58 protein-coding genes (2 of these 58 running past the window's edge) are annotated in these 56771 nt (G+C 70.2%); 38 read left to right on the forward strand and 20 right to left on the reverse strand.

Going from position 1 to position 56771, the window contains the following annotated elements; genetic code table 11:
• The 5 genes from ABZX02_RS14280 to ABZX02_RS14300 all read left to right on the forward strand — a co-directional run.
• A protein-coding gene (locus ABZX02_RS14280; protein WP_355298415.1) for a SigE family RNA polymerase sigma factor crosses the window boundary here: on the forward strand, window positions 1–120 show its 3' end. 405 nt of this gene lie to the left of the window's left edge; the window shows 120 of its 525 coding nt (coding positions 406–525); its start codon lies off the left edge, out of view; its stop codon occupies window positions 118–120.
• 3 nt (window positions 121–123) lie between these two features.
• Window positions 124–921, forward strand: a complete 798-nt coding sequence (locus tag ABZX02_RS14285; protein ID WP_355298161.1) for a hypothetical protein — start codon at window positions 124–126, stop codon at window positions 919–921.
• 188 nt (window positions 922–1109) lie between these two features.
• Complete coding sequence (locus ABZX02_RS14290; RefSeq protein WP_355298162.1) at window positions 1110–1730, forward strand: hypothetical protein; 621 nt, start codon at window positions 1110–1112, stop codon at window positions 1728–1730.
• 166 nt (window positions 1731–1896) lie between these two features.
• Window positions 1897–2304 (forward strand): YciI family protein, encoded by a 408-nt coding sequence (locus tag ABZX02_RS14295; protein ID WP_355298164.1) that lies wholly within the window; start codon window positions 1897–1899, stop codon window positions 2302–2304.
• A gap of 3 nt (window positions 2305–2307) precedes the next feature.
• Window positions 2308–3438, forward strand: a complete 1131-nt coding sequence (locus ABZX02_RS14300) for a DUF6596 domain-containing protein (RefSeq protein ID WP_355298166.1) — start codon at window positions 2308–2310, stop codon at window positions 3436–3438.
• A 69-nt stretch (window positions 3439–3507) separates the two neighbouring features.
• Here ABZX02_RS14300 and ABZX02_RS14305 read toward each other — a convergent pair whose 3' ends face one another.
• The 4 genes from ABZX02_RS14305 to ABZX02_RS14320 all read right to left on the reverse strand — a co-directional run bounded on the left by ABZX02_RS14305 (window position 3508) and on the right by ABZX02_RS14320 (window position 7067).
• Window positions 3508–4068 (reverse strand): ferritin, encoded by a 561-nt coding sequence (locus ABZX02_RS14305; RefSeq protein ID WP_355298168.1) that lies wholly within the window; start codon window positions 4066–4068, stop codon window positions 3508–3510.
• 100 nt (window positions 4069–4168) lie between these two features.
• Entirely contained in the window at window positions 4169–5410 is a 1242-nt protein-coding gene (locus tag ABZX02_RS14310; RefSeq protein WP_355298170.1) for an arginine deiminase, read from the reverse strand.
• Window positions 5411–5503: 93 nt separating this feature from the next.
• Window positions 5504–6202 carry a CPBP family intramembrane glutamic endopeptidase gene (locus ABZX02_RS14315; RefSeq protein WP_355298417.1) on the reverse strand — a complete coding sequence of 233 codons (699 nt, stop codon included), beginning with the start codon at window positions 6200–6202 and terminating at the stop codon, window positions 5504–5506.
• Window positions 6203–6302: 100 nt separating this feature from the next.
• Entirely contained in the window at window positions 6303–7067 is a 765-nt protein-coding gene (locus ABZX02_RS14320) for a DUF2470 domain-containing protein (protein WP_355298172.1), read from the reverse strand.
• A gap of 78 nt (window positions 7068–7145) precedes the next feature.
• Here ABZX02_RS14320 and ABZX02_RS14325 point away from each other — a divergent pair, with 78 nt between their 5' ends.
• Both ABZX02_RS14325 and ABZX02_RS14330 read left to right on the forward strand, forming a co-directional pair.
• Window positions 7146–7610 (forward strand): hypothetical protein, encoded by a 465-nt coding sequence (locus ABZX02_RS14325; RefSeq protein WP_355298173.1) that lies wholly within the window; start codon window positions 7146–7148, stop codon window positions 7608–7610.
• Window positions 7607–8062, forward strand: a complete 456-nt coding sequence (locus ABZX02_RS14330) for a hypothetical protein (protein ID WP_355298175.1) — start codon at window positions 7607–7609, stop codon at window positions 8060–8062. Before ABZX02_RS14325 ends, ABZX02_RS14330 begins: the two co-directional genes overlap by 4 nt.
• On the opposite strand, the gene ABZX02_RS14335 is transcribed toward ABZX02_RS14330, so the two are convergent.
• Genes ABZX02_RS14335 through ABZX02_RS14350 form a run of 4 tightly spaced genes read right to left on the reverse strand, consistent with a single transcriptional unit; the run spans window position 8059 to window position 11853 of the window.
• A complete protein-coding gene (locus tag ABZX02_RS14335; RefSeq protein WP_355298177.1) occupies window positions 8059–9201 on the reverse strand; it encodes a VWA domain-containing protein in 1143 nt (380 codons plus the stop codon). The genes ABZX02_RS14330 and ABZX02_RS14335 overlap by 4 nt on opposite strands.
• Complete coding sequence (locus tag ABZX02_RS14340; protein WP_355298179.1) at window positions 9198–9830, reverse strand: helix-turn-helix domain-containing protein; 633 nt, start codon at window positions 9828–9830, stop codon at window positions 9198–9200. Before ABZX02_RS14340 ends, ABZX02_RS14335 begins: the two co-directional genes overlap by 4 nt.
• The gene (locus ABZX02_RS14345) at window positions 9830–10993 is read right to left on the reverse strand and encodes a fumarylacetoacetate hydrolase family protein (protein WP_355298181.1); all 1164 of its coding nucleotides are present in this window, start codon (window positions 10991–10993) and stop codon (window positions 9830–9832) included. The genes ABZX02_RS14340 and ABZX02_RS14345 overlap by 1 nt, the downstream gene beginning before the upstream one ends.
• On the reverse strand, window positions 10990–11853 hold the full coding sequence (locus ABZX02_RS14350; RefSeq protein WP_355298183.1) for a hypothetical protein: 864 nt from the start codon (window positions 11851–11853) through the stop codon (window positions 10990–10992). Before ABZX02_RS14350 ends, ABZX02_RS14345 begins: the two co-directional genes overlap by 4 nt.
• An 81-nt stretch (window positions 11854–11934) precedes the next feature.
• Here ABZX02_RS14350 and ABZX02_RS14355 point away from each other — a divergent pair, with 81 nt between their 5' ends.
• The 6 genes from ABZX02_RS14355 to ABZX02_RS14380 all read left to right on the forward strand — a co-directional run bounded on the left by ABZX02_RS14355 (window position 11935) and on the right by ABZX02_RS14380 (window position 19608).
• Window positions 11935–13107: a homogentisate 1,2-dioxygenase gene (locus ABZX02_RS14355; RefSeq protein WP_355298185.1), complete on the forward strand. Its 1173-nt coding sequence runs from the start codon at window positions 11935–11937 to the stop codon at window positions 13105–13107.
• 33 nt (window positions 13108–13140) lie between these two features.
• Window positions 13141–14304 (forward strand): SWIM zinc finger family protein, encoded by a 1164-nt coding sequence (locus ABZX02_RS14360; protein ID WP_355298187.1) that lies wholly within the window; start codon window positions 13141–13143, stop codon window positions 14302–14304.
• A gap of 385 nt (window positions 14305–14689) precedes the next feature.
• Window positions 14690–16111 (forward strand): DUF5691 domain-containing protein, encoded by a 1422-nt coding sequence (locus tag ABZX02_RS14365; RefSeq protein ID WP_355298189.1) that lies wholly within the window; start codon window positions 14690–14692, stop codon window positions 16109–16111.
• Window positions 16108–17193, forward strand: a complete 1086-nt coding sequence (locus ABZX02_RS14370) for an AAA family ATPase (RefSeq protein ID WP_355298191.1) — start codon at window positions 16108–16110, stop codon at window positions 17191–17193. Before ABZX02_RS14365 ends, ABZX02_RS14370 begins: the two co-directional genes overlap by 4 nt.
• Window positions 17186–19351, forward strand: coding sequence for a DUF5682 family protein (locus ABZX02_RS14375; RefSeq protein ID WP_355298192.1), 2166 nt, complete (start codon window positions 17186–17188; stop codon window positions 19349–19351). The genes ABZX02_RS14370 and ABZX02_RS14375 overlap by 8 nt, the downstream gene beginning before the upstream one ends.
• Window positions 19348–19608 (forward strand): hypothetical protein, encoded by a 261-nt coding sequence (locus tag ABZX02_RS14380; protein ID WP_355298194.1) that lies wholly within the window; start codon window positions 19348–19350, stop codon window positions 19606–19608. Before ABZX02_RS14375 ends, ABZX02_RS14380 begins: the two co-directional genes overlap by 4 nt.
• Here the strand turns inward: ABZX02_RS14380 and ABZX02_RS14385 are convergent.
• Window positions 19605–19949: a cupin domain-containing protein gene (locus ABZX02_RS14385; RefSeq protein WP_355298196.1), complete on the reverse strand. Its 345-nt coding sequence runs from the start codon at window positions 19947–19949 to the stop codon at window positions 19605–19607. The two genes, ABZX02_RS14380 and ABZX02_RS14385, sit on opposite strands and share 4 nt — an antisense overlap.
• Window positions 19950–20032: 83 nt before the next feature.
• On the opposite strand from ABZX02_RS14385, the gene ABZX02_RS14390 reads away from it, so the two are divergent.
• Window positions 20033–20482 (forward strand): MarR family transcriptional regulator, encoded by a 450-nt coding sequence (locus ABZX02_RS14390; protein WP_355298198.1) that lies wholly within the window; start codon window positions 20033–20035, stop codon window positions 20480–20482.
• Between the two features lie 165 nt (window positions 20483–20647).
• Here the strand turns inward: ABZX02_RS14390 and ABZX02_RS14395 are convergent, their stop codons facing one another.
• Complete coding sequence (locus tag ABZX02_RS14395; protein WP_355298418.1) at window positions 20648–21226, reverse strand: TMEM165/GDT1 family protein; 579 nt, start codon at window positions 21224–21226, stop codon at window positions 20648–20650.
• A 329-nt stretch (window positions 21227–21555) separates the two neighbouring features.
• Here ABZX02_RS14395 and ABZX02_RS14400 point away from each other — a divergent pair, with 329 nt between their 5' ends.
• Genes ABZX02_RS14400 through ABZX02_RS14415 form a run of 4 tightly spaced genes read left to right on the forward strand, consistent with a single transcriptional unit; the run spans window position 21556 to window position 28099 of the window.
• Entirely contained in the window at window positions 21556–23010 is a 1455-nt protein-coding gene (locus ABZX02_RS14400) for a cytochrome ubiquinol oxidase subunit I (RefSeq protein WP_355298200.1), read from the forward strand.
• 12 nt (window positions 23011–23022) lie between these two features.
• Window positions 23023–23994 (forward strand): cytochrome d ubiquinol oxidase subunit II, encoded by a 972-nt coding sequence (cydB, locus tag ABZX02_RS14405; RefSeq protein ID WP_355298201.1) that lies wholly within the window; start codon window positions 23023–23025, stop codon window positions 23992–23994.
• Complete coding sequence (gene cydD, locus ABZX02_RS14410) at window positions 23994–26987, forward strand: thiol reductant ABC exporter subunit CydD (protein WP_355298203.1); 2994 nt, start codon at window positions 23994–23996, stop codon at window positions 26985–26987. Before cydB ends, cydD begins: the two co-directional genes overlap by 1 nt.
• Window positions 26988–26992: 5 nt before the next feature.
• Window positions 26993–28099: a GAF domain-containing sensor histidine kinase gene (locus ABZX02_RS14415; RefSeq protein ID WP_355298205.1), complete on the forward strand. Its 1107-nt coding sequence runs from the start codon at window positions 26993–26995 to the stop codon at window positions 28097–28099.
• Here the strand turns inward: ABZX02_RS14415 and ABZX02_RS14420 are convergent.
• On the reverse strand, window positions 28077–28694 hold the full coding sequence (locus tag ABZX02_RS14420) for a response regulator transcription factor (protein WP_355298207.1): 618 nt from the start codon (window positions 28692–28694) through the stop codon (window positions 28077–28079). The two genes, ABZX02_RS14415 and ABZX02_RS14420, sit on opposite strands and share 23 nt — an antisense overlap.
• 61 nt (window positions 28695–28755) lie before the next feature.
• Here ABZX02_RS14420 and ABZX02_RS14425 point away from each other — a divergent pair, with 61 nt between their 5' ends.
• The gene (locus ABZX02_RS14425; protein ID WP_355298208.1) at window positions 28756–29250 is read left to right on the forward strand and encodes a GNAT family N-acetyltransferase; all 495 of its coding nucleotides are present in this window, start codon (window positions 28756–28758) and stop codon (window positions 29248–29250) included.
• Between the two features lie 42 nt (window positions 29251–29292).
• Here ABZX02_RS14425 and ABZX02_RS14430 read toward each other — a convergent pair whose 3' ends face one another.
• A complete protein-coding gene (locus ABZX02_RS14430; protein ID WP_355298420.1) occupies window positions 29293–29811 on the reverse strand; it encodes a macro domain-containing protein in 519 nt (172 codons plus the stop codon).
• Window positions 29812–29958: 147 nt separating this feature from the next.
• Between ABZX02_RS14430 and pheA the strand changes: the two genes are divergently transcribed.
• Window positions 29959–30849 (forward strand): prephenate dehydratase, encoded by an 891-nt coding sequence (gene pheA, locus ABZX02_RS14435; protein WP_355298209.1) that lies wholly within the window; start codon window positions 29959–29961, stop codon window positions 30847–30849.
• Entirely contained in the window at window positions 30846–31439 is a 594-nt protein-coding gene (locus ABZX02_RS14440; protein ID WP_355298211.1) for a histidine phosphatase family protein, read from the forward strand. The genes pheA and ABZX02_RS14440 overlap by 4 nt, the downstream gene beginning before the upstream one ends.
• 49 nt (window positions 31440–31488) lie before the next feature.
• On the opposite strand, the gene ABZX02_RS14445 is transcribed toward ABZX02_RS14440, so the two are convergent.
• Together ABZX02_RS14445 and ABZX02_RS14450 are read right to left on the reverse strand one after the other, a co-directional pair.
• Window positions 31489–31839 carry a metallopeptidase family protein gene (locus ABZX02_RS14445; RefSeq protein WP_355298213.1) on the reverse strand — a complete coding sequence of 117 codons (351 nt, stop codon included), beginning with the start codon at window positions 31837–31839 and terminating at the stop codon, window positions 31489–31491.
• On the reverse strand, window positions 31836–32924 hold the full coding sequence (locus ABZX02_RS14450; RefSeq protein WP_355298215.1) for a septum formation family protein: 1089 nt from the start codon (window positions 32922–32924) through the stop codon (window positions 31836–31838). Before ABZX02_RS14450 ends, ABZX02_RS14445 begins: the two co-directional genes overlap by 4 nt.
• Before the next feature lie 132 nt (window positions 32925–33056).
• Between ABZX02_RS14450 and ABZX02_RS14455 the strand changes: the two genes are divergently transcribed.
• From ABZX02_RS14455 to ABZX02_RS14465, 3 genes are read left to right on the forward strand one after another with little or no spacing between them, the layout of a single operon-like run.
• Window positions 33057–33731: a hypothetical protein gene (locus ABZX02_RS14455; RefSeq protein ID WP_355298217.1), complete on the forward strand. Its 675-nt coding sequence runs from the start codon at window positions 33057–33059 to the stop codon at window positions 33729–33731.
• 6 nt (window positions 33732–33737) lie between these two features.
• Complete coding sequence (locus ABZX02_RS14460; protein WP_355298219.1) at window positions 33738–34901, forward strand: glutathionylspermidine synthase family protein; 1164 nt, start codon at window positions 33738–33740, stop codon at window positions 34899–34901.
• Between the two features lie 21 nt (window positions 34902–34922).
• Window positions 34923–35375 (forward strand): DUF350 domain-containing protein, encoded by a 453-nt coding sequence (locus ABZX02_RS14465; protein WP_355298221.1) that lies wholly within the window; start codon window positions 34923–34925, stop codon window positions 35373–35375.
• A 53-nt stretch (window positions 35376–35428) separates the two neighbouring features.
• Here ABZX02_RS14465 and ABZX02_RS14470 read toward each other — a convergent pair whose 3' ends face one another.
• Window positions 35429–35584: a hypothetical protein gene (locus tag ABZX02_RS14470; RefSeq protein WP_355298223.1), complete on the reverse strand. Its 156-nt coding sequence runs from the start codon at window positions 35582–35584 to the stop codon at window positions 35429–35431.
• Window positions 35585–35679: 95 nt separating this feature from the next.
• Here ABZX02_RS14470 and serS point away from each other — a divergent pair, with 95 nt between their 5' ends.
• The gene (gene serS / locus ABZX02_RS14475) at window positions 35680–36933 is read left to right on the forward strand and encodes a serine--tRNA ligase (protein WP_355298225.1); all 1254 of its coding nucleotides are present in this window, start codon (window positions 35680–35682) and stop codon (window positions 36931–36933) included.
• Here the strand turns inward: serS and ABZX02_RS14480 are convergent.
• The 3 genes from ABZX02_RS14480 to ABZX02_RS14490 all read right to left on the reverse strand — a co-directional run bounded on the left by ABZX02_RS14480 (window position 36920) and on the right by ABZX02_RS14490 (window position 40345).
• On the reverse strand, window positions 36920–38032 hold the full coding sequence (locus ABZX02_RS14480; protein WP_355298227.1) for an acyltransferase: 1113 nt from the start codon (window positions 38030–38032) through the stop codon (window positions 36920–36922). The genes serS and ABZX02_RS14480 overlap by 14 nt on opposite strands.
• 77 nt (window positions 38033–38109) lie before the next feature.
• On the reverse strand, window positions 38110–39285 hold the full coding sequence (gene lhgO, locus ABZX02_RS14485; RefSeq protein ID WP_355298228.1) for an L-2-hydroxyglutarate oxidase: 1176 nt from the start codon (window positions 39283–39285) through the stop codon (window positions 38110–38112).
• A 184-nt stretch (window positions 39286–39469) separates the two neighbouring features.
• Window positions 39470–40345 carry an LLM class flavin-dependent oxidoreductase gene (locus ABZX02_RS14490; RefSeq protein WP_355298230.1) on the reverse strand — a complete coding sequence of 292 codons (876 nt, stop codon included), beginning with the start codon at window positions 40343–40345 and terminating at the stop codon, window positions 39470–39472.
• A gap of 60 nt (window positions 40346–40405) precedes the next feature.
• Between ABZX02_RS14490 and ABZX02_RS14495 the strand changes: the two genes are divergently transcribed.
• A complete protein-coding gene (locus ABZX02_RS14495) occupies window positions 40406–41215 on the forward strand; it encodes an HAD family hydrolase (RefSeq protein WP_355298231.1) in 810 nt (269 codons plus the stop codon).
• Here the strand turns inward: ABZX02_RS14495 and ABZX02_RS14500 are convergent.
• A complete protein-coding gene (locus tag ABZX02_RS14500) occupies window positions 41212–41916 on the reverse strand; it encodes a UDP-N-acetylglucosamine acyltransferase (RefSeq protein ID WP_355298233.1) in 705 nt (234 codons plus the stop codon). The genes ABZX02_RS14495 and ABZX02_RS14500 overlap by 4 nt on opposite strands.
• Before the next feature lie 125 nt (window positions 41917–42041).
• Between ABZX02_RS14500 and ABZX02_RS14505 the strand changes: the two genes are divergently transcribed.
• The 3 genes from ABZX02_RS14505 to ABZX02_RS14515 are packed head-to-tail and all read left to right on the forward strand — an operon-like array spanning window position 42042 to window position 46058.
• Window positions 42042–43139 carry a DegT/DnrJ/EryC1/StrS family aminotransferase gene (locus ABZX02_RS14505; RefSeq protein ID WP_355298235.1) on the forward strand — a complete coding sequence of 366 codons (1098 nt, stop codon included), beginning with the start codon at window positions 42042–42044 and terminating at the stop codon, window positions 43137–43139.
• A complete protein-coding gene (locus ABZX02_RS14510) occupies window positions 43136–44107 on the forward strand; it encodes a Gfo/Idh/MocA family oxidoreductase (protein ID WP_355298237.1) in 972 nt (323 codons plus the stop codon). The genes ABZX02_RS14505 and ABZX02_RS14510 overlap by 4 nt, the downstream gene beginning before the upstream one ends.
• A gap of 19 nt (window positions 44108–44126) precedes the next feature.
• Window positions 44127–46058, forward strand: a complete 1932-nt coding sequence (locus ABZX02_RS14515; protein WP_355298239.1) for a DUF6541 family protein — start codon at window positions 44127–44129, stop codon at window positions 46056–46058.
• 65 nt (window positions 46059–46123) lie between these two features.
• On the opposite strand, the gene ABZX02_RS14520 is transcribed toward ABZX02_RS14515, so the two are convergent.
• Window positions 46124–47221 carry a UDP-N-acetylglucosamine 2-epimerase gene (locus tag ABZX02_RS14520; RefSeq protein WP_355298240.1) on the reverse strand — a complete coding sequence of 366 codons (1098 nt, stop codon included), beginning with the start codon at window positions 47219–47221 and terminating at the stop codon, window positions 46124–46126.
• Between the two features lie 52 nt (window positions 47222–47273).
• Here ABZX02_RS14520 and ABZX02_RS14525 point away from each other — a divergent pair, with 52 nt between their 5' ends.
• The 9 genes from ABZX02_RS14525 to ABZX02_RS14565 all read left to right on the forward strand — a co-directional run.
• Complete coding sequence (locus ABZX02_RS14525) at window positions 47274–48290, forward strand: glycosyltransferase (protein ID WP_355298242.1); 1017 nt, start codon at window positions 47274–47276, stop codon at window positions 48288–48290.
• The gene (locus tag ABZX02_RS14530) at window positions 48287–49537 is read left to right on the forward strand and encodes a hypothetical protein (RefSeq protein ID WP_355298244.1); all 1251 of its coding nucleotides are present in this window, start codon (window positions 48287–48289) and stop codon (window positions 49535–49537) included. The genes ABZX02_RS14525 and ABZX02_RS14530 overlap by 4 nt, the downstream gene beginning before the upstream one ends.
• Window positions 49538–49544: 7 nt before the next feature.
• Window positions 49545–50288: a glycosyltransferase family 2 protein gene (locus ABZX02_RS14535; protein ID WP_355298422.1), complete on the forward strand. Its 744-nt coding sequence runs from the start codon at window positions 49545–49547 to the stop codon at window positions 50286–50288.
• Window positions 50289–50298: 10 nt separating this feature from the next.
• Entirely contained in the window at window positions 50299–50697 is a 399-nt protein-coding gene (locus tag ABZX02_RS14540) for a DUF2304 domain-containing protein (protein WP_355298246.1), read from the forward strand.
• Between the two features lie 18 nt (window positions 50698–50715).
• Entirely contained in the window at window positions 50716–51924 is a 1209-nt protein-coding gene (gene glf / locus ABZX02_RS14545; RefSeq protein WP_355298248.1) for a UDP-galactopyranose mutase, read from the forward strand.
• A 6-nt stretch (window positions 51925–51930) separates the two neighbouring features.
• Entirely contained in the window at window positions 51931–53802 is a 1872-nt protein-coding gene (locus ABZX02_RS14550; protein ID WP_355298249.1) for a glycosyltransferase, read from the forward strand.
• 73 nt (window positions 53803–53875) lie between these two features.
• The gene (locus tag ABZX02_RS14555; protein WP_355298251.1) at window positions 53876–55738 is read left to right on the forward strand and encodes a glycosyltransferase; all 1863 of its coding nucleotides are present in this window, start codon (window positions 53876–53878) and stop codon (window positions 55736–55738) included.
• Window positions 55739–55816: 78 nt separating this feature from the next.
• The gene (locus ABZX02_RS14560; protein ID WP_355298253.1) at window positions 55817–56632 is read left to right on the forward strand and encodes a PIG-L family deacetylase; all 816 of its coding nucleotides are present in this window, start codon (window positions 55817–55819) and stop codon (window positions 56630–56632) included.
• 70 nt (window positions 56633–56702) lie between these two features.
• Window positions 56703–56771, forward strand: partial view of a hypothetical protein gene (locus tag ABZX02_RS14565; RefSeq protein WP_355298255.1) — the beginning only. 330 nt of this gene lie beyond the right edge of the window; only the first 69 of its 399 coding nucleotides appear in the window; its start codon is at window positions 56703–56705; its stop codon lies beyond the right edge, outside the window.

Consider the following 56771-nt stretch of genomic DNA (forward strand, 5'->3'; position numbering starts at 1 on the left):
TACTACGAGAACCTCTCCGAGGCCGAGATCGCGGACGCGCTCGGGATCTCGTGCGGCACGGTGAAGAGCCAGAGCAGCAAGGCGATGGCGAGTCTTCGAACACGCCTGGGAAAGGACTGACCGGTGGACGAGCTCGATGATGATCTGCGCAGGCTCTTCAGCGACGATCGGCTGGACGTCCACTCCACGACGGTCTCGACCGAGGCCGTGCTCCGCGGCGCGGACCGCCGTCGCCGTCAGCGCGCCGCCGTCGCCGGCTCCTTCGCCCTGGTGGCGGTGGTCGGAGCCGGGGTCGGACTGAGCCGGCTCGGCGAACCGCTGCCCGACACCGCGTCCAACGGGGTGCTCACCACGGGCGTCACGACGACGACCACGTCTCCGCCGCCGGTCAGCACGGTGATCTCGACGGTGACCGTCACGGTGGAACCGCCGCCGAACCAGAACGGCGGCACCACTTCCGGGAATCCCGGCACCAAGAGCACGCCCCCGTCGAAGCCCACCTCGGTGCCTCCGCCGGAGTCGCAACCGGGCCAGTACGCGAAGCTCGCGCTGGGGATGTCCGAGGCCGACGCGCTCGCGACCGGCACGCTGGTCGAACCGAGCACGCCCGCGGACGCCGAGAACAGGTGCAAGGCGTACGCGCGGCAGTCCGTGCCCGACAACGACGCGGTGGTCGTGTCGCCGGACCGGGGGATCGTGCGGATGCTGTTGCCGAGCTTCGCCAAGACGCCCAAGGGCGTCGGTGCCGGCTCGAAGATCGCCGACGTGAAGATCGCCTACGGCAACGCGACCCAGAACGGTTCCAACTTGGTCGTGCCGATGAACGCGACGCCGGCTTGGTCGTACATCTTCGAAACCGACGGCACGGCCGTCCAGAAGGTCTTCATGAGGCTGAACGCTAACGACTGCTCGTCCGTCTGAGTCAATTTCAAGCTCGCGAATTCCCACTGTTCCGGTGAGAGCAGCGGGAATTCGCCGTGTCATTTTTAAGCCGTTGGCGCGTGACTTTTTTGTTACCCACTCTCTCGCAACCGCGCAGCTCAGGTGACGTCTTACTGGGTGTCCGAAAGGGCTTGGGGATTGACTTGAAAATTCTAGGGGGAACCAGAATGAAGAACTCGATCAAGATCGCATTCGTTGCCGCGCTCGCTGTCGCAGGAATGACCGCGTGCACTTCCGCGCCGGCGCCAGAGCAGAATTCCGCTCCGGCCAAGTCGACCACCACCACCGCAACCTCCACGCCGTCCAGCGCGGCGCCACCGCCCGCCCAGGTGGTCACCGAGGTCGTGACCGCGACGGTGACCAACCCGCCGCAGGCCGTCGTGAAGGTGGACAACCGGCTCGGCTACGGCGAGCTCAAGCTCGGCATGACGCTCGAGGAGGCACGTGCGGCCGGGCTGACCGACCTGAGCTGGGGCGACCCCAGCGAGAACGGCTGCGTCTCCGACGGGAAGGTCGCGATCTCCCAGCGGTACGGCGTCGAGCGGATCACCCTGCCCGCGACGGCCACGACCTCGAAGGGCATCGGCGTCGGCTCGACCTTCGCCGAGGTGAAGAAGGCCTACCCGAACGCCTCCGAGTACCGCGCCGGCTGGTCGGCGAGGGTGGGGGACAACGCCGCGTACGCGTTCATGGGCGACTTCGCCCTCGCTCGGTTCGCGGACACCGACAAGGTCACCCGCATCAAGATCGTGGCGACCACCGTGCACTGCGCGATGGCCTACCTCTGAGCCTCGCCGGACGGTGCCCGCCCCGCTGGGGGTGGGGCGGGCACCGTCCTCGCACAGCTGACCCAAAAGATCTCGGGCGGCCGGTGTAGAGATCCGCGTTTCGGCTCCGTCCCCGTGGTGAAAGCGACCAGGATGGGTCGCACCAGCACCGAGGGAGACACCCGAGATGGCCAAGTACCTGCTGCTCAAGCACTACCGCGGCGCCCCTGAGCCGGTGAACAACGTCATGATGGACCGCTGGACCCAGGACGAGATCACCGCGCACATCCAGTACATGCGCGACTTCGCGGACAAGCTCAAGGGCACCGGGGAGTTCGTCGACGAGGCGGCGCTCGCGCAGGAGGGCACCTGGGTCCGCTTCGACGGCGAGGGCCGCCCTCCGGTGACCGACGGGCCGTTCGCGGAGACGAAGGACCTCATCGCGGGCTGGATGATCATCGACACCGACACCTACGAGCGCGCCCTCGAACTGGCAGGCGAGTTGTCGGCCGCGCCGGGCAAGGACGGCAAGCCGATCCACGAGTGGCTGGAGCTCCGCCCGTTCTACGGCAACGCGCCGACGATCACGGAGTGACGGGTGGACGAGGCGCTGCTCAGGAGTCTCACGCCGGCTGTGCTCGGCATCCTCGTCCGCCGCGGGGCTCCCTTCGCGGCGGCCGAGGACGCCGTGCAGGACGCGCTGGTGGAGGCGGTCCGCGTGTGGCCGGAGAACCCGCCGCGCGATCCCAAGGGCTGGCTGGTCACGGCGGCCTGGCGCAAGTTCCTCGACGCCACGCGGGCGGAGACGGCGCGGCGGCGGCGTGAGGACGTCGTCGACTCCGAACCCGAACCGGGGTCCGTGCCGGACGCGGACGACACGTTGCAGCTCTACTTCCTGTGCGCGCACCCGTCGCTCACGCCGTCGTCGGCCGTCGCGCTCACGTTGCGGGCGGTCGGCGGGCTGACCACGCGCCAGATCGCGCAGGCGTACCTGGTGCCGGAGGCGACGATGGCCCAGCGGATCAGCCGGGCCAAGAAGACGGTCGGTGACGTGCGGTTCGACCGGCCCGGCGACGTCGCGACCGTGCTGCGAGTGCTCTACCTGGTCTTCAACGAGGGCTACTCCGGGGACGTCGACCTGGCCGCCGAGGCCATCCGGCTCACCCGGCAGCTCGCGGCCGTGATCGACCACCCGGAGGTCGCGGGGCTGCTCGCGCTGATGCTCCTGCACCACGCCCGCCGGGCGTCCCGGACGGTCGAGGGCAGGCTGGTGCCGCTCGCCGAGCAGGACCGGGGGCGGTGGGACACCGCGTTGATCGCCGAGGGTGTCGAGGTCCTGCAGGCGGCGCTCGCGCGGGACCGGCTGGGGGAGTTCCAGGCGCAGGCGGCCATCGCGGCGCTGCACGCGGACGCGCCCGTGGCGGAGGAGACCGACTGGGTGCAGATCGTCGAGTGGTACGACGAGCTGCTCGCGTTCACCGACAGCCCGGTCGTCCGGCTGAACCGGGCGGTGGCCGTGGGGGAGGCCGACGGACCGCGCGCCGGGCTGAAGGCGTTGGCGGAACTGGACGAGGAACTGCCCCGCTACTCGGCCGTGTCGGCCTACCTCCACGAGCGGGACGGTGACCGGCGAACGGCCGCGAGGCATTACGCCGAGGCCGCCGGAAAAGCGTCGAACCTCGCCGAGCGGGAATACCTGACCCGTCAGGCGGCACGGCTCAACAACTGAAAGGGCCGCCTACCCGACGGGGTTAGGCGGCCCTTTGTGATCAGGCACTCGAGTGTGCGGAAGAAAGAATCAGAGAGCACCACCGGCGGCGGTCGGCGCACCGGCGTCGCCGCCTTCGTCGCCGACGCTCTCGCGGGTGAGGAACGTCTCCACGTAGAACATGTTGCCGTCCGCGCGGTCCATGATCGTGAGCAGCGTCTTCATCGAGGAGACCTCCTCGACCTGCTCCTTCAGGAACCACTGCATGAACTGCTCGCCGATGTAGTCGCTCTCCTCGCGGGCGGCCTTCGCGAGCGCGATGATCTGGTCGGTGACCTGCTGTTCCTGGGCCAGGGCCAGGGCGACGAGGTCGCGCGGCGCCTTGAACTCGCCCAGCGGCGCGGCGACACCCGGAATGGTGACCGGGATGTCGTTGTCCATCAGGAACTGCACGATCATCATCGCGTGGTTGCGCTCTTCGAGAGCCTGCTTGTAGAAGTGCGACGCGAGGCGCGGGAGGTCCTCGTTGTCGAACCACACGGCGAGTGCGATGTACTGCTGCGAGGCGGAGAACTCGTTGCCGACCTGAGCCTGCAGCAGCTCGTGGAACTTCGACTTCTTGGACAGGATCTTCTTCACGTTCGAGGCCATGAGGAGTACGTTAACCGAGAACGCGGATCTTTGCATTCCAGGAAAAGCTAACCTTTGTTTGGAAAGGCGATCCAAACAAAGGTTAGGCGTTCCTAATGATCTACACCAATGGCGCGCGGTCGATCGGGCACGACATGCAGCGGGGTCCGCCGCGGCCGGAGCCCAGCTCGGAGCCGGCGATCCGCAGCACCTCGACGCCCTGGTCCTCCAGGCGCGCGTTGGTCTCCACGTTGCGCTCGTACGCCACGACGAGACCGGGCGCCACGGCGAGCGTGTTGTTGCCGTCGTCCCACTGCTCGCGCTCGGCCGTGACGACGTCGAGGCCGGTGTCGATCACGCGCAGCCGTTCGATGCCCATCGCCTCGGCCGCCGCCTCCAGGAACGGCACGGGTCCGTCCACGCGCACGCCGCCGTTGCCGTCGGCACGCAGCGGGTACGCGGTGAGGGAGTCGCTGATCGCCGGGTACATCACCACGGCGTCGCGGTCGACCATCGTGCACACGGTGTCGAGGTGCATCGTGGCGCGCTCCTGCGCGATCGGCACCGCCAGCACCGTGTGCGCGAGACCGTCCGCGAGAGCCGAGCGCGCGAACGACTCCGCGCCCGCCGGGGTGGTGCGCTCGCCGACGCCGATGGCGATCACGCCCGGCGCGAGCAGCAGCACGTCGCCGCCCTCCAGCGGGGCCGAGTGCGCGCCGTACGCGCGGCCCGTGCGGCGGAACCGCGGGTGGTAGGCGTAGATCAGGTCGGTCAGCGTGGTCTCGCGGTCGCGGGCGGGCAGCGCGAGCGAGGTGATGGCCACGCGGTCACCGACCCACACCGACGAGTCGCGGGTGAAGAGCAGGTTCGGCAGCGGGTCGACGGCGAAGTCGATCGGCAGGTGCATCTTGCGCACCAGCGAGGCGCCCTCGGCGGCCGGTAGCTCCTCGAACGTCATGCCGGTCATCAGCACCTGGGCGAGCTGCGGGGCGGGCAGCGACGTGAGGTGGCTGCGCAGCGCGTCGGCCAGGTCGATGCCCAGGCGGCGCTCGTTGACCGCGCTGTGGATGCCCGCGATGCGCGCCCGGTTGTCCTCCAGCGCCTGCACCAGCACGTCGGCCAGCAGCAGGACCTCGACGCCCTTGGAGGTGAGCGTCGCGGCGAACGCGTCGTGCTCCTCCTGGGCGCGGCCGACCCACGGCACGCCGTCGAACAGCAGCTGGTCGTTGTTGCGCGGGGTGAGCCTCTTGAGCTCGTTGCCCGGCCGGTGCAGCAGCACCGTGCGCAACGGGCCGACCTCGCTGTCCACGCGGGGCGCGGCGTCGGGGAGTGCTTCCGTCTCGGCGATCGTGTGCGCAGTCACCGGACGAGCGTAACCCTGAACAGCACAAATCGCCGCTCAGCGGCTCTGATTGGCAACGAATCGTGGCTGAAAGCTGCGCGCGCCGTCGAATCGTTAGGGCAACCAGCTCACTTTGCCGCGCAACATTGTGTAGCCGACGAACGCGACGACGTCGAGGATCGTGTGGGCGATGACCAACGGCCACAACCTCTTGGTGCGCTGCCAGTAGTAGCCGAACACCAACCCCATGACCACGTTGCCGACGAACCCGCCGAAGCCCTGGTAGAGGTGGTACGAGCCGCGCAGGACGGCCGCCGCCACCAGTGCCGTGTACTGCCGCCACCCGAGCTGCCGCAGTCGCGTGATCAGGTACCCGACGACGAGCACCTCCTCCGCCCACGCGTTGCCGGCGGCGGCGAGGATCAGTGCCACGCTCATCCACCACTGGTTGTCCAGGGTGGACGGCTGCACGGCCAGGTTCAGCCCGAGCGCCCAAGCCGCGAAGTACAGGCCGAGCCCGGGGATGCCGATGACCGCGGCCAGGCCGAGCGCGCCGAGCGAGTCCGCGAGTTTGCGGGTGCCGTCGAGCCCGATGACCTTCAGCTTGATCCCCGTGCGCCACAACAGGTACAGGCCGATGCCGCCCCACGCGGCGAGCTGCAGCACGCCCAGCAGCTGCGCCACCAGGTCCAGTAGGTCGGCGCGCGCCTGCGGGACGTTGATCGCGACGGACTGCTGGTTGAGCGGCGTCGGCTGCAGCAGGCTGTCGACCAGCCGCACGAGGCTGCGCAGACCGGACAGGCCGAGCGTCATGCTGAAGACGATCAGCAGCTCGAGCTGGTACCCGCGCTTCTCGGCGTCGGGGATCACCGCAGGTTCGATCACCCGCGTGACGCTACCTGCAAGTCCCCGGTCACTTCTGGGACAGGAACGGGCAACCCATCAACCGCCGCAGCTCCGCGGCGAGCTCCTGCGGCGTGCTGACCGGCTGGGAGAACGCGATCCGCACGTCGTGGTCCTCGCACTCCGCCTCGACCCGCAGCCGCAGGCCGAACCGGTCAAGCCCGAGCGGGCGCACGTGCCCGGCCCGCAGCTCCTCCGGCAGGTGCCGGGCGAGCTGGCCGACGACGTCGCTGTGCGCGGCCTCCAGGTGCCGAAGCCAGTGGTCCTCGTTGCGGCAGAACGGGTCCGGCGCCGCGCTCGCGAACTGCTCCGGCCTGATCGACGACGTGCCCTCGGCGTCCGCGATCACCATCGACGCGGGTGTGAGCCGCAGCACCGTGGCGCCGTGGCCCGCGTCCAGCAGGCGGTGGTCCGGCCGCACGTCGGCGACGGCGAGGACCTCCTCGCGCGCCTCCCGGTCGTCGAGCGCGGCGACCCAGCCGGTGAGCCACAGCAGGCCGCGGACGGGTTCGCGCAGCGGCACGGGAGCCTGGTCGGCGATCTCCAGCATCGCCGTCACCTCGGTCCGCGGGGTCTGCCACAGCTGCCCGACCAGCGGGTGCTCGTCCGGCAGCAGCAGGATCGTGGTGCCGCACGGGTGCACGTGGTGGAACAACGGGCTCGTGCGGGAGCCGGACTGAGGAAGCAGCGCGGCGGACCCGTACCGGGCCGCGATCGTCCGGGCGCGCTCCGCGGCGTGTGGCGCCGGCGGGCGCTTGAGCTGGGTGTCGGTCACCACTCCACCTCCTCAAAGGTTAGGCAAGCCTAACTTAGCTTCGCTCGTCATGGGAAGCACCACCTGTACCTTGGTCGGGTGGTCGTGCCCAACAAGCCGTCCACCGAGGTGGTGGCGCTCGACGATCGGTGGACGCGGCACTGCGTCGACCGGGCGAGCCGTCGCGCCCTGGTGTGGACCGTCCTCGCCGGCGCGGCCTTCGCGCTCCAGTTCGTGCTGGTCCTGGTGTGGTCGTGGTCCTCGCCGCTCGCACTGGTGCTGCTCTTCTTCGCCGCCGCGGTGCTGTGGGTGGTGACCCGGCGCCGTCCGGTGCGTTTACCGGAAGGTGAACCGTGGCATTTCGCCCATGTGCAGTGGGAAGGAGGGCGTCTGGTCGTGCTGTCGACACCGCCTCTGTTGCTGACCTTGCGCGTCGGCCCGCTGCTGCGTGGACGGATCGCGCGTCACCGCCGGGTCTGGTTCGTGCCACCGGATCCCGCGGGGCACACCGTCGTCACGTTCCGGGGCGTACCGCGGCTGATTCCGGCGCGTGTGCGGAAATGACGATCATCGAGAACTGGAGCGACACCTGTCTCGCGCGGGCGGATCGCCGCGCGGTCGGGCACATCTTCTTCGCCCTCGCCGTGCTCGGCGTTGTGCTCGCGATCGGCTGGATCTGGCTCACCGTGCTGTCCGTGCCGGTGGTGCTGGAGCTGGCCGCGCCGGGGCTGCGGCACTTCCTCACGCGGCGCGGCACCACCGCGTTGATCGAGCGCTACCCGTGGCGTCCGGTGTGGGTGAGCTTCGTGCCCGGCCGGCGGATCGGGCGGTCGGCGTACCTGCGGGTCGACGACTCGGAGAAGAACCTGCGGCTGCCCGAACTCCCGGAGCGCGCAAGGGTTCTCGTGCGGCACACACGGCGCGTGTGGATCGCCGGACCGGATGAGCGCGGACGCGTGGTCGTGATGACGCGCGGCCTTGCGTTTCTCACGCGCGGACGGGTCATCGACCGCTAACGGCCCGTGGCGATGCCCTCGGCCTCGGCCCACTGCGTGAGGTCGTCCTTGCGCAGCGCGGCCGCCAGCAGTTCGGGGAACTTGTCCGGGGTGCACGCGAAGGCGGGCGCACCCAGGGCGTGCAGCTTCGCGGCCAGCTCGTGGTCGTAGGCCGGTGTGCCGGAGTCGCTGAGCGCCAACAGGTTCACGACCGTGACGCCGCTCGCGACCAGTTCGCGGACCCGGCGCTGCAGCTCGGTCTCCGACCCGCCCTCGTAGAGGTCGCTGATGATCACGACGACCGTGTCGGTGGGCCTGCGGACCTGGGTCTGCGCGTAGGCGACCGCGCGGTTGATGTCCGTGCCGCCGCCCAGTTGGGCGCTGAACAGCAGGTCGACCGGGTCGCTCAGCTGGTCGGTGAGGTCGGCGACCTCGGTGTCGAACACGACGAGCTTCGTCGAGATCGACCGGATGCTCGCGAGCGCCGACCCCAGGACCGCCGCGTGCACCAGGGACTCCGCCATCGAGCCCGACTGGTCGACGAGCAGGATGACGTCCCGCATCGCCGCGGTCCGGCTGCGCCGGCGGTGCCCGATCAGGTCCTCGACGATGACGGTCCGGTGCTGCGGCTGGTAGTTCTTGAGGTTCGCGCGGATCGTGGTCGCCCAGTCGACGTCCTGCAGCTGCGGCCGGTGCGTGCGCTTCGAGCGGTCGACGGCGCCGCGCACGGCCTCGACCAACCGGTCCTGCAGGCGCTTCTCGATGTCCTCGACCACCTTCTGCACCACGGCTTTCGCGGTGTCGCGGGTGCGGGCGGGGATGGCGCGGCTCAGTTGCAGCAACGTGCTGACGAGGTTGACGTCGGGCTCGACCGACTGCAGCAGTTCGGGTTCGAGCAGCAGCTGCTTCAGCCCGAGCTTCTCCACCGCGTCCCGTTGCATCACCTGGACGACGGACGTGGGGAAGTACTTGCGGACGTCGCCGAGCCAGCGGTGCAGCTGCGGCGAGCTGGCGCCGAGACCGGCACCCCGGTCGCCACCGCCGCCGTAGAGACCCGTGAGCGCGCCATCACGCCGTTGGTCGTCCTCGCCGAGTTCGGACACGTCCTCCGCGCTCGGGCCCAGGAGCAGCCGCCAGCGCCGTAGCCGCTCTTCGGTCATTTGAGCGCTGCCGCCACTTCTTCGGCCGCACGCACGACGTGAGGGCCGACCACGTCCGCGTCGAGCTTCTCCAGCGCCACGACGCCCACGGACGCCCTGAGGCCGGGCACGCCGCGCACCGGTGCCGCGACGCCGTACGCGTTCGGCTGCAGCTCGCCGGCCGAGACGACCCACGGCTCACCGGGCGTCGAGATGGCCTTGCCGGCCGCCCCGCGGTGCACCGGGTGGCGCGATCCCACCCGGTACGCCACGTGGAAAGCCGTCCACGACGGTTCGACGACGGCGACGGCCTGGGCCTCGCCGCCGTCCGCGACCGTGAGGTGCGCGGTGGCGCCCACCTTCTCGGCGAGCTCCCGCAGCGCCGGGTTGGCCGCCATGCGCAGCTGGGGGAGGACGTTGGAGGCGAGGCGCAGCACGCCCAGGCCGAGCCGGACCTTCGAGCCCTCGCGGCGCACCAGACCGCGCGCCTGCAAGGGCACGAGGAGCCGGTAGACCGCAGCCCTGGACGCCCCGATGGCCGTCGCGAGCTCCGAGATCGACGGTGCCTCGGACTCCGCCTCAGCGACCGCCTGGAGCAGCGCCAGACCCCGTTCCAGGGTCAGCGAGCTCTCCTTCGTCGCTCCGACCATCACGCACTCCGAACTGTTCCCACCACCTCGGCGAGACCGACCACGGAGCCGCCTTCGCCGGGAGCGGTCGCGGTCAGCCTGACCGTGTCGCCGTCCTCCAGGAAGGACCTCGTGGAGCCGTCGTCGAGCTTGAACGGTTCCTTGCCGCCCCAGCTGAGTTCGAGGAACGAGCCGCGCTCGTCCTTCTCCGGTCCCGAGACCGTGCCGGAGGCGAACAGATCACCTGGGCGCACCGTAGCCCCGTTCACCGTCATGTGCGCCAGCTGTTGCACAAATGACCACGACATCTCCCGGAACGGCGGCCGCGCGACGATGGTGTCGTTCAGCTCCACCGTGATGGTGATGTCCAGGCCCCACGGCTGGTCGCACGTCAGGTAGTCGTGCAGCTTGTTCGGCAGCGGCGGCGTCGGGACGCGTGCAACTGAGAACGCCTCGAGCGGCGTGATCCACGCGCCGATCGACGTGGCGAACGACTTGGCGAGGAACGGGCCGAGCGGCTGGTACTCCCACGCCTGGATGTCGCGCGCCGACCAGTCGTTGACCAGCGCGACGCCGAAGACGTGCTCGGCGGCGCGGCTCGTGGACACGTTGGCCGCCTGCGGACCGCCGCAGACGAAGCCGACCTCGGCCTCGATGTCGAGGCGCTCGGACGGACCGAACTTCGGGCCCTCGCTGCCGCGCTTCTGGCCGTTGGGGCGCGTGATCTCGGTGCCGGAGACGTACACCGTGCCGGCGCGGCCGTGGTAGCCGATCGGGAGGTGCGTCCAGTTCGGCGTGAGCGGGTCGCCGTCGGGGCGGAACATCTTGCCGACGTTCTCCGCGTGGTGCCTGCTCGAGTAGAAGTCCACGTAGTCGCCGACTGTGAACGGCAGCTTCGCCGTCTCGATGCCGACGAGCTCCGCTCCCTTGGGGGCCGAGCTCGCCTGGACGATCTCGCGGAGCTTGGCGCGCAGCACGCTCCAGACCGGGCGTCCCGCCGCGAGCAACGGGTCCAGCGAGTCCCCCTGGAGGTACTCGCTGCACTTGCCCAGGGCGAGGTCCTTCAGCAGCAGAGCCCGGTCGCCGACGCGGACGGCCACGCCCCCGTCGACGACGCCGTAGGGGAGGGTCTGCGGTCCGAACGGCTGGTCCTCGGTGAAGTTCGGGTCGCTGATCCAGCTCACAGCAGTCCAAGCCCCTCGAGGTCGGCGACAGGTTCGGCGAGCGAGCACGAGCCGTAGCTCGCGAACACACCGCGGACGGCGTGCGCGGCCTGGTCGCTCAGCGCCTTGGCCTCGGCGGTGAGAGCCTCGGCGTCGGTGCTCGCGAGCGCCTCGCGCACGTCGCGGCCGCTCAGGCTGCGAGCGGTGGCCACGAGGAGGTTCAGGAAGCCGTGGTGGGTGAAGCCCTGCTCGTCGGTGTAGCGGACGGCCTTGTGCAGGCCCGCCGTCGCCTTGAACGCGACGCCGCCACCGCTGACGACGGACAGGAAGTCCCCGACCTCCTCGACGCTCGGGAAGTTCTCCTGGCTCAGGCCGCCGCAGCGGAGCTTGGGCCAGCTGCCGTGCTCGATCACCCTGCGGACGCCGTCGAGCCATTCGGGCCCGCCGCGGCGGGGTTCCACGACGCGGATGACGTCCTCGGGGACGAACTCGGACACGCGCTCGAGCCACACCTCGTCCACATCGGACGGTGCGGGCATCTCGACCATGCGCAGGGCGAGGAGCTCGCTTCTGCTCTCGACGATGGACACGGCCTTCGGCACGCCGCCGAGGCCGGTGTCGATCACGAGGCTCAGTGCGATCGGTTTGGCCGGCTTCACCTTGATCAGCTCGGTGATCAGCTCGGCCAGACGGGAGGCGGGACAGAGGAAGAGACCCATGACGCCGGACCACTCGCCGACGCGTCCGTCGAGGTGACCGCGCACCGCGTCGGGCATCGACGCGTTCCCCGGAGGGAACAGCGCGGCATCGTCCACAAGCCTCGCGAGCAGGGGCGGAGTACCGCGCGGACCGGGCGCACGGAGTTCGACAGCGCTTGACACGGCTGACACGCTAGCTGGGTATCGGTAAGTGAACAAAGATGTCCGATAATCGAACGCCTCGGAAGGACGCGGAGAGCACCCATGGCTTACTACCGCCAGGTGGGAGAGATCCCCCGAAAGCGCCACACCCAGTTCCGCAAACCGGACGGTGGGCTCTACGCGGAAGAGCTCATGGGCGTCGAGGGCTTCTCGGCCGACTCGGCGCTGCTCTACCACCGCCACCTGCCGACGGCGATCGTGAACGCGGAGACGGTGAAGGACGAGCGCGGGACCGTCGCGCCGAACCTGCCGTTGAAGCCGCGGCACTTCAAGACCCAGGACCTGACCTGGGCCTCCGACGAGGTGGACGCGGTGACCGGCCGCCGCAAGCTGTTCGGGAACCCGGACGTGACCATCGGGTTCGTCGTGGCCAACGCGCCGTCGCCGTTGTACCGCAACGCTTTCGGTGACGAGCTGCTGTACGTGCAGGCCGGTTCGGGCGTCGTGGAGACGATCTACGGGGCGTTGGAGGTGGCGGACGGCGACTACGTCGTGATCCCGACCTCGTGCACCTACCGGGTCGTGCCGTCCTCGCCGATGTCGTTGCTGGTGCTGGAGGCGACCGGGCACATCGGGCCGCCCAAGCGCTACCTGTCCAAGGCGGGGCAGTTCCTGGAGCACTCGCCGTACTGCGAGCGCGACATCCGCGGTCCGGTGGAGCCGTTGGTGGTGGACGGCGAGGACGTGGACGTGCTCGTGCGGCACCGCGCGGGCCTCACGCGCTTCACCTACGCGAACCACCCGTTCGACGTAGTGGGGTGGGACGGGCACCTGTACCCGTGGGCGTTCAACATCCGCGACTTCGAACCGATCACCGGCCGCGTGCACCAGCCGCCGCCCGTGCACCAGACGTTCGAGGGCCCGAACTTCGTCGTGTGCTCGTTCGTGCCGCGCAAGGTGGACTACCACCCGCTGGCCGTGCCGGTGCCGTACAACCACGCGAACGTCGACTCGGACGAGCTGATGTTCTACGTCGGCGGCAACTACGAGGCGCGCAAGGGGTCGGGGATCGGCATCGGTTCCCTCTCGCTGCACCCGTCGGGCTGCACGCACGGACCCCAGCCGGGAGCCGTGGAAGCGTCGCTGGGCGCGGACTACTTCGACGAGACCGCGGTCATGGTGGACACGTTCCGCCCGCTCGAGTTGGGCGAGGCCGCGGAGGCCTCCGAGGACCCGGCGTACGCGTGGACGTGGGCCCGACGCGGTCCGGCCTGATTTTCTGTCGGAGGTCCTCGCTACTTTGGTCTGGTGAGGACACGAGCCGTTCCGACGCGCTGGCAGGGCCTGGGCAAGGCCCTGCCGGTGCTGTGGGGCCTCTACTCGGGCTCCGGCTCGGTGCCGTACCGCGTGTGCGTAGACCTGGCCGCGGGCTCGGCGAAGTGCACGTGCCCGTCCCGCAAGTTCCCCTGCAAGCACGCGATCAGCCTGCAGGAACTGGATCTCCCGGACGCGCTGCCGCCCGACTGGGTGGAGGAGTGGACGACCCGCCGCGCGACCCGTGAGCTCGACTCGTCGCCGGAGGCGGTGGCCCGCCGGGTCCGCGCCCGCGAGAAGACGGCGGCCAACCGCGCGGCCGCCATGTCGTCCGGCATCGACGGCCTGCGCGACTGGCTGCTCGACGTGGCGTCCGCGGGCATCGCCTCGCTCCCGGGCCGCCCCGCCTCGTGGTGGCAGGCGTTCATCGCCCGCATGATCGACGCCCAGGTCCCCGGCATCGCCGGCGCCGTGGCCGAGATCCAGGAGATCGTCGCCCGCTCGGGCCCGCGCTGGACCTCCGACGTGGCCGACCGCCTCGGCGGCCTGCACCTGCTGTGCTTCGTGCAGCCGCGTAGTCGTCTCGGCGTCACGATCCCCGAGGAGACCGTCCGCGCCACCCCGGGAGTGCTGGACACCTGGGTCGCCCTGCTCCGCCTGGAGACCGACGACGGCCGCGTCCGCACCGTCCGCCAGTGGTGCTGGGGCCGCGAAACGGCCCGCTGGGTGGTCGCCATCCGCCACTCCGCGGTGGGCGCCCCCGTCCCGCTGCTTCCCCACGGCCAGGAGTCCAAGGCGCTGGTCCACCCGTACCCGAACTCGGACCGCGTGGCCCTGGGCGACCTGGAAGGCTCCCGCCCCCCGTCCCCGGTCCCGGCGCCGCAGTCCTGGCGCACCGCCCTGACCACCCTGGAACAGATGCTGCTGGCCGACCCGTGGCAACGCCTGTTCCCGCTCGGCTGCTCCACGGTCCGCCTGCACGGCAGCACCCTCGTCGACACCACGGGCCACGGCCTGCCGGTCCGCGACGACAGCGGTCTCGACATGGCCCTGGCCCTGACGGGTGGCGTCCCGTTCGACGCCTGGGGCCTGTGGGACGGCCACGCCCTGCGCCTGGGCGCGATAGCGGTGGACGGCACCCTGGAGGTGGTCGCATGACCACGCCGCTCTCCACGGCACGCCGCGCCGTCCCAAGCCGCATCCTGGGCGCTTCGCTGCGCCGCCACACCTCAGCCGTGCCGTCCTGCGACCCCACCCCCGCCGCGCAGCGCACCCCTGCGGCCCGCGCCTGCGCGGCCCACCGCCACCCCACCCCGGCGACGCCGCCCACCCCCGCTGCCCCGCCCGCGTCCGCGTGCCACGTCCATCCCACCCGCCTCACCCCGGCCCACCTCCACCCCGCCCCGGCCACCCCACCCGGCCACCCGCGCCCCACCCCACCCACGCGCCCGACCCCACCCACGCGCCCGACCCCACCCACGCGCCCGACCCCACCCACGCGCCCCACCGCAGCCACCCACCTCCACCCCGCGGAGGTCGCAGCGTGAAGGCCGACTGGTCCAAGACCGTCCAAGACCTCCTCATCGGCACCACGAGAGGCGGCGGCGACCCCACCGTCCTCCTCGCCGACTGCGCCGCCCTCGGCGTCGCGGCCTTCGGCGCCACCCTCCCCCAGGAGTCCACCGCCGACCCCCTCCCGCTCGCCCCACCCGAGCAGGCCAACCGCCCCCGCCCCGCCGCCAGAGCCGTCCTCGAAGCGATCATGAGCCTCGACGACGAGGTCCTCCTCACCGAGTGGTGCGCCCTCGCCAAGGCCAACGACGTGGTGGCCGAACACCGGATGCTCCCGGCCCTGCTCTCCCTCGGCACCGCCCGCCCTGGCCTGCGGGCCGCCGTGGTCGAGGTCCTGGGCGCCAGGGGCCGCTGGCTCGCCGGCACCCGGCAGGGCTGGACCTGGGCCAGCGGTGCCACGCCGCTCGTGGACGAGGTGCCGCTCGACGAGATCCTCGACCTGCCCAGCGCCCAACGGGTCAGAGCCCTCCGCCGCAGGCGCAAGGCCGACCCCGCGGGCACCGGCGCGTTCATCGCGACCGAGTTCGTGCAGTCCCGCCGCTCCGCCGACCGCCAGGTCCTGATCAGCGCACTCGAGACCGGCCTCAACCCGCAGGACGAACCGCTCCTGGAGGCCGCGCTCGACGACAAGGCGGCGGCCGTGCACGACGAGGCGTTGCGGCTGTTGCGCAGGCTGAAGCCGACCCGGCTCGCCGCGCGCGCCGCCCACCGGTTGCGGCACGGGCTGCGGCTGACCGCGGACGGGCTCGACGTGCGGCCGGACGAGTTGTGGACCAGGCCCGCCGACGAGGTCGAGCAGCGCGACCTCATGCGCGACGGGTCCGAGAAGGGGGTGGCCGGGCGGATCAGGGCCGCGGCCGCGAGCGTGCCGCCCTCCTACTGGACATCGACTCTCAAGGCCGACGACGCGCAGGCCGCCGACAAGCTCCGGCGGGGGCCGTGGGCCGGGCCGTTGCTCCGAGGCGTCGCGGACCAGCTCGCCGCTGCCAAGGACCCGCGGCCGTGGGCCGTCGCCGCCGCCGAGACGCTGACCGGAATGGAACAGCTGGAGATGCTGGCCGCGCTGCCCGCGAAGGTGGCCGAGCAGGCGGTCGTGGCCGTGTCGAAGAACTGGCACTACGACCTGCTCGACCACGCCTGCGCCCAGCTGCCGGCGCCCTGGTCGGCCGAGACCACCCGCGCGCTCATGCACCGGTACGCCGCTCTGCCCGATCCCCGGTGGCGGTCGGGGCGGCCGCCCGCCGTGCTGCTCGCGCGGGGTGACGCGGACCTGCTCGGCGCGAGCTGGGAGGCTCTGACCCGGCGCTGGCCGGAGAACTCCCTGGAGCTGGAGGTCCTCCGACTGCGCATCCGCCTGCGCGAGTCCTTCGCCCAACCCCAGGAGGTCCCGTGACCGCCGTGCTCCGGCCGACGGCCGAACAGCAGTACGCCGCCGAGCTCGAGGCCGTCGCGGCCCAGGACGACCGGCAGCGGCCGCCCAACTGGCGCCTGTCGCCGCAGGCCGTGGTCACGTACGTGCTGGGTGGCACGCTGCCCGACGGCACCGTGATCACGCCGAAGTACGTGGGGTCGCGCCGACTGGTCGAGGTCGCGGTGGGCACGCTCGTCACGGACAGGGCGCTGCTGCTCGTCGGTGTGCCGGGCACGGCCAAGTCGTGGCTGTCCGAGCACCTGGCGGCGGCGATCAGCGGCGACTCGACGCTGGTGGTGCAGGGGACGGCCGGCACGAGCGAGGACCAGGTCCGCTACGGCTGGAACTACGCCCGCCTGATCGCCGAGGGGCCCAGCGAGAACGCCCTGGTGCCGAGCCCGGTGTTGCGCGGCATGCAGAGCGGCGCCGTCGTGCGCGTCGAGGAGCTGACGCGCATGCCGTCCGAGGTGCAGGACTCGTTCATCACGGTGCTCAGCGAGAAGTCGTTGCCGGTGCCGGAGCTGAACTCGCAGGTCCAGGCGGTGCCCGGGTTCACGGTCATCGCGACGGCCAACGACCGGGACCGCGGCGTCAACCAGATGTCGTCGGCGCTCGCGCGGCGCTTCAACACCGTCGTGCTGCCGCCGCCCGCGACCGAGGACGCCGAGGTCGAGATCGTCATCACCCGCGCGCAGCAGCTCGGCAAGGCCCTCCAGCTGCCCGCCGAACCGCCGGCGCTCGACGAGGTGCGCCGGGTCGTGCGGATCTTCCGCGAGCTGCGCAACGGTTCCACTGTGGACGGTCGCACGCAGCTGAAGAAGCCCAGCGGCAGCCTGTCCACGGCCGAGGCGATCTCGGTCGTCGCGAACGGGATGGCGCTCGCCGGCCACTTCGGCGACGGCACGCTGGGCGCGGACGAGCTCGCGAGCGGTCTCATCGGATCCGTGATCAAGGACCGGGTGTCGGACTCGGCGGTCTGGCAGGAGTACCTGGAGACGGTGCTCAAGGAACGCGCCGAGTGGCGTGACCTCTACCGGGCCTGCCTGGACGCCAGCGGTGACTGAGCCGGTCCTGCTCGGCATCCGGCACCACGGTCCCGGCTCGGCCCGGATGGTCGAGCGGGCGCTCGCGCAGACGCGTCCGGCGCTCATCCTGATCGAGGGTCCGCCGGAAGCCGACGGGCTCCTCGAGCACGTCCACGCGCTCACACCACCGGTCGCGATCCTGCTGCACGACGAGACCGAACCCGAGAACGCGGCCTTCTGGCCGTTCGCGGAGTTCTCCCCGGAGTGGCAGGCGCTGCGGTACGCGGCCGAGAACGGCGTCACCGCGCGGTTCTTCGACCTGCCGGCGGCCGCGTCCATCGGCGACGACGGCCCGAGCGGCAACGTCGACCCCATCGGCCTGCTCGCCGAGGCCGCGGGCTTCGACGACCCGGAGCGCTGGTGGGAGGACGTGGTCGAGCACAGCGCGGCCGACCCGCTCGACCTCGCGAACGCCATCGCCGAGGCCATGGTCGCCGTGCGCGAGCAGTTCGAGGACGAGGTCGGCGAACGCACACTGCGCAGAGAAGCGTTCATGCGCCAGACGATCCGCAAGGCGCGCAAGGAGACCGACGGCCCGATAGTCGTCGTCTGCGGTGCGTGGCACGTCCCGGCGTTGCTCGCCAAGCCGACCGTCGCCGCCGACACCGCGTTGCTCAAGGGCCTGCGCCGCCGCAAGATCTCCGGCACGTGGGTCCCGTGGAGCCACGGTCAGCTGGCCGCCGAGTCGGGCTACGGCGCGGGCGTCGACTCGCCCGGCTGGTACGCGCACCTGTGGAAGCACCAGGCGGACGTGGTCCCGCGCTGGTTCGCCAAGGCCGCCGCCGTGCTCCGCGAGGAGGACCTCCCGGCCTCCACGGCGAGCGCGGTCGAGGCCGTCCGTCTCGCGGAAACCCTTGCCGCACTGAGGGAACGTCCGAGCGCGGGGCTCAGCGAGGTCAACGAGGCAGCACTGGCCGTGCTCTGCGGCGGCGAGGAGATCCACCTCCGGCTGGTCCACCGCAAGCTCGTGGTGGGCGAGCAGCTGGGCGAGGTCGGCGAGGCCGTCCCGCGCTCGCCGCTGGCCGCGGATCTCCAACGCCTGCAACGCAAACTCCGCCTCCCCGCGGACGTCCAGCCCAAGCAGCTCAAGCTGGACCTCCGCAAGGACACCGACCGCGAACGCTCGAAACTCCTGCAGCGCCTGGAGGTTCTCGGCGTCCCGTGGGGCAAGCAGGACCGCACGACGTCCCTCGGCACGTTCGCCGAGGTGTGGCAGCTGCGCTGGGACCCGGTCTTCGCGGTGTCCGTGGCGGTGGCCGCGCGCCACGGCACCACCGTTCACACGGCAGCGGAGAACGTCCTCGTCCAGAGCGCCCAGGACGCCACCCGCGTGGCCGACGCCGCCGCGACCCTGACGAGGTCCGTCGGGTGCGAGCTGCCCGCGGCCGTCACCGAGGCTCGCCAGGCCCTGGACCGCTGCGCCGCCCTCGCCACCGACGCCCTCGAACTGCTGGCCGCCCTCCCGGACATCGCGCGGACGGTCCGCTACGGCTCGGTCCGCGGCACCGACCCGGAACTGCTGCGCGTCGCCCTGCACGGCCTGCTCACCCGTGGCGCGGTCGGCCTCCCGATCGCCTGCCGCAACGTCGACGACGAGACCGCCGAACACGCCCTGCAGGTCGTCGACGGAGCCCACGAGGCCGCCCGCCTCGCCGCCGACGAGGACCACCAGAAGACCTGGTGGCGGGCACTGCACGCGCTGGTCAAGGCGGAGGCGCACGGCCTCCCGACCGGCAGGGCCACCCGCCTGCTCTGGGAAGCGGGGGAGCTGACCAGCGACGACGTGGCCGCCCGTCTGCACCGCAGCGTCGCCACGGCGTTCGTGGCGGGCTTCCTGCGCGGCTCGGCCACCCTGCTGGCGGCGGACCCGCGCCTCTTCGGCCTGATCGACGAGTGGCTCAGCGGCCTGCGCGGCGAGGCGTTCGACGACGCCCTGCCCCTGCTGCGCCGCGCCATCACCGACTTCACGCCCGCCGAGCGGCGCCTGCTCGGCGAACGGGTCGTGGCGGGCGAGACCCCGCAGCCGGCGGCCGACGACGAGTGGGACCTTGAGATCGCCGAACGCCTGGCCGCGCACGTCCGCGGCCTGATGGCGGGAGTTTCACGCCCCGCGGATCCGCCGATCCCAGGAACGTGACCGCACCAGGAGAAGACGCCGCCACCGTGCCGGACGAGGACCGCCCCGTCGTGCCCGAGGACGACCAGAGCGTCCTGCCGGACGCCGACCGGACCACCGGGCCCACCGAGGGCGATCTCACCCCGCCCGACGAGAGCCGCCTCGACGAGTCCCAGGAGCTCATCGACGAGGCGAAGAAGATCGCCCACGAACTGCGCGAAGAGGTCCCGGACACCACGCCCGAGCCGCCTCGCGAAGAGGGCTCACCGGCGAACTAGAGCGACCACGGCGGCGTGATCGTCTGCCCGTCCGCCAGCGTGCCCTGGATGCCCACCGATGTGGCCACCAGCACCCGCGCCGGCCCGCCGGTCAGCGCCAGTTCGGTGTTCGGCGGCACCACGATCGCGTCGCCGACACCGGCCGTCTGCCCCTGGATCGTCACCAATCCGGACAGCACGTAGAACACCTCCTCCTTCGACGCGCGGTGCGGCGTGCCGTCCCCGCCCTCCGGCACGTCGACCGTCCACAGCGCGATCTCCGAACTCCCGCGCGACGGCACGGCGAGCGACCTGAACTCGAACCCGCCGAACTCGTGCAGCTCTGCGGAATCCCCCGTCACCAGCAAGACGACCTCCAAAGTAGTCAACCAAGTTGTCTAACCTTAGAATAAGGTCAACCAGGTTGTCTACATAGAGGCGAAACATGGAACCGGTCCCGATGCTGCTGGCGATGACGTACCGCGCCATGGGCGACCAGTTCCACGACCGGCTCCGCCAGATCGGCCTCGAGCCGCTCCGGCCCGCGCACGGCTACGTGTTCCGGTTCCTCAAGGAGAAGCGGGCGACCACCGTCGACATCGGACAGCACCTCGGCGTCACGAAGCAGGCCGCGGCGAAGATCGTCGCCGAGCTGGACGAGTGGGGCTACGTCCTGCGGGAACCGCACCCGACGGACAAGCGCGCCCAGTACGTCGCGCTGACCACGAAGGGCCGCGACTACCTGAAGTTCGCCGACAACCTGTGGGCGGACCTGGAGGCCGAGATGGCCGAGGCGATCGGGGCCGACACGGTCGTCACGATCAGGCAGGGCCTCGCCGCGTACCTGCAGCACGTCCACGGCGAGGACCAGCCAGGGCTGCGACCGGTCTGGTGACCAGCCAGGCCCTGTCCTGCAAGTCCCGTCGGGCGGCAGTGGCGGCCGAGGGCCCCGGAGACGGCACCGCAACGCCCGGATACGCCCGGTATGAGGCCGTCGCGGCGGCACCGCCTCCGGGTCTCTCGCCCGCGCCTGCCACCGGACGAACTCGCAGGACAGGGCCTAGAACACCTGCGTCAGCGCGATCACGCCGAACACCGCGAAGACCACCCCGGCCACGCGCTGGATCCAGTGCGTCGGCAGCCGTCCGGCGAGCTTGCGTCCCACCAGGACGGCCAGCCCGGCCACGGCGACGAGCGCGAGCCACGCGCCCAGGCCCACCGCGAGCGGCGCGCCGTAGCGGGCGGTGATGCCGGCGGTCGCGAGCTGCGAGGCGTCGCCCCACTCGGCCGCGAACAGCACGCCGAACGACGTCAGGGCAGCGCGCCAGAACGGCACGGAGGTGTGCGTCCCCGCCTCGTCCGCGGAGTCCTCGTCCCGCGAGAACCCCTCCTTGAGCAGCATGAACGCGCCCACGCCGAACAGCACGGCGACCACGCCCGCCACGACGCGGTCCGGGAGCAGGGTGATCGCGGAGCCGAACGCGGCGGCGACCACGCTCTGCACGGCGAAGGCGGCCACGACGCCCACGAACACCGGCCAGGCGCGGTAGCGCGTGGTCAGCACGAGGGTCGCGACCATGGTCTTGTCGGGCAGCTCGACGAGGAACACCACCGCGAAGGCGGTGATGAACGCGAGCATTGATGTGGCCACGAGGTCCTCCACGTCCGAATACGAGCCCGGACGGAGGCGCATCAGACCCCGACCAGGCGTCTTGCAGCCTGGCCGGAGGTCTCGTTCGCCCGTACAAGACGGGTGTGGGACCGGATCCGCTCGAAGGCGGGATCAGTATGTCGATCACCACGCCACCGGCCGACTGCTCCGGTGGGAACTACTCCCCTCTGGCGCATTCATCGTAACCGACGCATGTCACCCACAAGGCGTGACTTCGCGCACGGGACCTTGGTCCCGAGCCGGGACGGGACCGTCGTACCTGATAACCGCCATGATCCACACCTAGGCTCGGAAACGTGGAAGTACTCGAACTCGCGCGGTGGCAGTTCGGCATCACCACCGTCTACCACTTTCTGATGGTGCCGCTGACGATCGGCCTGTCGCTGCTCGTGGCAGCGATGCAGACCGCGTGGGTGCGCACGGGCAACGAGCGCTACTACAAGATGACGAAGTTCTGGGGGAAGCTCCTCCTGATCAACTTCGCCGCCGGCGTCGTGACGGGCATCGTGCAGGAGTTCCAGTTCGGCATGGCCTGGAGCGCCTACTCGCGGTTCGTCGGTGACGTGTTCGGCGCTCCGCTCGCGATGGAGGCGATCGTCGCCTTCTTCGTCGAGTCGACGTTCCTCGGGCTGTGGATCTTCGGCTGGGACAAGCTGCCGAAGAAGGTCCACCTCGCCTGCGCCTGGGCGTTCAGCCTCGCGACGATGGCCAGCGCGTACTTCATCCTCGCCGCCAACTCGTGGATGCAGCACCCGGTCGGCATCGAGATGCACGAGGGCCGTCCGCGCCTCACCTCGATCTGGGCCGTGCTGACGAACAACACGACGCTCGCCGCCTTCCCGCACACCATCGCGGGCGCGTTCGCGGTGTCGGCCGCCTTCCTCGTGGGCATCGCCGCGTGGCACCTCCACCGCAAGTCGGAGGAGGAGAAGGTCTGGCGCAGCTCGCTCAAGCTCGGCACGTGGGTCGGCGTGGTCGCGTTCAGCGCCCTGGCGATCACCGGTGACCTGCAGGGCAAGCTGATGTTCGAGCAGCAGCCGATGAAGATGGCCGCCGCGGAAGCGTTGTGCCACACCGAACAGCCGGCGAGCTTCAGCATCTTCGCGGTCGGCGACGTCACCCGGCCGGACTGCGAGAACGTCAAGAGCATCACGGTGCCCGCACTGCTGAGCTTCCTGGCGCACAACGACTTCAGCAGCGAGGTCAAGGGAATCCAGGACCTGGTCCCGATGTACCAGGAGAAGTACGGCGAGTTCTACCCCGTCGACGAACGGCTGGGCGAGCTCAGCGGCAAGCCGATCGACTACGTGCCCGCGCTTCCCGTGACGTACTGGGGTTTCCGGTTGATGATCGGGTTCGGCGGCATCTCGGCCGGCCTCGGGGTGTTCATGCTCTGGTTGACCCGGAAGAACCGGACGCCCACCGGCTGGTGGTTCCCGGCACTCGGTCTCGCCGGCATCGCGACTCCCTTCCTGGCCAACAGCGCGGGCTGGATCTTCACGGAGATGGGGCGGCAGCCGTTCGTCGTGGTGCCGAACCCGAGCGGGGTCGACGGGGTGTGGATGTTCACCGCGCAGGCGGTCAGCCAGTCCACGGCCGGCGAGATCCTGACCTCGCTCATCGCGCTCACCGCGGTCTACACCGTGCTGGCGGTCGTGGAGTTCTACCTGATCCGCAAGTACGTCAGGAGCGGGATTCCCGGTGTGCTGCCGCAGAAGACCGACGACGGCGCCCTGGCGTTCGCGTACTAGGGGAGAGGCGACGTGGAAACGCTCTGGTTCGTGCTGATCGCCGTGCTGTGGCTCGGCTACCTGTTCCTCGAAGGATTCGACTTCGGCGTCGGCATGCTGCTGCCGGTTCTCGGGCGCAGCGACCGCGAACGCCGGGTCATGATCAACACCATCGGGCCGGTCTGGGACGGCAACGAGGTGTGGCTCATCACCGCGATCGGTGCCACGTTCGCGGCTTTCCCCGGCTGGTACGCGGCGCTGCTCAGCGCCGCGTACCTGCCACTGACGCTGTTCCTCGTCGCGTTGATCGGACGTGGGGTCGCGTTCGACTACCGCGGCAAGGTCGACAACCCGCGCTGGCGCAGGGCCTGGGACATCACCATCGTCGCGGGCTCGTGGATCGCCACGCTCAGCGTCGGCCTGCTGATCTCGACGACGGTGCTGGGCCTGCCGATCGACGCGAACGGCGACCGCGTCGGCGGGCCGTTCGAGGCGATCCGGCTGGAGACGGTCGTCGGCGCGCTCGCCTTCGCGGGCTACGCGCTGGTGCACGGCGCGGTGTTCACGGCGCTCAAGACCGAGGGCGAGATCCGCGAACGGGCCCGCCGCACCGCGCTGATGCTCGCGCCCGTCGCACTTCTCCCGCTCGTGGCGCTGCTGGCCATCGCCGCCGGGCTGTGGGCTGCGGTGGTCGTCGCGATCCTCGGCCTCGCGATGTGGCGGCTGGCCGTGGACCGCGACGGGCAGTCGTTCGCGTTGATGGGACTGGCGATCGCGGCGAGCGTCGTGGTGCTGTTCGGCACGCTGTACCCGAACGTTCTGCCGTCGACGCTGAACGACGCGTGGTCGCTGACGATCGCCAACACGGCGTCGAGCCCGTACACGCTGAAGGTCATGACGTGGGTCGCCGCTTTCGGCACTCCCGCGGTGCTCGTCTACCAGGGCTGGACGTACTGGGTGTTCCGCAAGCGCATCGGCGTCCAGCACATCCCGGCGGCGCACTGATGAAGCGCGGTCCGCTGGGAGCCCTGCCCCAGCTCTCGAAGAACGCCAGGCGCGCCCTCGTCGGGGTGGGCGCGCTGGCGTTCCTCAACGCCCTGGCGCTCGTCGCCCAGGCCGTCGCGCTGGCGTCGGTGATCACGACCCGCGAAGGCCTGCCGCTGCTGGCCGTCGCGATCCTGGCCCGTGCCGGACTGTCGTGGGCGACGGAGAGCGTCGCCGCCCGCGCCGCCGCCGGGGCGAAGGAGGAGCTGCGGACCCGGCTGCTCGCCAAGTCGTTCGAACGCGGCCCCGCCTGGATCGCCGAACGCGGCACGGCCGAGCTGTCGGTGCTCGCGACCAAGGGCCTCGACGCGCTCGACGCGTACTTCACCCGCTACCTGCCCGCGCTGGTCACGGCCGTGGTCGTGCCACCGCTCGCCGGGGCGTGGATCCTCTTCACCGACTGGCCGTCGGCCGTGCTGATCGCGGTCACCGTGCCGCTGATCCCGGTCTTCGCCGCGTTGATCGGCTGGTACACCGAGAAGCGCGTCCGCAAGGCCGCCGACGTCACCGAGCTGCTGTCGGCGCAGCTGCTCGAACTGCTGCGCGCGTTGCCGGTGCTCACGGTCTTCGGCCGCGCCAAGCAGCAGGCCGCCGCCGTCGAGCAGATCGGTGAGCAGCACCGCAAGGCCACGATGGGCACGCTGCGGATCGCGTTCCTCAGCGCGCTGGTGCTGGAGATCGCGGCCTCGTTGAGCGTCGCGCTGATCGCCGTGGGCATCGGCATCCGGCTCGTGCACGGCGACATGACGCTGATGACCGCGCTGGTCGTGCTGATCCTGGCGCCCGAGTGCTACCTGCCGTTGCGCGCGGCCGGTGCCGCCCACCACGCGAGCGAGGACGGCCTGGAGGCGGTCCGGCGCGTCGCCGAGGTCGTGGACCACGAGGACGGCTCACGGCCGCGCCTGCCCGGCGGTGCGGTGCACGTCGACAACCTGCGCGTGCTGCGGCGCGGCGGGTTCGCGCCGGACGGCATCAGCTTCGACGTGCGGCCAGGAGAGATCTATCGACTCGAAGGCGCGAGCGGTGCCGGGAAGTCGACGACGTTCGGGGTGCTGCTGGGTTTCGTGCAGCCGACGGACGGCACCGCGTTCGTGGCCGGCGACATCGCGTACGTGCCGCAAAGGCCCGCGTTCGCCGCTGCCACGCCCCGCGCGGAGCTGGAGCTGACGGTTCCCGGCGCCGAGGACGTCGAGCAGGTCGCGGACGAGGTCGTGGCGTCGCACCTGCTCGACCGCCAGATCACCGACCTCTCGACCGGTGAACGCCAACGTGTCGCAGTCGCGCGCGCTCTGCTTAGGGTGCGTCACGGCGCGACGGTGCTCCTCCTCGACGAACCGACCGCGCACCTCGACCCGGTGACAAGTCGCAAAGTCGACAAAGCGATCAAGCGAGCCAGCGCCACGGCCGCCGTCGTCCTCGCCTCGCACCGCGAGAAGGAGACGACCGAGGACGAGACGTTCGCCAGGGTCGTCACCGAGGAGGCCGTCCCGGAACGGCCGAAGCGACTGCCGCTGCCGTGGAAGGGCGCCGGGCTGGGCGTGCTCGCGGCGATGGCGGGCATCGCGCTGACCGCGCTGGCCGCCCACCTGATCGCCCGTGCGGCCGAGATGCCGCCGATCCTGACGCTGTCGGTGGTGGTCGTGGGCGTGCGGACGTTCGCGCTGAGCAAGGGCGTGCTGCGGTACATCGAGCGGTTGGTGACGCACGACGAGACGTTCCGCCTCGCGAACAAGCTGCGCGGAGAGCTGTGGTTGCGGCTCGTGCGGACCCAACGGCGTGATGGGCTCCAACGGCTCGTGGACGACACCGACACGGTTCGCGACCTGATTCCGCGCGTGCTCGTGCCACCGGTCGTGGCGATCGGAGCCGGCCTCGCGACAACGGTCCTGTTCGCGTTCATCGACCCGGCCGCCGCGCTGACGCTGGGCGGGTTGCTGCTCGCGGCCGGACTGGCCGCCCCGGCGGTCGCCGTCTGGACCGAACGCCGGGCCAGCACGAAGCTCGCCAGGGGCCGTCGCAAGGTCGCCCGCGACACGATCAACGCGCTCGCCGCCGCGCCGGACCTCATCGCGCACGACGCCCACCACCGCCTGCTGGACCGGCTGCACGCCGAGGACGTCGAACTCGCGGGCCAGACCCGCAGGCAAGCGTTTGGTACGGGTGCGGCCACAGCGATCGTCCTGCTCGCGACCGGCGCCGCCGCCCTGGTCTGCGCCACCACCGGCAACCCGGTGCTCGGCCTCGTACCGCTCGCGCTCGCCGAGCCGCTGGCCGCACTACCGCTGGCCGCCCAGCAGCGCCGGGCGTTGCGGGAAGCGAGCGCGCGGCTGCAGTTCGACGCGTCGGAACAGCCGGAGCCGCAGCGGGGCAGGCGGATCCGCCTGGAGAACGTCGACGTCCGCTGGCCGGGTGCCACCGAGCCGACGCTGCGCGACCTGCACCTCAACGTCGAACCCGGCACGCACGTCGCGGTCGTCGGCCCGTCGGGCAGCGGCAAGTCGACGCTGTTCGCGCTGCTCCTGGGCTTCCTCCAGCCCGAGCGCGGCATCGTCGAGCTGCCGCGCGCCACCTGGTGCCCGCAGGAGCCGATGCTGGTCAGCACGACCGTGCGGGAGAATTTGCGGATGTCGGGTCAGCACGACGACGACGCGCTGCGGGAGGCGTTGCGCAAGGCCTGCCTGGAGGACTGGACGGACCGGCTGGACACCGTGATCAGGCCCGACCAGGTCTCGGGTGGCGAGGCTCAACGGCTGGCGCTCGCGCGGGCGTTGCTGCACGACGCCGACGTGGTGCTGCTCGACGAGCCCACCGCGCACCTCGACGAACCGACCGCGCGCAGGCTGCTCGAGCAGCTCAGGCAGGACGGCCGGACCGTTCTGCACATCACGCACCGCCCGGACGAGGCGGCGAGGGCGGACCTGGTGCTGGACCTCGGCGCCCCCGCATACCGTTGAGGACCATGGACCCCTCTCTGGCGCGGCGCGTGCTCGTCGCGTCCACCGAGATCACGTCGGCGGCACTGGAAGACCCGGAGAACGTGCTGCGGCTCGTGGTGGAGGCGGCCGCGGAGATCGCGGACGCCGACCTCGGCCTCGCCATGCTCGCCACCGACGAGGACGACGGCACGCTGACCGTGGAGGCGTCGAGCGGGGAACCGGTCGTCGCGACGCTGAGCCCGCGCAGTGCCGCAGCCAAGGCCGCGCGCACCGGCGTGCCGGTGATGGCGGACGACGTCACGAGCGATCCGCGCACGGCGCCGTACGTGCCGCACGCGCTGAGAACGTACGGACCGTTCGCCGTGGCGCCGTTCGGCACCTCGGACCGCAAGATCGGCGCGCTGGCCGTCTACCGGCGCCGGGACAAGGCGCCGTTCACGCAGGAGACGGTGGACGTGCTGTCGGCGTTCGCGGCGCAGGCGGGCCTCGCGGTCGTGCTGGCCGAGGGCTTCACGGCCCGCCAGCGCGTCGCGGTCTACGAGGAGCGCGAACGCATCGCCCGCGACCTGCACGACGTGATCATCCAGCGGCTCTACGGCGCCGGCGTGCAGCTCAGCCTGCTGGAACGGCGCCTGGGCAAGAAGCTCGACAACACCGACCGCGCCCGGATCAACGAGGCCGTCGACCTGGTCGACGAGACGATCGCCGAGGTCCGCGGGACCGTCCGCAAGCTGCGCCACACCGACCCGGCCGAGGGCACCGACCTGCTCGACTCGATCAAGGCGGAGGTCCGCACTGCCGGTGAGCTGCTCGGGTTCGCACCACGCCTGCACGTGTCGGGCGACCTGGCGAACGTGCCGCAACGGCACGCCGACGACGCGCGCGCTGCGTTGCGTGAGGCGTTGTCGAACGTCGTGCGGCACTCAGGCGCCACGAACCTCCAGATCGACGTACGGCGCGATGAGAAGCACCTGCTGCTGCGCGTCGCGGACAACGGGTGCGGCATCCCGTCCGGCGTGACTCAACGCGGTTTGCGGCACCTCGCCGAACGGGCGAAGTCCGCGAACGGGGATTTCCGCGTGGTGAGTTCGCCGAACGGGACGACGCTCACCTGGTCCGTCCCCGTTTAGCCACCCAGGCGGCGGCTTGCGTCCGCCGTTCCATGCCGAGTTTGGAGAGAACGGACGTCACGTAGTTCTTCACGGTCTTCTCCGCGAGGAACAGGCGTTCACCGATTTGGCGGTTCGTGAGCCCCTCACCGATCAGTTCGAGCACGCGCTGTTCCTGGTCGGTGAGGCCGATCGGGGTGGGGTTGCGCATCCGTTCGAGCACCCGGCTCGTGGTGGCGGGGTCCAGAAGGGACCGTCCAGCCGCGACCTCCCGCACGGCCGTGACGACGTCCTGGCCGCGCACCTGCTTGAGCAGATAGCCGGACGCCCCAGCCATGATCGCGCCGACCAGAGCCTCTTCGTCGTCGAAGGCTGTCAAGACGAGGCAACGGATGCCCAGGTCCCGCAGCGAGCGGCACAGGTCGACCCCGCTGCCGTCCGGGAGCTGGACGTCGACCACCGCCACGTCGGGCGGGGTCTTCGCGGCCCGCGTCACCGCCTCGCCGACGGACCCGGCCTCGGCTATGACCGAGATGTCCGCCTCGTCGTCGAGCATCTCGCGCAGTCCTCTGCGCACTACTTCGTGATCGTCAACCAACAGAACGCGCACTGGCACGAATCCACCGTACGTCGAATGGCTGTTCCTGAGCGTGACTCGAATTGGCACAGTTCTTGTCATGGCAGAAGGCTCGGTAAGACCGGTCGAGGAAGCAGATCGCATAGTCGTCGCCCGACTGGTTCTCGAGCTATGGGGCGCGCACACCGCCGTCGCGCACGGCGAGGTGTTCTTCCCTGCGAGTCTGCCGGGCTTCCTCGTGGAGAAGCAGGGGCACGTGCTGGGTCTGCTGACCTACGCGGTGGCGAACAACCAGCTGGAGATCGTCACGATCGACGCGCTGCGCAGGGGCCGCGGCGTCGGCACCGCGCTGGTCGACGCCGCGGTGCGCCAGGCGCGCACGCTCGGGTGCAACCGGGTGCGCCTGACGACCACCAACGACAACCTCGACGCGGTCCGCTTCTACCAGCGCCGCGGCTTCAAGCTCGTCGCGATCAGACCCGACGCGGTCCGCGAGGCGCGCAAGCTCAAACCGGAGATCCCGGCCGTCGGGGAGTTCGGCATCCCCATCACAGACGAGCTGGACCTGGAACGATGGGTCGCACCACGGCAGTAGTCCACAGCTGTCCACAACCTTGTCCACAGGTTGTGCACATGCTCAGACGTGCAGCGGGTTGAACGCCTCGTCCCACGCGGCGGCGACCTGGTGGGCGCACGTGGACGGGGCGACGCCGCCGACCCCGGTGCCGAGTCCCGGCATCGCGATGGTGTGGACGGCGTCGCGCACCGGCGTGCCGTCCTCCAGCCGCCCTCCGAGCCAGAGCATCAGCACCGCCCGTGCGGCGAGGTAGGGGTGGACGGTGTCGACCGGCAGCCGTTCGCCGGGCCGGCGCATCGTCGGGGCGCTGATGAGCCACGCCGGTTCGGTCTCGCCCGTCGCCACGATCTGGGCCTCGCCGACCGGGAGCTCACCGCCGTGCAGCGTGAGGACCGCGCTGCGGACGTTGTTCTCGACCTCGGGGAACGCCGTGGCGTAGACGGCGTCGATGCCACCGCGCATCCAGCCCTGCGAGTTCGCCGGGCTGACGATCGCCTGCGCGTGGATGTCCAGCACCGACCCCCGGTGCACCCTCACCCCGGTGCGTCCGTCCGCGACGGCGGACCAGGCGTTCGCCATCGGTTCGTCGACCGCGCACAACACGAGTTCAGGCGCTAGAGCGGGCACGCCCCAAGCATTCCAGTTCGAACGGCCCCGGCGGAACCCAGGTTTGGCGGTCGACACAGGCGTGATTTCCGCCTCTGAACGCCGCACTACGCTGACCCGATGCCGCGCATTGCGTACTTCGGACCACAGGGGACCTTCACCGAGCAGGCAGCGATGCGGTTCGAGGGCGACCTGGTGCCGTTCGAGACGATCCCGCTCGCCATCGCCGCCGTGCGCGACGGCTCAGCGGACTTCGCGTGCGTGCCCATCGAGAACTCCGTCGAGGGCGCGGTGCCCGTAACGCTCGACGCCTTGGTGCGCGACGAACCGGTCGTCGCCGTCGCCGAGACCGTGCTGGACGTCCGGTTCAGCGTCCTGGTCCAGCCGGGGACCACCGAGATCCGCACGATCGCCTCGCACCCGCACGCGCTGGCCCAGGTCCGCGAGTGGATCGCGGCCTCGCTGCCCGGTGCCACCTCGATCGCCACCTCGTCGACCGCCGCCGCGGCGGCCGCCGTGGAACGTGGCGAGTTCGACGCGGCCGTGTCCGCCCCGGTCGCGATCAACCACTACAAGCTCGACGAGTACGCCACCGACGTCCTGGACGTGCCCGACGCGCGGACCCGCTTCCTCCTGCTGCGCCGTCCGGGTCACCTGCCGGAGCCGACCGGAGCCGACCGCACGAGCGTCGTCGTGACCACGCCGAACCGCGTCGGCGTGCTGTCGGAGCTGCTCACCGAGCTGGCCTTGCGTGGCATCAATCTCACCGGCCTCGAATCGCGCCCGCAGAAGGGCAAACTGGGGACGTACCGCTTCTACATCGACGTCGAGGGGCACATCGCAGAGCCGAGGATCGGTGACGCGCTGGCCGCGCTGCACCGACACTCGCGCGAGATCCGGTTCCTCGGGTCCTTCCCGAAGGCCGACCACGAGCCCGTCGAGGCTCACAACGCCGAGTTCGCCGCAGCCGCCTCCTGGGTCGATGCTGTCAGAAAGGGCGAGCGCGGGTGAGGTTGCTGCTGGTCAGGCACGGTGAGACGGCGTCGAACATCGAGCGCAAGCTGGACACGGCCATGCCGGGTCCGCCGCTCACCGAACTGGGCCACAAGCAGGCCCGCGAACTGGCCGACACCCTCGCCGCCGAGACGATCACCGCCGTCTACGCGAGCATCGGCCTGCGCGCCCAGCAGACCGCCGCCCCCACCGCCGAACGCTTCGGCCTGCCCGTGCAGGTCCTCGAGGGCATCGAGGAGATCCAGGTCGGCTCGCTGGAGGGCCGCAACGACACCGAGGCGTACCAGACCTACCTCGAGACCGTGATCAAGTGGGCCGAGGGCGCGCTGGACGTGCCGTTCCCCGGCGGTGGCGAGACCGGGCAGCAGGTGCTGGACCGGTTCCTCGGCGCGATCTCGTCCATCCACGCCGACGGCACGGTCATGGTCGTGACGCACGGTGGTGCCGGCCGGATGGGGGCGCTGGCGCTCGCGTCGAACGTGCCGGTGGAGCTGGCGGAGAACCTGCTGCCGAACACCGGTGTGGTGGTGCTGGAGTCCGAGGGCGACGGCTGGGTGTGCCGCTCCTGGGCGGGCGTCGAGATCTAGCTCGCGCCGGGAGAAACCTGAAGATCCTTCCCCCGCGCGGGGGAAGGATCTAGCCCCAGCCCAGCTCGTGCAGCCGCGCGTCGTCCACCCCGAAGTGGTGCGCGATCTCGTGCACCACGGTGATGGTGACCTCCTCCACGACGTCCTCCTCGGTGTCGCAGATGTCGAGGATCGCCTCGCGGTAGATGAAGATGTGGTCCGGCAGCGAGCCGCCGTAGTCCGTGGTGCGCTCGGTCAGCGCGATGCCCTGGTAGAGCCCGAGCAGCGACGGCTCGTCGGGGTTGCGGTCCTCGACCAGCACCACGACGTTGTTCATCGCGTGCGTGAAGTCGGGCGGGACCAGGTCGAGCGCCTCTTCGACCAGCTCCTCGAAGCGGGCCCTGGTCATCTCGACCGTCATCGGTTCTCGGTGGTCGTGGTGGGGGAGCCGGAGGACGGCTTGTCGGGCTTGCCGGAGTCCGTGGGCTTGCCCGACTCGCCCGAGGGCGGCTGGTCCTTGTTGGACTCGGAGTGCAGCGGGGCGCCGGTCGGCTCGTCCTGGGCCTTGACCGTGGTCGTCTGCGGCGGGTTCGCGGTGGTCAGCGGCGCGCCGTTGGGGTTGCGGACGCTGCCCTCCCACGCCACCAGGTTGTTGCCCTGGGGGACCGCGCCGATCTTGCAGTTGGCCTTGCGGGAGCCGACGGCCCAGCTCTCCTCGGCCCGCACGTCCCACGTGACCAGCAGGTTCTTGGCCTTCAGGTCCGCGCCGCCGGTGTACCCGGCGGCGATCGTCGCGCACTGCTCGGACATCGCCTTGTCCTGCGCGTCGGGCGCCATGAACGGGCCTTCCGGGTGGGCGACGACGCCGACGACCTCGAACGCGTGCGGCTTCGCACACTCGATCGGGTCACCGACGGTGTTGTTCTCGGCCAGCGCGACGCAGACGCCCGGGTCGTAGACCGCGGACTGGTCCTGCGTCTTCGCGCTGCCGAACGACGGCAGCGCGGCGCCGGACGGGGCGGTGACCTGCAGGCCGCACCTGAGCTGGCGGTAGCCGCTCGACCAGCGGCTCTCGTCCGGGTTCAGGGTGCTGACGCCGTACTTGCCCTTGGGGTCGAGCTTGCCGGCCATGTAGGAGGTCGACGCCTGGGCGCAGTTGTCCTGGGCGATCTTCTCCCAGGCCTCCGCGTTCGGGAACGGCGCTTCCTTCGGGTACGCGGCCGTGATGTCGGCCGTGCCGGTGACCTCGAACTTGTGCGCGGCCGAGCAGTCGACCTTCTGCGCGTCCGAGAGGTCCGCTTTCTCCCAGTTGAGGCATTCGCCCGCCACGGCCTGGTACGCGGCGTTGACGAGCTCCCGCTTCGTGGTGAGCGGGCCTCCTGCCAGCACGGACGTGAACGTGGACAACATCAACAGGCCGAAGGCGCCCACGAACGCGCCGGCCATCACAAGCCGCGTGTCGCGGATGTGACCGGATCGACTCAACCAACCGGCGCTCGGAGACATCTCATCCATGATGCCCGTGCCGTGTGAGACGGCTGTGCGCCGGGTTGGGTCGAGTGTTGCTTTTAGGACACTCGTCACTGAATTGGCCATGTTTCAGCCGTCTCGCTAGGTACCTTGCCCGCGGGAGTGGTGATGACTGACAACAACCTGCCAGGACCTGGCCAGCCGACGCCCCAGCCTGGGCCGCAGTCGGGACAGCCGGGCCAGCCGCAACAGCCCGGCCAGCCTCAGCAGCCGCCGCCGTACCAGCCTGCGCCGCAGCAGTCCGATCCGAAGTCCGGACCGCCGGCCAAGGGCAAGGTGCGCCAGCAGCAGGCCGGCGTGACCAAGCCGCGCCAGGCCACGGTCGCCGAGCAACGCGCTCGTGCCGCCGCGCTGAAGGCGCAGCAGGAGCGGTTCGCTGCCGAGTCCGCCGCGTTTGAGAAGAAGCGCAAGACGCGCAAGCGCCTGCTCATCGGCGGTGGCGTCACCGTCGGCGTGATCGCGCTGGTCGCGATCTGGTACGCGGCCGCCAGCCCGAAGAACGTCACGGCGCAGTGCACCGACTCGAACAACGTGATCGTCGACGACGACTACTGCGACGAGTCGTACTACCGCAGCCACGGCGGGTACAGCAGCGGTGGCTTCATCTACATCGGTGGTTCCTCGTACCGCTACAACTACGGCGGCACGGGCGCGGTCGGCCAGAAGGTGTCCGGCGGCAGCTACACGATCCCCAAGGGCGCGAACGTCTCGACCAAGTCGGGCACGTCGGTCCAGCGCGGCGGGTTCGGCATCAGCAGCGGCTCGAAGAGCAGCGGAGGCTGAGCACAGTTGCGTCGTGAAGCCTCACACCCGCGGCCGAACTGGCAGCGGACGGTCTCCGACCAGGGCTTGGTGTTCGGCCTGCCCGCGAAGTACGCGAACGGCGCCGACCGGCCCTACTGGGACGAGTCCGTGCACTACGTGTTCGAGATGAGCGAGGTCCTCTCGCTCGAAGCCGACGTCGAGCTGCTCCACTCCATGTGCCTCGACGCGGTGGACAACGTGGTGCTCACCGAGCGGTACCGCGACTTCGGCATCCCCGAGTGGGTGTGGCCGCACATCGCCGAGTCCTGGCGCCGCCGCGACCCGCACGTCTACGGCCGCTTCGACCTGCGCTACGACGGCTCGGGTCCCGCCAAGCTGCTCGAGTACAACGCCGACACCCCCACCTCGCTGCTCGAGGCCGCCTACATCCAGTGGTACTGGAAGGAGGAGGTCTTCCCGGACGCCGACCAGTGGAACTCGCTGCACGAGCGCCTGGTCGAGCGGTGGACGGAGATCGGCGCGAAGCTGCCCTCCGGTGAGCTGCACTTCACCTGGTCCGGCGCGGACCCGTCCGGCGAGGACCACCTCACGATCGCCTGCCTGCAGGAGACCGCCGCCGAGGCGGGCCTCAACACCGTGGGCCTCGCGATCGAGGAGGTCGGCTGGGACACGCTGCTCAACCGGTTCGTCGACCTCGAAGAGGCCCCGATGGGCACGGTCTTCAAGCTCTACCCGTGGGAGTGGGTGGTCGAGGAGCAGTTCGGCCGCCACGCCGTGGAGTCGCTGCCCGGCACCCTGTGGGTCGAGCCGCTGTGGAAGATGCTGCTCTCCAACAAGGCGCTGCTCGCGGTGCTGTGGGAGATGTACCCCGGCCACCCCAACCTGCTCCCCGCGTACCTGAACGAGCCCGGGATGCTGACCGAGTACGTGCGCAAGCCGCTGCTCGGCCGCGAGGGCTCGAACATCCAGATCGTCGCCCCGGGCTACGAGACGCAGACCGGTGGCGTGTACGGCAAGGAAGGCTTCGTCTACCAGCTGTTCGATCCGCTTCCGGACTTCGACGGCTACCGCCCCGCGTTGGGCGCCTGGGTGGTCGGCGACACGTCGGCCGGCCTGGGCATCCGGGAAACGGTCGGTCTCGTGACCGACGATGGCGCGGCGTTCGTGCCGCATCGAATTGTTGAGTAAGACTCGGAAAGGGAACAGCACATGATCACGGATCTCGCCCTGGACCCCGGCTTCGGCTCGGCCATCGGCCGGGGCATCGGCGCGATCGCGCTGTACGCCGTCGTCGGTCTGGTCCTCATGGTGTTCGGCTTCTACGCGATCGACTGGACGACGCCGGGCAAGCTGTCGATCCTCGTCCGCAACGGTGCGCCGAACGCCGTGATCGTCACCGCCTCCGGCCTGGTGTCGATGGCGTTCATCGTCGTCGTCGCCATCCTCAGCGCGGTCGGCAAGCTCGACGAGGGCCTGCTCACGTCGTTGATCTACGGCATCGTCGGCATCATCGTGCAGGTCGCGGCCGTGCGACTGCTCGAGTGGGTGACGAAGCTCGACATCGGCTCGATCATCGAGTCGGACCGGTTCGCGCCCGCCTCCGTGGTCGTCGCGGCCGCGCACGTCGCGCTCGGCCTCGTGGTGGCGTTCGCGATCTACTAGTCACGCGCTCTTGCGAGGGACCCGGTGCTGCGGCGCCGGGTCCCTCCGCGTTCTCAGGGCCGGTGGCGGTGCCGCCTGGCCGTCTCCTGCGGGAGTCCCTGCAGAGCGGCCAGCAGGCTGCCGATGAAGGCCACGACCGCGTTCGGCCTCCGCGCGGCCTCCCGCTGGAACCTCTCGTGGTCGAAGCCGGGCGGGATCTTGTCGGTCATCGCGCACCTCCTGCCCTCTCAACGCCACCCGCCCACCACCCGTTGAACGGATATCCGGATGAAGTGCCTGGGAGGCGGCGACTACCCTTTTCAGGGTGATTGACCTCAAGGTGTTGCGCGAGAACCCGGAGATCGTGCGCGCGTCGCAGCGTGCCCGTGGCGAGGACGAGGCCGTCGTCGACAGCCTGCTGTCCGCGGACGAGCGCCGGCGTTCCGCCATCTCCCGCGCGGACACCCTGCGCGCCGAGCAGAAGGTGCTCGGCAAGGAGGTCGGCAAGGCCAAGGGCGACGACCGCGCCGCACTGCTCGTCAAGGCGAAGGACCTGGCCGCCGAGGTCAAGGCCGCCGAGGCCGAGCAGAACGCCACCGCAGCCGAGGTCGACGAGCTGCTGGCCAAGATCCCGAACCTGGTCCACCCGGACGCCCCGGTCGGCGGCGAGGACGACTTCGTCGTCATCAAGACCGTCGGCGAGCCGCGCGAGTTCGACTTCGAGCCGGTCGACCACCTCGACCTCGGCACGAAGCTCGGCGCGATCGACATGGAGCGCGGCGCCAAGGTCGGCGGCAGCCGGTTCTACTTCCTCAAGGGCGTCGGCGCGCAGCTGGAGCTCGCGCTGCTCAACATGGCGGCGGCGCAGGCCACGGCCAACGGCTTCGAGCTCATGATCACGCCCACCCTGGTGCGGCCGGAGATCATGGCGGGCACCGGCTTCCTGGGCGCCCACTCGAGCGAGATCTACCACCTGCCGGCCGACGACCTGTACCTCGTCGGCACGTCGGAGGTGCCGCTCGCGGGCTACCACGCGGACGAGATCCTCGACGGCGAGCGCCGGTACGCGGGCTGGTCGTCGTGCTACCGCCGCGAGGCCGGCTCGTACGGCAAGGACACCCGCGGCATCATCCGCGTGCACCAGTTCAACAAGGTCGAGATGTTCTCCTACGTCAAGCCCGAGGACGCCGAGGCGGAGCACGCCCGGCTGCTCGGCTGGGAGGAGGAGATGCTCGCGAAGATCGAGGTCCCGTACCGCGTCATCGACACGGCGACGGGCGACCTCGGCACGTCGGCGCACCGCAAGTTCGACTGCGAGGCGTGGGTGCCGACGCAGCAGAAGTACCGCGAGCTGACCTCGACGTCGAACTGCACCACGTTCCAGGCCCGCCGCCTGAACGTGCGCTACCGCGACGAGAACGGCAAGTCGCAGATCGCCGCCACGCTCAACGGCACGCTGGCGACCACGCGGTGGATCGTCGCGATCCTGGAGAACCACCAGAACGCCGACGGCTCCGTCACCGTTCCGGTGGCCCTGCGGCCGTTCATGGGCGGCCTGGAAGTCCTCAAGCCGAGGTAGTCGCGAGCTCCGGTTGCCGCACCGCGGCAGCCGGAGCCTTGCGCGCCTGCACCCTCTTGGTCAGACGGCGTCCGAGTTCGATCATCGGCAACTCCACCCACCGGTAGAGCAGGTCCGCCATGACCAGCGCCACCAGGGTCACGAGGAGTGCCGTGGCGAGTCTCGGAGTGCTGAACCGCGGGATCGTGTAGATCACGGCGAAGCAGGCGATCTCCTGGATCAGGTAGAGCGAGTAGGACCGCTCGCCCATGAACGCCATCGGACGGACCGACAGCAGCCACTGCACCGGTCCGCGCCCCAGCGTGGACGTGACGAGCAACGAGATCGCGATGCCGTACATCGCCACGGGGATGAGCCCGCCGCTGCCGCCGAACCAGTCGTCGATCTCCGCGATGTTCGTCTGCACCACGACGGCGGCCACGAGCACCGGTAGCGCGGCGAGCGGGTGGGTGAACGGCCGGATGACGGCGAACCCCTTGGGGTTGTGCATCACCAGCGCGAGCACGCACCCCATCAGGATCATGAAGTACGCCGCGGCGCTGAGCCCGGAGACGCCGGAGAAGTGGCCGACCACGGCCAGCGCCATGAGCCCGATCGTCATGGGCAGCCTGCGCTTGAGAGTGAACGCGCCCACCGTGAACATCAGCGCGGGCCACACGAGGTAGAACTTCTGCTCGACTCCGAGCGTCCAGGACTGACCGTAGATCCGGCCGGGTGTGGCCCACTCGTTCGTGAAGGTCAGGTAGTACGGCAGCTGCTCCTGCATGTGGTAGCCGAAGAACTCGCCGCGCAGCCACAGGAAGGCGACGATGATCAACAGGACCACGTAGTACACCGGCAGGATCCGGAACGCCCGTCGCAGGTAGAAGTCGCGGATCGACAGCTTCCCGGTGCGGCTCTCCTCCCTCAGCGCGAGCGTCGTGATGAGGAAGCCGGAGAGCACGAAGAACAGGTGCACGCCGATCCAGCCGTTGAGCCACGACCACTTCGGGCCGGCGAAGTGGAAGATCACGACGATCACCGCGGCGATCGCGCGCATGCCGTCCAGCGCCGGGAACCGTCTCATCTCCAGGTACTCGGCATGACTGATTGTGCGCACGCTGAGACCCCCGAGATGAGCGCTTCACTGGATCGGGTGAGTATCGCAGCAAACGGTGTCGATCTATCTGGCTGGTGTCACTCGAACGAGTCGGTCAGGCGGTCGGCGACGTGCTGGGCGATCTCCAGTGAACCCGTAGCGGCCGGTGACGGCGCGTTTAGCACGTGCACCTGACGCGCCGCCGTCTCGATGAGGAAGTCGTCGACCAGCGACCCGTCCGGCAGCATGGCCTGCGCCCGCACCCCCGCCTCGGAGCGCACCAGGTCATCCTCGCGCACCGCGGGCACGAGCCGGGCGAGCGAGGCGGCGAAGCGCTTGCGCGACAGCGAGCGGAGCACCTCCTCGGCGCCGGTGCGGGCGTACCTGCGGGCCAGCCGCCATGTGCCGGGGAACCGCGCCACGTCGGCGACGTCGGTCAGGGAGAAGTCCCGCCAGCGGTAGCCCTCGCGGCGCAGCGCCAGCACGGCGTTGGGGCCGCAGTGCACGCTGCCGTCGAGCATGCGGGTCAGGTGGACGCCGAGGAACGGCAGCGTCGGGTCCGGCACCGGGTAGATCAGGCCGCGGACCAGGGACGTGCGGCGCAGCTCGAAGTACTCGCCGCGGAACGGCACGATGCGCGCCGACGGGGTCAGCCCGGCCAGCCGCGCCACCCGGTCGCTGTGCAGGCCGGCGCAGTTGACCAGCGCGTCCGCCCGCACCACGCCCTGGGGCGTCGCCACCTCCACGCCGCCGGGGGCGGAGCGGATCGCGAGTGCAGGGGAGCTCAAGCGCAGGTCGTGCTCGGACAGCAGGCCGACCAGCGCGGCGCACACGGCGGGGTAGTCGATGATCGCCGTGCTCTCCACGCGCAGCGCCGCGACGCACGCGACCTCGGGTTCGTGCTCGCGCGCCTCGGCGGCCGTGATCAGCTTCGCCGGGACGCCGTTGGCCTCCGCGCGCGCCGCCAGGTCGTGCAGGCGGGGGAGCTCGTCCGGCGAGGTCGCGACCACGAGCTTGCCGCACACGTCGACCGGGACGCCGTGCTCACGCGCGAACGCGACCATGGACGCGTTGCCGGCGACGGACATCCGCGCCTTCAGCGAGCCGGGCTTGTAGTACAGGCCGGCGTGCACGACGTTGCTGTTGTGGCCGGTCTGGTGCGCGCCCCAGACGCGTTCCTTCTCCAGCACGGTCACCCGCGAGCCCCGCGACGCCAGCTCGTTCGCCACCGCGAGCCCGACGATTCCGCCACCGATCACCACGACATGTCGCACGGGGAACACGGTAGATCCTCAGGGCCTGTGTCGAGGTCCGGGTCCGCGATAGCCGGGCCTGAGGCGGCCCCTGGCGGCGCGGCCGGACGACCCACGTACAACACCGGTACGCGGCCCGCCCGGCCGCACCACCAGGAACCACCTCAGGCGCGACTCTCATCGAACCCGGACCTCGACACAGGCCCTAGCGCCCGAGAACCGGCAGGACGTCGGCCGCGATCTCCTCGACCACCGCCTCGCTGCCCGCGTACACGCCGTCGTGCCGCGGCCAGTGGGCCACGACGTCGGTGAAGCCGAGCTCGGCCGCCCTGCCCACCGCGTCCTGGAAGCACGCCGCGCTGGACAGCGAGTACACCGGCGCGGAGTCCAGGTTGAGGTACCGGTGCATGCGCACGGCCCGGTCCTCTGTGGCCAACGTCTCGCTGAACTGCTCGGCCATCGTCCGCACGCCGCTCCACCACGCCTCGACGTCCTCGGTCGGCGGGCCCGTCGTGACCCACGCCTGGCCGAAGCGGGCGGCGACCCTCATCGCCTTCGGGCCGTTCGCGGCGACCAGGAACGGCAGCCGCGGCCGCTGCACGCAGCCGGGTGCGCTGCGGGCCTCCTCCGCCGCGTAGAACTCGCCGTGCCACGACGTGCGGTCCTTGATCAGCAGCTGGTCGAGCAGCTCGACGAACTCGGCGAACCGGGCGGTGCGGTCGCGCGGAAGCGGTGGCTTCTCGCCGAGCACCGTGGTGTCGTACCCCGCCCCACCTGCGCCGACGCCGAGCGTGAACCGGCCGTCCGACACGTCGTCGAGCGTCAGCAGGTCCCGCGCGAACGGCACGGGGTGGCGGAAGTTGGGGCTCGCGACGAACGTGCCGAGACGGATGCGCGAGGTGACCATCGCCGCCGCTGTCAGGGTCGGCACGGCACCGAACCACGGGCCGTCCACCAGGGTGCGCCAGCCGAGGTGGTCGTAGGTCCACGCGTGGTGGAAGCCGTACTCCTCGGCGGCGCGCCACTTGGGTTCGGCCATCCACCACCGGTGTTCGGGAAGGATCACGATTCCAGCGCGCACGGTGGCTAAGGTAACCAGCTGTTCAGCCGCTGACGAACTTGGACCAGGCACCATGGGCGGGTGGAACAGCCCAGATTGGTCGCGTCCGACGTCGACGGAACCCTTCTTCCCCCGCCCCCCGGCGAACGGGTCACCGCCCGGACAGCCGCCGTGATCGGCCGCGTGCTGGCCGCCGACGTGCCCTTCGTCCTCGCCACCGGCAGGCCGCCGCGGTGGGTGCCGCAGATCGCGAAGTCCGCCGGGCTGGACGGTCTCGCGGTCTGCGCGAACGGCGCGGTGCTCTACGACATCGGCCGCGACGAGATCATCTGGGCGCACACGCTCGACCCGGTGCGGCTGCACGACATCGCCTCCGCCATCGACAGCGCCCTGCCCGGCTGCACGTTCGCGGTCGAGCGCGTCGGCACGCCGGGCGACGACGCCACGTTCGTCGCCGAGCTGAGCTACTCGCACCCGTGGCCGGAAGGGCCGAACGTGGGGCTGACCCGCGCCGAGACGCTGGGCCACCCGGCCGTCAAACTGCTGGTCAGGCACACCGGCATGCGCAGCGACGAGATGGCCGCGGGCATCGGCGCGGTGCTCGACGGCGAGGTGGCGGTGACCTACTCGACGAACAACGGGCTGGTCGAGCTCGCGGTGCCGGGTGTGACGAAGGCGAGCGGGCTCGCCGACGTGGCCGAGCGGTTCGGCGTGCGGCAGGAGGACGTGATCGCGTTCGGCGACATGCCCAACGACGTGGAGATGCTCACGTGGGCGGGGCACGGGGTGGCCATGGCGAACGGGCACGAGGCCGCGCTCGCCGTCGCCGACGAGGTCACCGCGCCCAGCTCCGAGGACGGCGTCGCGCTGGTCCTCGAACGCTGGTTCTAGCGGACGAGGGGCTTCGCTGGGTCGACCGACGCCCACCACTTGAAGGCGTCCCCGAGCTCGACGGGGATCTCCGCCGGCAGCTGACCGGCGTCGTAGGCGCTGGTCAGCACCTCGATCGCGGCCTCGGAGATGCCCGAACGGCTCATGCCGACCGAGTTCACGCCGTGCAGCCGGATCGGGTTGCCGTACGCGCGGGCGAACGGGGGCACGTCCTTCGCGACGGGCGTGCCCATGCCGACCATGGCGCCGGCGCCGATGACGCGGCGCTGGTGCACGACGGCGTTCATGCCGACGTTGACCTTGTCGCCGATCTGCACGTGCCCGCCGAGCGACACCCCGGCCGAAAGCGTGACGCCCTCGCCGACGAGGCTGTCGTGCGCCACGTACACGCGGTTGAGCAGCCACGTGCCGGCGCCGATGCTCGTCGTGCGGGTGGAGCCCTGGTGGACGGTGGTCAGCTCGCGGATGACGGCGCCCGCGCCGATGTGCACGCCCGCGTGCGCCAGTTCACCGGCCCACGCCCGGTTGTGCTCGATCGAGATGATCTCCGGCGGGGTGCCGATGACGCAGCCCGGGCCGATCCACGCGTCGTCGTCGACCACGCACGGCCCGAGCACGACGGCGCCGGGGCCGATGGTGATGCCGTCGCCGAGCTCGACGCCGTCGCCGACGAGTGCGCTGGGATGGATGTGGTTGACCACGTGCTTCCGATCAGGAGGTGGAGGAAGGCCGCGTGACCCTTCCGGGTAGCGTGGGGTCCCGCGTGCAGGCCAGAGCACTGTACCGGCCGCGCCGGTGGAGATCCCCGAAGGCGAGAGACTGCTGAATGATCCCGATTACTGTTGTTGACGTCGCTGCCGCCGAGCAGCTGGTGCTCCAGGTGCTGCGCTCGGGTGCGATCGCGCAGGGCCCGATGGTCAAGCGCTTCGAGGACGCCTTCGCGGGCGTCGCGGGCGTTCCGCACGCCGTGGCCGTGAACAACGGGACCACCGCGCTCGTGGCGTCTTTGCAGGTCTTGGACCTGCAGCCGGGTGACGAGGTCATCACCTCGCCGTTCACCTTCGTCGCGACCCTGAACGCCATCCTCGAGGCCGGTGCGACCGCTCGGTTCGCCGACATCCGCGAGGACGACTTCAACATCGACGCGGACAAGATCAAGGACGCGGTCACCCCGAACACCAAGGTGCTCATGCCCGTGCACCTCTACGGGCAGATGGCGGACATGGGCAAGATCATGCCCGTCGTCCAAGAGCACGGCCTCGCGCTCGTCGAAGACTCGGCGCAGGCCGTCGGCGCGACCTACGAGGGCCGCCCGTCCGGCAGCTTCGGCCTCGGGTGCTTCTCGCTCTATGCGACCAAGAACATCACCACCGCCGAGGGCGGCGTCATCACGACGTCCGACGACACCATCGCGGACCGCCTGCGCGTGCTGCGCAACCAGGGCATGCGCCAGCGCTACCAGTACGAGGTCGCGGGTCACAACTACCGCATGACCGACATCCACGCGGCGATCGGCATCCCGCAGCTGGAGAACCTCGACACGATCACCAAGGCGCGCCAGGCCAACGCCGAGACCCTGACCAAGGGCCTCGAGGGCATCACCGGCCTCAAGCTGCCGCAGGTGCTGCCGGGCCGCACGCACGTCTGGCACCAGTACACCGTCCTGATCACCGACGACGCCCCGATCAGCCGCGACGAGTTCGCCGCGAAGCTGACCGAGAAGGGCATCGGCAACGGGATCTACTACCCCAAGACGGTGTTCGACTACGACTGCTACCGCGACAACCCGAAGGTCGTCGCCTCCGACGTCCCGGTCGCCGAGCGCGTCGCCCGCCAGGCCCTGTCGCTGCCGGTGCACCCGAAGCTCACCGACGCCGAGCTCGACACGATCGTCACGACGGTGCGCGAGGTGCTGGGCGCATGAGCAACCTGCCCCGCATCGCGGTCATCGGCGTCGGCAACATGGGCTCGCTGCACGCCCGTGTGACCGCCCAGTCCGAACGCGCCGAGCTCGCGCTGATCGTCGACCCGCGCGAGGAGATCGGCAAGGCCGCCGCCGATAAGTTCGAGACGTCGTGGGCGCCCGAGATGGGCGACCTGTCCGACATCGACGCGGTCGTGCTCGCCTCCAGCACCGAGAGCCACCACGGCCTCGCGCTCGAGATCCTCGAGAAGAACAAGCCGCTGCTGGTCGAGAAGCCGGTCTGCGCCTCGCTGGAGCAGACCGAGGAGGTCCTGAAGCTCTCCGAGGCCAAGGGCCTGCCGATCATGTGCGGCCTGCTGGAGCGCTACAACCCGGCCGTGATGACCGCCCTCGGCCTGATGACCGAGCCGGTGTACGTCTCGGCCGCGCGCCACTCCCCGTACGCGCCGCGCATCCTCACCGGTGTGGCGTGGGACCTGCTGGTGCACGACGTCGACCTCGCCATCCAGTGCTTCGGCGGTGCCGAGCCCGAGCGCGTGTCGGCCGGCGTGGCCCAGTTCCACCCGTCGTCGGTGCCGGGCGCGGAGGACGTGGTCGACACGCTCCTCACGTTCCCGTCGGGCGGCATCGCGAGCGTCTCGGCGAGCCGCATCGGCCAGCGCAAGATCCGGTCGCTCACGATCCAGGAGCTCGACCGGTCGATCGAGGTCGACCTGCTGCGCCGCGACGTGACGATCTACAAGCACATCTCGCACGACTCGGACCCGGACGGCCGCGGCTACCGCCAGCAGACCGTCATCGAGATCCCCGAGCTGGTCACGGCACGGGAACCGCTCGCCACCCAGCTCGACCGGTTCCTCGACCTCGTCGCGGGCAAGCTCGACGCGGACGACGAGCGCCGCCGCATCCTCCCCTCGCACCGCGCCGTCGCCGAGGTCAAGGCGAAGTCCGCCGCGGTGACCGGCTGACCTGAGGAACTGACTTCAGATGGGTGTTTTGGTAATCCTGGCGTTCTGGTTGCCAGGACTCGTCGTGGGCTTCGCGTTGAGACTGCGCGGCTGGTTGCTCGCAGGCGGTGCCCCGGCGCTGACGTTCGGCACCGTGGCGCTGGGCGCGCTGGTGCTCGGCAAGCTCGGCATCGCGTGGACGATGCTCTCGGTGGTGCTGTGGACCCTGGTCCTCGCCGTCGTCGTCGGCGCGATCACGTGGCTGGTGCGGCGCAAGGTCTCCGCCGACGCGGAGACGGCGGAGGAGGCCCCGAAGCGCACGCTCGGTGAGCACCTGCTCATCGCCGGTGGCGTGGTCATGGGCATGGCCGTCGGCGCCTTCACCTACTGGCGGGGCATCGGCTACCGGCTCGACACGATCAACCAGGACTGGGACGCGCCGTTCCACGGCAACGCCATCCGGTGGATCTCCGAGCACCACAACTCGCTGCCGTCGTCGCTCGCGCCGACCGCGAACCTGCCGGGCAAGCTCGACTACTTCTACCCGAACACCTACCACGCCTTCCTGGCGCCGATGCTCGACAACTTCGCGGCGATGCCGCAGTTGCTGAACCTCGCGGTGTTCGGCGTGCTGCTCGCGTGGCCGCTCGGCATCGCGGCGTTCGCGCTGTCGTGGCGCCTGCCGCCGCTCGCGGTCGCCGCCGCCGCCGCGGTGTCGACGTGGTTCACCGCCTACCCGTACGACTCGTTGTGGCGTGGTCCGCTGTGGCCGTTCATCGCCGGCGTCACGCTCCTGCCCGCCGCGCTCGCGTTGGTGCGCAAGATCTTCACGGACCGGGGCCTGACCGGGCCGCTGGCCGTCGCCATCGCCCTCGCCGGACTCGTCGGCCTGCACACGAGCCTCGCGTTCATCGTGGTCGTGTACGCGCTCACGCTGATCCTCGCGATGGTGTTCAAGCTGGAGCCGATCAACTGGAAGGCGCAGGCGCTGCCGTTGATCGCCACGGTGGTGATCGCGGTCCTGGCCGTCGTCCCGATCGCGCTGCCCGCGCTCGCGCCCGTCGCCGGCGTCACGGCCGCGCAGTGGCCCGAGTTCGCATCGCCCGCGGAGGGCTTCGGCCAGGTGCTGCTGTTCTCCCCGGCGAACGGCTTCCCGCAGTGGTTCCTCGGGCTCGCGGCGTTCACGGGCATCGTCCTGCTGGTGCGCAACCGGGTGCTGCTCTGGCTCGTCGCGTCCTACGCCGTCTTCGGTGCCGTCTACGCGGCGTGCGCGTCGTTGAACAACGACTTCGTCAACACCATCACGGGCCCGTTCTACAACGACGCGTGGCGCATCGCGACCCTGCTGTCGCTCGCGGGTTCCGTCGCCGTCGGCTACTTCGTGTGGACGGTCGCCACGAAGCTCACCGCCCGGTTCGAGAACCGGGTCGGAGCGGCACGTGCGGCCTTCGTGGTGCCGGTCGCGATCGGACTCGTCGTCGTGGCCGTGCTGGGTGTCCTCGGCAAGGGCGCGTACCTCGGCCGCAACTCGTCGAGGCTCGCGTTCACCAACAAGGAGGCCGACACGGTCCGCCGTGGTGAGCGCGATGCGTACCAGTGGCTGGCCCAGCACGCCAAGGGCTCGGTCGTCATGAACGACCGCATCGACGGATCGGTGTGGATGTACGCGCTGGCCGGTGTGAAGCCCGCCGAGTGGCAGTTCTACGGCGCTCCCGACGACTCCCCGGCGCGCGTGCTCACGTTGCACCTCAAGGAGATGGCGACGGACTCGAAGGCGCGCAAGGCGGTCGACACCCTCGGCATCAAGTACGTCATCTTCGGCAAGGGCACCGTCCGGCCGGAGATGCAGCGCTCGCCCGGGATCGACGACCTCGACGACTACCCGGAGATCGCGCGCAAGGTCTACGAGAACCCGGATGCCACGATCTACGAGCTGATCAAGCCCGGCGACGGCAACCAGCGCTGGCCCTGATCCACCGCACACGAATCCGGCCCCCTCACCGCAGTGGTGAGGGGGCCGGATTTCGTTGGCAGGCCTTACACGTAGCCGAGCTGCGTCAGCGTGTCCGCGATGATCTCGCTTGGGTGGTACTTCTCCATGATGGACGGACGGCGCAGCGTCTCGTACTCACCGAGGAACTTCTCGAGCCGCGAGGTCTCCATGCCGGTCAGCACGATGTTCTGACCGAGGCCCTGCTTGGTCTCCGTGCGCTCGCGGTGGATTGCGCACGGCATGCCGATGTAGGAGCACTCCTGCTGCAGGCCGCCCGAGTCCGTGACGACGAACTTGGCGCGCGCCAGGATCGGCAGGAACTGCAGGTAGCGCTTCTTGGGACGCATGATGAAGCGCTCGTTGTCGAACAGGTGGCCCCAGCCGTGCCGCTCGATGCGCTCCCGCTCCGGCGCACCGGCGAGGTAGAGCATCGGCGTCTTCTCGCTGGCCTTCTTCAGCAGCTCCAGCGCCTCGCGGAACTTGTCCGTGCGGGACACGAGCTCGAAGCGGTGCAGCGTGGCGAGGCCGAACTCCTCGGGGAGGTCCTCGTCCGTGCTCGAGTTGATGGCGAGGCGCATCGCGTCGATGACGGTGTTCGCGCCGGTGTTCACGACGACGCCGCGCGCGCCGCGGAGGTTGTCGACCTCGTTCTGCGACGGGGCGAAGTGGACGTCCGTGAGCTTCGTCGCAATGCGGCGGTTGAGCTCCTCCGGCAGCGGCGAGAGCAGGCTGCCCGAGCGCATCCCGGCCTCGACGTGCGCCACGCGCGCGCCCAGCAGGCGGCGGGCGATGAGGCTGCCGTACGGGGTCGTGAAGGTGTCGCCGTGCACGACCACGAGACCGGGCTTGCCGTCCGTGGTCAGGGAGCGGCGCAGCTCCTGGCGCTGGCTCCACGCGGTCTGCGCGACGGAGAGCGCCCAGCCGGGGACCTGCTTGGGGGTCTCCAGGTTGCGGGCCTTGCCCCGCGGCACCAGCCACAGGTCGGGCTCGGGCAGCTGGAGGTCTTCGAGGACGTCGGCGACCTCGTCGAAGTGCTGCGCGGTGAACCACAGCAGCGGCTTGGAGCCGCGGGCGACGAGTGCGTGGTAGACGGGTGCCACCTTGATGAGTTCAGCGGTGGTACCTGCGATGAAGGCGATCACGGGAAGGACCCCTGAGGCTCGGGATCAAAGGACCGCCTGGATACTGTCAGGTGTGACGAGCCGGAGCAAATCCCTCGACAACGTCCCCAGCCTGAGCATCGTGATCCCGGTTTTCAACGAACCGGACTGGATCGGACGTTCGGTCGGCGCCCTGAAGACGGCCATCGCCAACGCGAACTGGCCCGCGGAGATCATCGTCGTCGACGACGGCAGCACGGACGACACGTCCAAGCGCCTGGCCGAGCTCGACGTCACCGTGATCTCGCAGGAGAACAGCGGCCGCTTCGCCGCGCGCCTCGCCGGTGTCGAGGCGGCGTCGGGCGAGCTGGTCCTGCTCATCGACAGCCGGGTCGTCATCGACCCGCAGTCGCTCGTCTTCCTGCGCGACCAGCTCGCCGCGCACCCCGAGCGCACGGTGTGGAACGGGCACATCGAAACCGACACCAAGGGCAACCCGTACGCGGGTTTCATGGCCGGTCTCGTCGCCGTCGCGTGGCGGCGCTACCTCGCCGAGCCGCGGCTCGTGTCCTTCAGCGCCGAGGACTTCGACGCGTTCCCCAAGGGCACCACGCTCTTCGTCGCCCCGAAGAACGTGCTGAAGGAGGCCGCGGTCTCCTTCTCCTCGCTGTACGACGACGTGCGGATGGCGAGTGACGACACCCGCATGCTCCGCTCGATCGCCGAGCGCGGCCCGATCTGGATCGCGCCGGGCTTCGCGGCGCAGTACAACAGCCGCGACTCGCTGCAGAAGTTCGTGAAGCACGCTTACTTCCGCGGCACCACGTTCGTCGACGGCTACCTCGACTCGCCCGGCCCGGTGCGCAACGCGATGTTCGCGGCCGGCGGTGTCGGGGTGGTCGGTCTCTTCGTGCTCGTGAAGCGGCCGTTGCTCGCCCTGGTGCTCGCGCTGCTCGGTTCCGGTGCCGCGGGCGCGATCGCGCGCAAGAGCGGCGCCAGCAAGGACCAGGCGTTCTCGGTCGCGAAGCTGCTGCCGGTCTTCGCCGCCTGCTTCGGCGCGGGAGCCGCGCGCGGTCTCTCGATGGCGATTCGGAAGCGTCTCGGCAAGTGAAGACGCTCGGCCGGTCGCTGGGCACGGTCAGCGCCGCCCTGCTCGTCGGGACGGCGCTGGGCACCCTGCTGCAGATCGGTTCCGGCCGGCTGCTGTCCACGAGCGACTTCGCGGTCTTCAACGGCTTCTGGGGCGTCCTCTTCGCGTTCGGCGCCGCCGTCGGCCCGATCGAGCAGGAGGTCTCGCGGCTGTCCGCGCACGCCGCCCTGCGCGGTGAGCGCACGGGGTTCGCCGCGGTGCAGACCGCTCTGGTCGGCGGCGTGGTCGTCGCGCTGGCCGGCCTGCTGACACTGGTCCCGGCGATCGGCGACAGGTTGTTCAGCGGGCACACCGTTCTCGGGCTCGTGGCGCTGGTCGGCGGTCTCGGGTTCGCGGTCCAGGTGGCGGTGCGCGGCCTGCTCATCGGGCACGACCACGTGCGTCCCTACGGCGGGATCGTCGTCACCGAGGCGGCCGCACGCGTGCTTGTGGTGGGCGGACTGCTCGCCGCGGGTCTCACCGACCTGGTGCCGATGTCGGTCGCCGTCGCCGTGGGCTCGTTCGCGTGGCTCTTCTTCGTGTTCTCCGCCAAGAAGACGCTGAACACGCGCGAAGGCGGTGAAGCGTGGGGCCCGCTGGTGCGCCGGGTGGTGGTGCTGATGTTCGGCGCCGCGCTCACCGCGTCGGTGCTGACCGGCTACCCGGCCATGGTGAACCTCCTGACCGGTGACGGCGCGAACCCGGCGCTGGGCGCCTTGTTCGCGACGGTCATCGTGGCGAGGGCGCCGTTGCTGTTGCTGCAACCGGTCCAGGCCATGGCCGTGCCGCTGGTCGTGCGGCTGTCCCAGGACGAGAGCGGCGCGAACCGACTGCGGGCGTTGCTGGTGAAGGGCATCGCCGGTGCGGTGGTGCTCGGCGCGCTCGGCGCGGTGGTCGGCTGGCTGCTCGGTCCCTGGCTGGTGCGGACCGTCTACGGGGCCGACTACGTGGTGACCGGCTGGGCCGTCGCCGGCCTCGCCTGGTCGTCGGTGCTGCTCGGAGCGACCCTGCTGCTCGCCGCGGTGCTGGTCGCCCGCAAGCAGGCCGGCCTCGTGCTCGTCGTCTGGGCGGTCGTCGCCGGCAGCAGTGCCGCGACGTTGTTGTTCTGGCCCGGTGACACCGTCACCCGTGCCGTGCTCGGCCTCGCGATCGCACCGACGATCGGTGCCGCCTGCGCCTGCGCTTTTGTCCTGCACCGCGGCGTGAACGCCGCGAACCAACACGGTTAGGCTGCGCATTGTGTCTGACTCGGTCGACTACCGGCGAGTGCTCATCGTTCTGCCCGCTCTCAACGAAGAGCACAGCATCGAAAAGATCATCGCCGAGGTGAAGGCGGCGATGCCCGACGTCGGCGTGCTCGTGATCGACGACGGGTCCACCGACCAGACGTCGCTGCGAGCCCGCGAAAGCGGTGCCCACGTCGCCCGTCTCGCGGTGAACCTCGGTGTCGGTGGCGCGATGCGCACCGGCTTCCGCTACGCCCTGCGCAACGGCTTCGACGTCGTCGTCCAGGTCGACGCCGACGGCCAGCACAACCCTGCCGACGTGCCGGAACTGCTGCGCGAGCTCGACCGCGCGGACCTGGTCATCGGTGCGCGCTTCGCCGGCAAGGGCGACTACAAGGCCCGAGGCCCGCGTCGCTGGGCGATGAAGGTCTTCTCGGTCGTGCTCTCCGGCATCTCCGGGACGAAGCTCACCGATGTCACGTCGGGGTTCAAGGCCGCGGGCCCGCGCGCCGTGCGCCTGTTCGCCGCGCACTACCCGGCGGAGTACCTCGGTGACACGCTGGAGTCGCTCGTGATGGCCGTGCGCGCCGGCCTGAAGATCGCCCAGGTTCCGGTGGCCATGCGCGTCCGCGCCGGTGGCACACCGAGCACCTCACCCGTGAAGTCCGCCGTCTACCTGCTCCGGGCCACGCTCGCGCTGGTCCTCGCGATCGTGCGCAGGAAGCCCAAGACGGGCTCCCTCGAAGCCGCATAGGGAGGCTCCCGTGTCCGAGTTCCGATTGATGGCGATCATCGCCGCAGCGCTCGTCCTCGTCGTCGTGATCGAGATGATGAGGCGCCGCAAGCTGCGTGAGAAGTACGCCGGCATGTGGCTGGTGCTGGCGCTGGGCGTGGTCGTGCTGGGCGCTGTTCCCGGCCTGCCCTCGTTGCTGTCCGATCTCACGGGCGTCCAGCTCGCGGCCAACCTCGTGCTGGCGGGCGCGGCGTTCGTGTTGTTCTTCGTCGTGCTGCAGCTGTCGAGTGAGGTGGGTCACCTCGAAGAGGAGGTGCGCACCACTGTCGAGGAGATCGCCCTCCTGCGGTGTGAGCTGGAAGACGTGCGCGCCGAGCTGGACAAGCGCGTCGCGAGCACCGAAGAACAACTTCTCCGTGCCCAGCCCTGAATTCGGGGCACTCCGGGCATGCAGGTAACCTCGCTTGCCGTGAGCTTCGCAGGTTATGACCTGATCGTCGTCGGTTCCGGATTCTTCGGCCTCACGGTCGCCGAGCGCACCGCGTCCCAGCTGAACAAGCGGGTGCTGGTGTTGGAGCGGCGTGACCACATCGGAGGCAACGCCTACTCGGAGGCAGAGCCCGAGACAGGCATCGAGGTGCACCGCTACGGCGCGCACCTGTTCCACACGTCGAACAAGCGCGTGTGGGAGTACGTGAACGAGTTCACCTCGTTCACCGGCTACCAGCACCGCGTGTTCGCGATGCACAACGGTCAGTCGTACCAGTTCCCGATGGGCCTGGGTCTCCTGTCGCAGTTCGTCGGCCGGTACATGTCGCCCGAGGACGCCAAGGCGTGGGTCGCCGAGCAGGCCTCGGAGATCGACACCAAGGACGCGAAGAACCTCGAGGAGAAGGCGATCTCGCTGGTCGGCCGCCCCCTCTACGAGGCGTTCATCAAGGCTTACACGGCCAAGCAGTGGCAGACGGACCCGAAGGAGCTGCCCGCCGCGGTCATCAGCCGCCTGCCGGTGCGCTACACCTTCGACAACCGCTACTTCAACGACACCTACGAGGGTCTGCCGGTCGACGGCTACACCGCGTGGCTCGAGAAGATGGCGGACCACCCGAACATCGACGTGAAGCTGTCCACGGACTTCTTCGACGTCAAGGACGAGATCCCGGCCGGCACGCCGGTCGTCTACACGGGTCCCGTCGACCGCTACTTCGACTACTCCGAGGGCTGGCTCGGCTGGCGTACGCTCGACTTCGAGCAGGAAGTGCTGCCGATCGGCGACTTCCAGGGGACGCCGGTCATGAACTACAACGATGCCGACGTGCCGTACACGCGCATCCACGAGTTCCGCCACTTCCACCCGGAGCGCGAGTACCCGAACGACAAGACGGTTATCGTTCGGGAGTTCTCCCGCGCCGCGGAGAAGGACGACGAGCCGTACTACCCGATCAACACGGCCGAGGACCGCGCCAAGCTGGAGCGGTACCGCGAGCTGGCGAAGAAGGAAGCCGCAGAGCGCAACGTCATCTTCGGCGGGCGCCTCGGCACGTACAAGTACCTGGACATGCACATGGCGATCGGTTCGGCGCTGAGCGTGTTCGACAACAAGATCGCTCCGCACCTGGCGTCCGGTCAGGCGCTGGACGGGTCGCTGGAGGACTGAATCGCAATGCCGGGCAAGTCCAACCTCGTGGAGCACGAAGCTCCGGAGAAGCTGCTGACGCAGCGCGGCCTGTTCGCAGGGCCCTCGCCGATCGTCTCGGAGGACCTGTACGCCGAGGTGAAGCGCGGGATCGCGGACCGGGAGCGCCACCGCATGGTGGTGCACCCGAACGCCACGGTCACGATGAACACCTACTTCGGCCGCTTCCCCGCCTCCTACTGGCAGCGGTGGTGCGTGAGCCCCGAGGTGGAGCTCGAGCTCGAGGTGACCGGCTCCGGCCAGGTCGCGCTCGTTGCCTCGGACTCCGAGGGTGAGACCCGCACGGTCGCCGCGGAGAAGGTCACCAAGGCCAAGGCCAAGACGGTGCGCCTCTCCACGAAGATCGACAAGTTCACCGACGGCGGCGGCCTCTGGTTCGACGTCGTCACCGCCGAGGACTCGCTCGCGGTGGAGAAGGTCCGCTGGACGGTCGCGCCGCCGAAGACGGTGCGGCCGACCGCCGTGGTCATCTGCACGTTCAACCGCGTCGACGACTGCCTCAACACGATGGCCGCCCTCGCGTCCGACCCGGCGCCGCTCGAGCTCGTCGACACGGTCTACGTCGTCGACCAGGGCACGGACGCCGTCGAGTCGCGGGAGCGGTTCGCCGAGGTCTCGGCCGCGCTCGGGTCGAAGCTGCGCTACATCCGCCAGCCGAACCTCGGTGGCGCCGGCGGCTTCACGCGCGGCCTCTACGAGGTCACCGAGATCGACCACGCGGAGCACGCCAACGTCCTGTTCATGGACGACGACGTGCTGTGCGAGCCCGAGATCGTCATCAGGCTCACCGCGTTCGCGAACCGCACGACGCAGCCGACCATCGTCGGCGGTCAGATGCTCTACCTGCTGCACCCGAACTTCCTGCACGTCGGTGCCGAGTTCGCGAACCTCGACACCCTCGCGCCGGGCCAGGTCGTGGAAGGCGCGCTGTTCAACGCCGACCTCACCGGCTACGACGAGGAGACGGGCAAGCGCAACGTCCAGGACAAGCGCGTCGACGCCGGCTACAACGGCTGGTGGTCGTGCCTCATCCCGTCGGAAATCGTGAAGGCGGTCGGCTACCCGCTGCCGCTGTTCTTCCAGTGGGACGACATCGAGTACGGCTACCGCGCGCGGGCACACGGTTTCGCCACCGTGTCGCTGCCCGGTGCCGGTGTCTGGCACGCGGACTTCCACTGGAAGGACTGGGACGACTGGCACAGGTACTTCAACCTGCGCAACGCCCTGATCACCTCCGCGCTGCACAGCCGCTTCGACCCGAAGATGATCGTGCGCGGCATGGCCAAGTCGTTCGCCACGTACATCCTGGGCATGCAGTACGGCCTCGCCGCCACGCAGCTCAAGGCGATCGAGGACTTCCTGAAGGGTCCGGACTTCCTGGCGGACGGCGGTGTGCAGGCGGCGGCGGACATCCGCAAGCTGCGCGCCGAGTTCCCGGAGACCGTGCGGCACCCGGCGTCGGAGATCCCGGGCTTCAAGCCGGGCAGCCTGCCGATGATCAGCGCCGCGCCGACGCCGAAGCTGATCGCGCCGGTGTTCGCCAAGCGCCTCGTGAACCAGCTGCTCGGCAAGTCGGTGCACGAAGCCGGCGCCGTTCCCGCCGGTGACTCGGCGTGGTGGCACGTCTCGCTGTTCAACACGGCGGTCGTGACCGACGCGTCGCAGGAGGGCGTGCGGGTCCGCAAGCGGGACAAGGAGCTCGCGGTGCGCCTGTCCAAGCAGGGCGCCAAGGTCTTCCGCGAGCTGTACCGCAGGGCTCCGGAGATGCAGCGGGCCTACCGCGACGCGATGGGTCAGCTCACGAGCCGCGACACCTGGTCGCGGTTGTACGACCTCTGAGTCACACACACGAACGCTGTGCACGGGCGGTCCGGATCTTCCGGGCCGCCCGCTCTAGTGAGGGGATAGGTCCGTGGACCAGAACTGCGTGCTGCAACGGGTGATCCTGCCCCGCGACGAGGACCCGTTGGACGTCCGTCCGCTCTACCTGGACGAGCCGGACTCGGTGCACTGCCACGTCGCCTCGCGCCGCAGCACGACGGTTCCCCCGTCGGCGAAGGTCTCCTTCTCCACCTACTTCAACGCGTTCCCCGCGTCCTACTGGAAGCGCTGGACGACCGTCGACGAGGTCGTGCTGCGGATGGCGGTCCGCGGCACCGGCCGGGTCGACGTGTACCGCTCGCGGCCGTCCGGCGACATCATCCACATCGAGGGCCAGTACGTCCGCGAGGCGGGCGAGTGGACCGAGATCGAGTTCACCGTGTCGCTCAAGCCGTTCGAGGACGGCGGCTGGATCTGGTTCGACGTCTTCACCGACGACGCGCCGCTGGAGATCCGCGAGGCGGCCTGGACCGTGCGCGAACCGTTGCCGGTGCAGAAGGTCGCCATCGGCATGACGACCATGCGCCCGGTCGACGCCGTGATCGCGTTGCGCGCGCTCGGCGAGGACAAGGCCGTGCTCGACGTGCTCAGCAACGTGTTCGTCGCCGACCAGGGTGCCGTGAAGGTCCGCGACACCAAGGGTTTCGCGGAAGCGGCGGCGTTGCTCGGCGACAAGCTCCAGGTCATCGAGCAGGACAACCTGGGAGGCTCCGGCGGCTTCACCCGCGGCATGTTCGAGGCGATCGAGAACACCGACGCCGACCAGATCATGCTGATGGACGACGACATCCGCCTGGAGCCGGACGCGGTGCTGCGCTCCAACGCGTTCGCCCGCGCGGCCGCCCAGCCGGTGATCGTCGGCAGCCACATGCTGAACCTGTACTCGCGGGCCCGCCTGCACAGCTTCGCGGAGATCGTCGACCTCAACACGTGCTTCTGGCGCGCGGCGCCGGGCGCGGTCACCGACCACAACTTCGCCACGGACTCGTTGCGCGACACCAAGGAACTGCACCCTCGCATCAACGCCACGTACAACGGCTGGTGGATGTGCCTGTTCCCGCGCGAGGTCGTGCGCCGCAGCGGCTACCCGCTGCCGCTCTTCATCAAGTGGGACGACGCCGAGTACTCGCTGCGCGCGCTGGAGCACGGCTTCCCGACGGTCTCGCTGCCCGGTTCGGCCGTGTGGCACATGCCGTGGACCGACAAGAACGACTCGACGGACTGGCAGGCGTACTTCCACACGCGCAACCGCCTGATCCTCGCCGCCCTGCACAGCCCGTACGACGTGAAGAACGGCATCGTGAAGCACGGCCTGAAGCTCACGCTGCGGCACCTGCTGTCGATGGAGTACTCGACGGTCATGTTGCAGCAGAAGGCGATCGAGGACTTCCTCGCCGGCCCGTCGCACCTCTTCGAGTCGCTGCGCACCGCACTGCCCGAGGTGCGCAGGCTGCGCGCGGAGTACTCGGACGCGCAGACCCTCCCGTCCGCCCGCGAGTTCCCGCCGCCGACCTTCGACCAGGTGCGCGCCGAGGCCCTGCTGCAGCCGTCGCAGTCGAAGATCACCACGGCCAAGCGCGCCGCGAAGTCGTTGCTGCACAACCTCCGCAGCCCCGAGCCCGACGCGGCCGGCCGCCCGCAGATGAACGTGCCGGCGCTCAGCGCCCGCTGGTTCCTGCTCGGCAACCTGGACAGCGCGACCGTCTCCACCGCCGACGGCACCGCCGTGGCGTTCTACAAGCGCGACCCGAAGGAGTTCCGCGAGCTGGCCAAGCGCGCGGCGCGCAACTACCGCCGCCTCGGCCAGGAGTGGGACCAGCTCAAGCGCGTCTACCGCAACGCCCTGCCGGAGCTCACCTCGGCGGAATCGTGGCGGAAGGTGTTCGAGGGCTGAGTCGCCCCTCCTTCTCAAGGCAGGATCCGCCGCCCAGCACGTGAGCGGCGGATCTCGACACGGCCTTGGGAGGGAACCGTGACGACGCTCAGCTTCATCGCGCACCAGGACGACGACCTGCTCTTCATGAACCCGGACATCGCATCGGACGTCTGGGCGGGCAAGGAAACCTGGATCGCCTACCTGACCGCGGGAGACATCCCGCACCGCCCTGGCACCTCGCACGGGGGCATCCAGTACGCCGAGATGCGCATGGACGGCGTAAGGGCCGCCTACGCGCGCACAGCAGGCGTGGCCAACAACTGGCACTACGAGGAAATGACGTTCGGCGGCCACCCGGTCTCCACGAACCGCCTGGCCGGCACCAACGTCCGCATCGTCTACACGTACGTCCACGCCGCAGCGGGCCCGGAGGACAACTTCGGTGACCTCTGGCGCCTGCTCAACGTCCCGGGCTTCCAGGCCCAGCCGATCGACGGCCGTCCCGCCTACACCTACCAGGGCTTCGTGGGCATGATCCGCGGCATCATCGACCGCGTCGCCCCGTCGCTCGTCCGCACGGGCAGCTCGATCGGCCACCGCGAGGGCGACCACATCGACCACACGGCAGCCGCCATCCTGGTGGCCGACGCGAACACCGACGCGCAGGGCCGGACCGCGGTCCTGCGCCAGGAGTACACCGGCTACCGCGTGCTCGCCTTCCCGGAGAACGTCGGCGGGGCGTTGTGCGCGAAGAAGACCGAGATCTGGGAGGCGTACTGGCCGCACGATCCGGAGCTCGACGAGTGGAGCTGGCGGGCCGCGCTGAGCAGGCGGTACGCGCCGGAGGGGCGGCTGTTCCGCCCCGGGGTGCCGTGGATCCCGCCGGGGGACTTCGCGAGCTCGGTAGCCTGACCACTCCGTTCGTCATGGGGAGTGATCAGCTCTGCACGTCCATGAAGTTCCCGAGCTCTACGAGGGCGACGTGGTCGTGGTGTCCAGCCCGGTCGTCTCGACCACCGTCGCCCGCGTCTCGCACCACCACGTCTTCCTC

It is taken from the genome of Lentzea sp. NPDC003310 (assembly GCF_040610935.1).
GTDB lineage: Bacteria > Actinomycetota > Actinomycetes > Mycobacteriales > Pseudonocardiaceae > Lentzea.

Bases quoted from the DNA above. Each gene is read 5' to 3' on its own strand.
- ABZX02_RS14290 (WP_355298162.1), top strand. From the start codon at position 1,110: ATGAAGAACTCGATCAAGATCGCATTCGTTGCCGCGCTCGCTGTCGCA.
- ABZX02_RS14295 (WP_355298164.1), top strand. From the start codon at position 1,897: ATGGCCAAGTACCTGCTGCTCAAGCACTACCGCGGCGCCCCTGAGCCG.
- ABZX02_RS14305 (WP_355298168.1), bottom strand. From the start codon at position 4,068: ATGGCCTCGAACGTGAAGAAGATCCTGTCCAAGAAGTCGAAGTTCCAC.
- ABZX02_RS14315 (WP_355298417.1), bottom strand. From the start codon at position 6,202: ATGACGCTCGGCCTGTCCGGTCTGCGCAGCCTCGTGCGGCTGGTCGAC.
- ABZX02_RS14330 (WP_355298175.1), top strand. From the start codon at position 7,607: ATGACGATCATCGAGAACTGGAGCGACACCTGTCTCGCGCGGGCGGAT.
- ABZX02_RS14335 (WP_355298177.1), bottom strand. From the start codon at position 9,201: ATGACCGAAGAGCGGCTACGGCGCTGGCGGCTGCTCCTGGGCCCGAGC.
- ABZX02_RS14340 (WP_355298179.1), bottom strand. From the start codon at position 9,830: ATGGTCGGAGCGACGAAGGAGAGCTCGCTGACCCTGGAACGGGGTCTG.
- ABZX02_RS14355 (WP_355298185.1), top strand. From the start codon at position 11,935: ATGGCTTACTACCGCCAGGTGGGAGAGATCCCCCGAAAGCGCCACACC.
- ABZX02_RS14390 (WP_355298198.1), top strand. From the start codon at position 20,033: ATGGAACCGGTCCCGATGCTGCTGGCGATGACGTACCGCGCCATGGGC.
- ABZX02_RS14395 (WP_355298418.1), bottom strand. From the start codon at position 21,226: ATGCTCGCGTTCATCACCGCCTTCGCGGTGGTGTTCCTCGTCGAGCTG.
- cydD (WP_355298203.1), top strand. From the start codon at position 23,994: ATGAAGCGCGGTCCGCTGGGAGCCCTGCCCCAGCTCTCGAAGAACGCC.
- ABZX02_RS14415 (WP_355298205.1), top strand. From the start codon at position 26,993: ATGGACCCCTCTCTGGCGCGGCGCGTGCTCGTCGCGTCCACCGAGATC.
- ABZX02_RS14425 (WP_355298208.1), top strand. From the start codon at position 28,756: ATGGCAGAAGGCTCGGTAAGACCGGTCGAGGAAGCAGATCGCATAGTC.
- ABZX02_RS14430 (WP_355298420.1), bottom strand. From the start codon at position 29,811: ATGGCGAACGCCTGGTCCGCCGTCGCGGACGGACGCACCGGGGTGAGG.
- pheA (WP_355298209.1), top strand. From the start codon at position 29,959: ATGCCGCGCATTGCGTACTTCGGACCACAGGGGACCTTCACCGAGCAG.
- ABZX02_RS14445 (WP_355298213.1), bottom strand. From the start codon at position 31,839: ATGACGGTCGAGATGACCAGGGCCCGCTTCGAGGAGCTGGTCGAAGAG.
- ABZX02_RS14450 (WP_355298215.1), bottom strand. From the start codon at position 32,924: ATGTCTCCGAGCGCCGGTTGGTTGAGTCGATCCGGTCACATCCGCGAC.
- ABZX02_RS14455 (WP_355298217.1), top strand. From the start codon at position 33,057: ATGACTGACAACAACCTGCCAGGACCTGGCCAGCCGACGCCCCAGCCT.
- ABZX02_RS14465 (WP_355298221.1), top strand. From the start codon at position 34,923: ATGATCACGGATCTCGCCCTGGACCCCGGCTTCGGCTCGGCCATCGGC.
- ABZX02_RS14470 (WP_355298223.1), bottom strand. From the start codon at position 35,584: ATGACCGACAAGATCCCGCCCGGCTTCGACCACGAGAGGTTCCAGCGG.
- ABZX02_RS14505 (WP_355298235.1), top strand. From the start codon at position 42,042: ATGATCCCGATTACTGTTGTTGACGTCGCTGCCGCCGAGCAGCTGGTG.
- ABZX02_RS14510 (WP_355298237.1), top strand. From the start codon at position 43,136: ATGAGCAACCTGCCCCGCATCGCGGTCATCGGCGTCGGCAACATGGGC.
- ABZX02_RS14515 (WP_355298239.1), top strand. From the start codon at position 44,127: ATGGGTGTTTTGGTAATCCTGGCGTTCTGGTTGCCAGGACTCGTCGTG.
- glf (WP_355298248.1), top strand. From the start codon at position 50,716: ATGCAGGTAACCTCGCTTGCCGTGAGCTTCGCAGGTTATGACCTGATC.
- ABZX02_RS14550 (WP_355298249.1), top strand. From the start codon at position 51,931: ATGCCGGGCAAGTCCAACCTCGTGGAGCACGAAGCTCCGGAGAAGCTG.